This is a genomic window from Pantoea sp. 18059 (assembly GCF_902706165.1).
Taxonomy (GTDB): Bacteria; Pseudomonadota; Gammaproteobacteria; order Enterobacterales; family Enterobacteriaceae; genus Pantoea; species Pantoea agglomerans.
Genome location: NZ_CACSJS010000010.1, coordinates 1 through 56765 on the forward strand (window position 1 = coordinate 1; position 56765 = coordinate 56765).

Below are 56765 nucleotides of genomic sequence, written 5' to 3' on the forward strand. Positions count from 1 at the left end.
CTGTAAAACGTCATAATGAATTTCATTATGTGTTCACTCGTGAGGCTTGATATTTTTTACGTCCGGAGACGCTGATATCAATCCTGCGAGTGCCCACACAGATTGTCTGATAAATTGTTAAAGAGCATGCCGCGATTTACTGCGGCGCGGGCTGCGTATATTACGCTTTCCGCATTGTCAGTCAAGCATTTATTTTCGCTTAACTCACTGGTTCGTATGATTTCGAACCTACTCAACCCGGCGCTTCGTAAACCGTTGTGCCGTGTCAGTGGAGGCGCATTATAGGGAGTTCTCGGAGGGTGACAAGTGCTAATTTCAAATAAAATTCCGAGTGCTGATTTTTTCAGCTAAAAGCCGCTAAAGCGCCAGTTTTTCCAGCAACGGGAAGCCATAACGCCGTAAAACGGGTGATAATTGTACCGCTTCACCATCCAGCTCCGTACAAAATGCAACGTTCTGCTGCGATGAATGCACTTCAGGTGCTTCATGCTCCAGCAGCCAGGCTGTGCGTCGTGCAATTGCCGCACCGGAATCAATCAGACGCGTCCCTTCCGGTAACACCTGCTGCAACTCTTCGCGCAGTAAAGGAAAGTGCGTACAGCCTAAAACGACCGTGTCCGGTGGTTCCGCCATCCGCAGCCACGGCTGAACAATACGGCGCACCTCATTCAGAGCAACTTCCGCACCATGGAGCTTCGCTTCTGCCAGTTCAACCAGCTCCGCTGATCCCAGCATCTCTATCTTGCAGGAACCGGCAAACTGCGACACCAGCTCATGGGTATAAGGACGGCGCACCGTGGCACGCGTCGCCAGCAAGCCCACTACACCATTTCGCGTCAGGCGCGCGGCCGGTTTAATCGCCGGAACCACCCCCACGACAGGAAAGGCAAAACGTTCACGTAAAGCGGGCAATGAAACGGTGCTGGCCGTATTACAGGCGATGATCACTAACGAGAGAGGATAGCTGCGGGTAATGGCCTCAACGATAGCGACCACCCGATCCACAATGAAAGTCTCGCTTTTCTCACCGTAAGGGAAGCCAGCGTTATCGAAGGCATAGAGATAATGAAGATCCGGCAACAGCTGACGGACCTCATCATAGACAGAAAGCCCACCGACGCCGGAATCAAACACCAGCACGGTGGGACGCAAATCAGAAGTTGTAGCTGCCGCTGAGGTAATACTCTCGTCCTGGAGTCTGATAGCCATACGCTGTCTCGTAATCTTTATCGAACAGGTTGGCAATTCTACCACGAACCGTGAGTTGTGAAGTGACAGGATATGAGACGGCGAGATCCCACAGGCTGACGCCCCCTAACTTCACGCGACGGCTGGGAGAGCTGTTAAAGTCAGTATCATAACGGTCACCCAGATAATGGTAGGTAACTGACCAGTCAAACTCATACAGCGTCCAGTCGAGCTGATATTTCACCTGCTGCTTAGCCCGGCGTACGAGCGGCTGATCGGTGCTGCCATCCCGTGCGTCGACATAATCATAAGAGAGCTGATGCGCCAGCGGCCCGGTGTCGAATCCTGCAGTCGCTTCAACGCCTTTAATGCGGGCCTGCTTAATGTTGTAGTAACGGAAAGTCGCCGGATCAGCATCAATCAGATTATCGATGTCGTTGCGATAGCCCGACACACGCCAGTTCACCGGTCCGCTCAGCCCTTCAAAGCCGCCTTCCCACTGCTTACTTTTTTCAGGATCGAGGTCGCGATTGCCATAAACCGGGCTGTAAACCTGCGACAGATTAGGTGCTTTAAAAGCGGTGCCATAAGAGGCGAACGCGCGGTAGCCGGAGATAAACTCCCATGAGGCCGCCGTCTGCCAGGTGTTATGCCAGCCAAACTGATTGTTGTCGTCACCGCGTACCGCACCTTCGAGGGTGACGCTGCCAAACTGCTGCTGGCCGGTCAGGTAGAGACCGGTATTACGCTGCTCATAACTATCTGACAAATAGTTCGTGCCCGGCTCGGTCGTCTCTTTCTGCCAGTCGACACCCGCGCTGATCGCCCCCTGCCCCACCTGCACGGTGTTGCCCCACTGCAGATTGTACTGGGTGACATCATCAAAGGTGGACGCGGCACCGTAGCGACCATTGCGCGGATCGTAGTTGATGTCTTTGGTATGGCCATAACTGGCGATGAGCTGGGTAGAGTAGAAGTCACGATTGAAGCGTAACCCGGTGTCCCAGGTCTGGCTGTAGAGCTGGCGGGTATCCGCCAGCCCGATAATATTGAAATTATTATCGTAGGTGTATGAACCGTCGTAGGCGGTGCGGTTATCAAACCCGTAGCCGCGCACAAAACCACTGAGCTCATCGCTGAACTGATGCTCAAGGTTGCCATACAGGGTTTTGCTCATGAAGCCGTCGCGATCGTGCTGCGCCGGGCTAAAGTCATTGGGATAACCCGCCACCACGTCATACCCTTTGGTATAGGTGTAATTGCCTGCCAGGGTGAGCTTTGTCGCATCGCCCAGCATCTGCTGGGTTGAGCCGTCGTAGGATTGATAGCCGTTGGACCCGACGCCCGCCGTCAGCGTGGTGCCGGGTTGCGATCGGCCCGTAATGATATTCACCACGCCGCCAATCGCATCGGAACCGTAGACTGCAGAACGCGCACCGCGAATATATTCGATGCGCTGCACCAGTGACAGCGGGATCTGGCTGAGGTCAGACGAACCAGTGATGCCCGCCTGATTAAGCCGGATACCATCAATCAGGATCAGTACATGTCTCGATTCGGTGCCCCGAATAAACAGCGAACTCTGCTGCCCTAACCCGCCACTTTGCGCGACATCGACACCCGGCAGGCGGCGCATCACATCCGTCAGGCTTTTGGCCTGCCAGCGATCAATCTCATCACGTGTAACAACGGTGGTGGGTGCCAGCACACCTGAAACAGGTTCAGCAAAACGGTTGGCGGTGACTATTTGCGTATCATCATTCCCCTGAGCAAAACCGTATTGCGCCCAGAGAGAAATCGCCGTTGCGCTCAGAGCGAACAGCGAAGCAGTTTTTTTTGTCATTTTTATCGCATCCATAAGACGAAGCAGGATGCCGCAGGCCGACAATCAATAGCACGCGATGATTGTACGAGTAGCGACGTTACACCGGCAGGTCTTCGGGCTGGGAACCATAAGTGATGATGACTTCCCATCCCACAGGACAGTGTCTGCAATTGCACTCATCACGACATTCCTTACCGCTGCGCGTCAGCTCCAGATTCACACTGGATTCCCTATTAACTCGGGCTTGAGGCCGGCGTCTGCAGTCTACGGAGTGGAGATACGGAAGTCCAGACTGCCAAACATCTTCTCGCCGCAGGACTGGACATCAGCAAGTGAATGCCTACAATCGCCCGCTGGTAAGCTATTAATCAGGATTGCTCATGACACCCGAACATCTCCCCATTGAAGACTATGACGCACAGCTGGCGGAAAAAGTCAGTCGTTTAGAGACGATGATGACACCGTTTGCTGCGCCCGACGTGGAGGTGTTCCGTTCACCGGTCAGCCACTATCGGATGCGCGCCGAATTCCGCCTGTGGCACGACGGCGATGATATCTATCACATCATCTTTGATCAGCAGACACGCGAGCGGATCCGTGTTGATCAGTTCCCGGCGGCCAGCCAGCTGATCAATCAGCTGATGCCAAAGATGATCGCCGCGATCCGTGATAACCGTACCCTGCGTCATAAACTGTTCCAGATCGACTATCTGTCGACCCTGAGCAATCAGATTGTGATTTCGCTGCTCTATCACCGCAAACTGGATGATGAGTGGCAGCAGGCAGCCGTGGCGCTGCGTGACCAGCTTCGCGCGGAAGGGCTGGATGTGCAGTTGATTGGTCGCGCCACCAAAACCAAAATCTGTCTGGATCGCGACTACGTTGATGAGTGTCTGCCGGTAGCGGGTCGCGAGATTATCTATCGTCAGGTCGAAAACAGTTTTACCCAGCCTAATGCGGCGATGAATATTCAGATGCTGGAGTGGGCGCTGGATGTGACGCAGGATTCACAGGGCGACCTGCTGGAACTCTACTGCGGTAATGGCAACTTCTCGCTGGCGCTGGCACGCAATTTCCGCCGCGTTCTGGCGACTGAGATCGCCAAGCCCTCTGTTGCGTCAGCACAATACAATATTGCCGTGAACCAGATTGATAACGTGCAGATCATTCGTATGGCGGCGGAAGAGTTTACCCAGGCGATGAATGGCGTGCGCAGCTTTAATCGTCTGGAAGGAATTGACCTGACCAGCTACGAATGCGAGACGATTTTTGTCGATCCGCCGCGCAGCGGACTGGATGAAGAGACGGTGAAAATGGTGCAGGCGTATCCGCGCATCCTTTATATCTCCTGCAATCCGCAGACCCTCAGCGACAATCTGCAGACGCTGGCGGAAACGCACGATGTGACGCGGCTGGCGCTGTTTGATCAGTTCCCCTATACCCACCATATGGAATGCGGTGTCCTGCTGACACGTAAAGCGTAAACAAAAACGGGAACCCTGAGGTTCCCGTTTTTTTTATCACTACTGATTACGCTTGCGCTTAAAACGCGTCGCAATCCAGAACACCAGCGCTACCATCAGAACGGTGGGAACGAAGTTGGAGCCAATATCCGGGTATTCTGCCCGCACCAGCGCGCTATAAACCAGAATCCCCAGCAGGAAAAACGCCGCTGCCAGTCCTGGCATGCCGTCCGGCATATTGGTGTTGAGGTAACGCTGATGCAGACACCAGGCCGCCAGACCCAGCGCAATCAGCGGAAAAATCGAAAATGGAACAAAGGCGCTGAACAGCACAGAAAACGAGCCGTTAATTGCTAAGCCGGTAATAAAAGCCAGTACCAGTGTGCTTTTATCGCGAGTACCTGGGTGGGTCATGGACTGATCCTTACTCATTGCTCTTCGGGTTTTTCCAGGGTGGCCGCCAGTCGCTCTTGCTCCCGGCGGTACCAGTAATAAGCGCCTTTGGCGATCATACGCAGCTGTAACACCAGCCGATCCTCAAGCTTACGTCGCTGCTCAGCATCAACATCCAGTGCTTCTGCACCGGCGCTGAAAACAATTGTCACCATCGCTTCAGCCTGCGCTTCGGTAAAACTGCGCGGCATGCGATTTTCGACCTCAAGATAATCGGCCAGTTCAGCGATAAAGTGCTGAATTTCACGCGCCACGGCGGCACGAAAAGCGGCAGAGGTGCCGGAACGTTCACGCAGTAACAGGCGGAAAGCGTTGGGATTGTTGCCGATAAACTCCATAAAGGTCGACACCGACGTTTTAATGATGCTGCCGCCTTTGGCAATACGCTGGCGCGCCTGGCGCATCAGCTGTCGCAACATCAGCCCGCTTTCATCTACCATCGTCAGGCCAAGCTCATCAACATCCTTGAAATGACGATAAAAGGAGGTAGGTGCAATCCCTGCTTCACGGGCAACCTCCCGCAAACTCAGACTGGCAAAACTGCGCTCGGCGCTGAGCTGACTGAAGGCGGCTTCAATCAGTGTACGTCGTGTACGTTCTTTTTGTTGCGCTCTGACGCCCATTCTCTCTGCCTTTAGCGGTGTTAAGCAGGCACTATAACAAAATTTTCAGCGTACAGATTGGCAATCTTTGTCACCGCCTGTGAACCTCACTCTTTGTCAAAATGTGATGAAAATCGCTGATAGAATTCAGAAGTGCGCGACGAGATGTTAGAATCTCGTTGTAAAAATGTATAAATAATAGGACGTATCGGTATGCAAAAGTCTTACGATTACGATGCCATTGTGATTGGCTCAGGGCCCGGCGGTGAAGGGGCGGCGATGGGGCTGGTAAAACAGGGAGCGCGCATCGCCGTGATCGAACGCTACCACAACATCGGCGGCGGTTGTACGCACTGGGGCACCATCCCTTCTAAAGCCCTTCGCCACGCCGTCAGTCGCATTATTGAATTCAACCAAAATCCGCTCTACAGCGATCATACCCGACTGCTTCGCTCCTCTTTTGCCGACATTCTCAATCACACTGAAAACGTGATCAGCCAGCAGACAGCCATGCGTCAGGGCTTCTACGAGCGTAACCGTTGTGAACTTTATCAGGGCGATGCGCATTTTGTTGATGCCAACACCATTGAGATTGAGCAACCGGATGGCACGCGTGAGACGCTGACGGCAGAGAAGTTTGTTATCGCCTGTGGTTCACGACCTTACCATCCTGACAATGTCGACTTTACCCATCCACGCGTTTATGACTCCGACTCTATTCTCAATCTGCACCACGAACCAGGCCACGTCATTATTTATGGCGCGGGCGTGATTGGCTGTGAATATGCGTCGATTTTCCGTGGTCTGAACGTCAAAGTTGACCTGATTAACACCCGCGATCGCCTGCTGGCGTTTCTTGATCAGGAGATGTCTGACTCTCTCTCTTACCACTTCTGGAACAGCGGCGTGGTGATTCGTCACAACGAAGAGTTTGAGAAGATCGAAGGTGTGGAAGATGGCGTCATCATGCATCTGAAGTCGGGTAAGAAAGTGAAAGCCGACTGTCTGCTTTACGCCAACGGCCGTACCGGCAACACCGATTCGCTGTCGCTGGAAAATGTGGGCCTGGAAGCGGATGGTCGTGGCCTGCTGAAAGTGAACAGCATGTATCAGACGGCTCAGCCGCACATTTATGCCGTCGGAGACGTGATTGGCTATCCAAGCCTGGCCTCAGCCGCCTACGATCAGGGCCGTATTGCCGCTCAGGCGATTATCAAAGGGGAAGCGTCAGCGCACCTGATTGAAGATATCCCAACCGGGATTTACACCATTCCGGAAATCAGCTCCGTGGGTAAAACCGAGCAGCAGCTGACGGCAATGAAGGTGCCTTACGAAGTGGGCCGCGCGCAGTTCAAACATCTGGCGCGAGCGCAGATCGTTGGCATGAACGTTGGCAGCCTGAAGATTCTGTTCCATCGGGAAACCAAAGAGATTCTGGGAATTCACTGCTTTGGTGAACGTGCCGCCGAGATTATTCACATCGGTCAGGCGATCATGGAGCAGAAAAACGGTGGCAACACGATTGAGTACTTCGTGAATACCACCTTTAACTATCCGACCATGGCCGAAGCCTATCGCGTTGCAGCGTTAAACGGCTTAAACCGCCTGTTTTAACGCAGCGTCGAAATAGTGCTGCATGTGGGTTTTAATCGCCTCTGCCAGCTGTTCATAACGGCTGCGCAGAGGTGAACCCGGACGATAGACCAGCGCAATTGTACGCTGTGGCACCGGTTTGTAGCAGGTGAGATAGCAGACGCCATCGCGGATACGCTCCGGTGGGACTGCCAGCGCCGGTAACAGCGTAATCCCGCTGCCTGCCGCCACCATATTGCGCAGCGTCTCAAGACTGGTCGCACGGAAATGGGTATCTTCATCGGCGCCCGCCTCAAAGCAGAACCCCATCGCCTGGTCACGCAGACAGTGCCCATCTTCCAGCATAAGCAATTTCTCGCCTGCCAGATCGGACATAGGCACCCGGTCGCGATCGCACCAGGGATGATCGGCATAGACTGCCAGCTTCATCGGCTCATCAAACAACGGCACTTCGATAAAGGCCTGGCTCTCTTTGACCAGCGCGATAATCGCGCAGTCCAGCTTGCCGCTATCGAGCTGTGCCAGCAGTTGCTGCGTCTGCGCTTCGTGCAGATACATCTCCAGTTTCGGGAATGTCTGGTGCAGCGTCGGGATAATCTGTGGCAATAAGTAGGGCGCGGTAGTCGGGATGAGGCCGATATGCAGCGGACCTGACATCGCTTCCCCTTGCTGACTGGCCATCTCTTTCAGCACTTTCACTTCACGCAGCACCGTACGCGCCTGATCCACCAGCAGCAAACCTGCCTGGGTGAACAGCACTTTACGGCTGGTACGCTCCAGCAGCATCACACCCAGCTCATCTTCCAGCTTACGGATCTGCCCGCTTAACGTCGGCTGACTGACATGACACGCATCCGCGGCACGGCGGAAATGACGGTGTTCAGCAAGCGAAACCAGATATTCAAGATCACGAATATTCATTATTACCCTCCAAGCCACGATAGACCGTGGCGATAGATAGAATAGCAATGAACGATTGGCCCTATCAAGGGTGGTTGGGAATAATGCGCACATCAAATGGAACGCGGTATGTCAGGAGAAAAAAATGTTTGCAAGTCAGGAAGGTAAAGCTATTCCGTCAGTGACTTTTCACACACGTCAGGGCGATCGCTGGGTCGATGTCACCACTGAAGCGCTGTTTAAAGACAAAACGGTCATCGTTTTTTCACTGCCGGGCGCATTCACACCGACCTGCTCCTCCAGCCATCTGCCGCGTTACAACGAATTAGCGGGTCTGTTTGCCCAGCAGGGTGTGGACAGCATTCTGTGCGTCTCGGTGAATGACACGTTTGTGATGAACGCCTGGAAAGCAGAACAGCGCGCAGACAACATTACCTTTATCCCTGATGGCAACGGCGAGTTTACCCGCGGCATGGAGATGCTGGTTGAGAAAGCCGATCTCGGCTTTGGCCCACGTTCATGGCGCTACTCGATGCTGGTGCGTAACGGCGTGGTAGAGAAAATGTTTGTTGAGCCAAACAAGCCGGGCGACCCATTTGAGGTCTCTGATGCCGACACCATGCTGCGCTATCTGGCGCCCGAGTGTAAAGCTCAGGAGTCGGTCTCAATCTTCACTAAACCAGGCTGCACCTTCTGCACCCAGGCAAAACAGATGCTGATGGATCATGGTATTCAGTACGAAGAGATCGTGCTGGGACAGGATGCAACAACCGTGAGTCTGCGCGCCGTTTCAGGCCGGGCGACGGTACCGCAGATCTTCATGGGAGGTCGTCACATTGGCGGCAGTGAGGATCTGCAGCAATATCTGCTGTCAGCGTAAGAGAATCTGAGCGTCGGCCGGGAGAGCAGGCGCTTTGATGATGTGCCTATAAAAATGAGTAATTCTGAAGCTAGAGGTTGGCGGGCATTTAATGTGCCCGCTTTTTTTTACCTGTTAATTACGCCAGACGCTGCTTTGCGTCACCGATGGCACGCGCAACCTGCTGTGGCGAGACGCCGCCCTGCGCATTACGCTTATCCAGACAGGATTGCAGCGCCAGAATGGGATAGACATCCTCGCCAATCACCGCACTGAACTGCTGCAGCTGTGCCAGCGACAGCGCTTCCAGCGCCACACCCTGCCCGATGGCGGCAACCACTACTTCCCCGACGATATGGTGTGCTTCACGGAACGGCACGCCTTTGGCGACCAGATAGTCAGCCAGTTCAGTGGAGTTTGCGTAACCCTGTTCAGCCGCTTCCTGGCAGCGCGGGCGTTTAACCTGCAGGCCATCCAGCACCAGAACTGACATATGCAGACAGTCGAGCCAGGTGTCGAGCGCGTCAAACAGCCCCTCTTTGTCTTCCTGCATATCTTTGTTGTATGCCAGCGGCAGACCTTTCAGCGTCATCATCATGCCGGTCAGTGCGCCCTGCACCCGGCCACACTTGCCGCGAATCAGCTCCAGCGCATCCGGGTTTTTCTTCTGCGGCATCAGCGATGAGCCGGAGGTCACTTTATCTGACAGTTCGATAAAGCCCGCTTCACCGGTGTTGAAGAAGATCATATCTTCGGCGAAGCGCGACAGATGCACCATGCCGATGGCAGCGTCAGAAAGCAGCTCCAGCACGTGATCGCGGTCTGATACGGTATCCAGACTGTTGCGCGTGGCAGAAGCAAAGCCCAGCCAGCCAGCCAGCTGCTGACGATCGATCTCATACGCGGTACCGGCCAGTGCGCCACAGCCCAGCGGGCTAACATCGAGCCGCTTCAGCGTATCCTGCAGACGGCTCTCGTCACGCGCCAGCATTTCAACGTAGGCCAGGCACCAGTGCGCAAACGTCACCGGCTGCGCACGCTGCAGATGCGTGTAGCCCGGCATCACCGCATCCTGATTGGCTTCGGCGGTGACCACCAGCGCCTGCTGCAGATCACGGGTGGCACCCAGCAGCGCCTCAATCTGCACCTTGCACCACAGCTTAAGATCGGTCGCGACCTGATCGTTACGGCTACGTCCGGTGTGCAGTTTTTTGCCCAGCGCGCCCACCTTGTCGATCAGCTGGCCTTCAACCCAGCTGTGGATATCTTCGGCGTCGCTCTGCAGAATCTGCTCAGGATCCTCACGGACTTCATCCAGTAACGTATTCAGGGCCGCTTCCAGCTGCTGCTGCTCATCCTGAGTCAGGACATTTACCGTCACCAGCGCTTTGGACCAGGCAACAGAGCCAATAATGTCCTGCTCTGCCAGGCGGTAATCGAAGCGCAGCGAGTCATTGAACTGTTTAAAACGTTGATCCGCTGCCTGAGTAAACCGTCCACCCCAAAGTGCCATGTGAAAACTCCTCTGAATCGTTAAACAAGGGGCGGCATAAATGCCGCCCCTGAAATGAAACTGTGAGGCGAGGCGCACCTCGCCTGAAAATTACTTCTTCTGCTCGTTCAGGGCGCGGATACGCGAAGAGAGCGAGAACAGACGGATAAAGCCGCCCGCATGACGGTGATCGTACACTTCATCTTCACCGAAGGTGGCGAACTCTTCCGAGTAGAGGCTGTTCGCGGAACGCTTCTGGGTGGCTGTCGCCTGGCCTTTGTAGAGCTGCAGCACCACTTCACCGTTAACCTCTTCCGCCAGCGATTCGGCAGCGGCCTGAATCGACTTACGCAGCGGGGCGAACCAGCGACCGTCATAAACCACATAGGACATCTCGTGGCCGAGCTGCTCACGCCATTTGAAGCTATCGCGATCCAGCACCAGCTGCTCAACCGCACGCAGCGCATTGACCATGATGGTGCCGCCAGGGGTTTCGTAGCAGCCGCGCGATTTAATCCCTACCAGACGGTTTTCAACGATATCGATACGGCCGACGCCATGTTTTGCGCCCAGCACGTTAAGTTTTTCCAGGCACTGGAACGGACTCAGTTTTTCGCCGTTAACCGCCACAACCCGACCTTTTTCCACGGTTACGGTCACTTCTTCAGGCTGGTCAGGCGCTTCCAGCGGATCGACAGTCCAGACCCAGCAATCTTTATTCGGTGCATTGGCCGGGCTTTCCAGCACGCCACCTTCGGTAGAGATGTGCCAGGCGTTTTCGTCGCGGCTGTAGATTTTCTCCAGTGACGCGGTGGTCGGAATGTTGCGCTCTTTCAGGTAGTCCAGCAGCGCTTCACGTGAACGCAGGTTCCATTCACGCCACGGTGCCACCACTTTCAGCTGCGGTGCCAGCGCGGTGTAGGTGGTTTCGAAACGCACCTGGTCATTCCCTTTACCGGTAGCGCCGTGACACAGCGCATCCGCACCCACTTTCAGCGCCAGCTCAACCTGTGCTTTAGCGATGATAGGACGCGCCATTGAAGTGCCCAGCAGATAAGTGCCTTCATAGAGGGCGCCAGTCTGCAGCACCGGATAGACATAGTCGCTGATGAACTCTTCACGCAGGTCAACCACGTGGCATTCAGATGCGCCGGACTGCAGGGCTTTCTTCTCTACACCTTCCAGATCGCCGCGCTCCTGACCGATATCTGCGACAAAAGCGACGACTTCACAGCCGCCGTAGTTCTCTTTCAGCCATGGAATGATGGCCGAAGTATCAAGACCACCGGAGTAAGCCAGAACGATTTTTTTGATGTTTTGCGTTTGCATTTCGTAATCCTTGAATCAGAGTCGTTAAGCGAGAATCCGGGTGCCAATCGACACGCCGTTAAACAGGTCAGGCAGCCGCTCAGCGTGACGCCAGCTGGCAATATCCACCGGGCGGCCCAGGGTACGCGCTGCATCAAGCGCAGCGTGCACTTTCACAATCATGCCGTCGGTAATAATGCCCTGGGTAATCAGCTGCTCAGCTTTGTCGGCGGTCATCTCTTCGATGCGCTGACCTTTGCCGTCGAGAATACCACTGACGTCTGACAACAGGACCAGATCAGCGCCCAGCGTCGAGGCCAGTGCGGTCGCCGCCTGGTCAGCGTTGACGTTCATCAGGTCTCCGCTGTCAGTTATACCAATTGAGCTCACCACCGGCATATAGCCGGCCGCCAGCAGGGTGTTCAGCAATGCCGGATCGCCCGGCATTGCGTGGCCAACGTGGCCGAGTTCTTCATCAAACGGTGTGACATTCACGATGCCCGCATCGCCCAGGCAGAGGCCTACCGCGTTGATGCCCGATTTTTTTGCCCAAGCCAGCAGCGTTTTATTCGCGGTTCCCGCCAGCGCACCGGTAATAATGTCGATCTGATCGGCTGGCGTGACACGCAGGCCATTTTTCTTCTTCACCGGCAGCGCCAGCTTTTTCATCAGTTCATCCACCAGGCAACCGCCGCCGTGGACAATAATCAGCGGACGCTGATGGGCGCTGCGGTAGGTCAGCAGCGCTTCAAACAGGCGGGCCAGCGCTTCTTCGCTGTCTAACAACACACCGCCCAGCTTGATAATCAATGGATTGGTCATGGTATATTTGTCCGTTAAATCAGTGACTGCGTTTCAGGGAAGCCGAACCGGATGTTCAGGCACTGTACCGCCTGCGATGCCGCGCCTTTCAGCAGATTATCTTCGGCTGCCACGACAATCAGATGCTCGCCCTGCACTTCAAAACCGATATCGCAGTAAGGCAGACCCACAACGGCTTTCAGCGCCGGTACGCCCTGCTCGTAGAGCCGCACCAGTGGCTTGTTGTCATAGGCGCGATGGAAAACTGCGGCGATATCTTCACGGCTGACACCTGCTTTCAGACGGCAGGTAATCGTCGCCAGGATACCGCGCGGGAAGTTACCCAGATGCGGAGTGAAGATCACCGGCGTACCGAGGTGCGCGACGATTTCCGGGTGATGACGATGATTGAACAGGCCGTAAGGCTGCAGGCTCACTTCGCAGAAGCTGGTGCCGACATTGGCTTTACGTCCGGCACCGCTCACGCCGCTGGTGGCGTTGATTACCGGCCACTGCGCCTCGTTTAACAGTCCGGCATCCACCAGGGGCTTCAGCGCCAGCTGCGCAGCGGTCGGATAGCAACCTGGCACAGCCACCAGCTGCGCCTGCTGGATTTTCTCATGCTGATATTCGGCAAGGCCGTAAACGGCTTTGTCCAGCCAGTCGCCATGCTGATGGGTGAAGCCATAAAAGCGGGTATAAAAATCAGCGTCATTCACGCGGAACGCACCCGACAGGTCGAACACCACACAGCCAGCCTTGAGAAATTCCGGCGCCAGATCGTGGCTGACTTCGTGGGCCGTCGCCAGGAACACCACATCCACCTTGTCTGCCCACTCGGCCGCGCTGCTCAGCGGCTGCAGCGGCAAATCCACCACACCTTTCAGCTGCGGATGGAGATCGGAGAGGCGCTTGCCGGCATCAGGGCTTTGCGCCGAAACCGCCAAAGCGGTTATGTTGATATGTGGATGGCGATTCAGGAAGGTGGCAAGCTCTGTACCAGCATAACCACTGGCACCAACGATCAGCGTATTCAACATCAGGCTGTAACCCTTTTTACAGTCGCACGTTCCGGGTCGCGGCCTTGCCCCGTTACCCGCCCTGTCATCTGCAGTGATTTAAGGTTCCCTTGCAGAGGACGTTAATGTATTTTTATTCACTATTACTGCATGAATATGGATACATCCTAACCCAAGGACCGCCAACAGTGAAGACAAAATTACCGCCTTTTATTGAACTGTACCGCCAGTTAATCGCCACACCGTCGATCAGCGCAACCGATGCCGCACTGGATCAGAGTAATGAAACTTTAATCAATTTGCTGGCCGGCTGGTTCCGCGACCTCGGCTTCAGCGTTGAAGTGCAGCCGGTGCCCGGCACCCGCAATAAATTTAATATGCTGGCGCGTACCGGAAGCGGTGCGGGCGGCCTGCTGCTAGCAGGTCATACCGATACCGTTCCTTTTGACGATGGCCGCTGGACACGCGATCCCTTTACCCTGACCGAGCACGACAATAAGCTCTATGGCCTGGGCACGGCAGACATGAAAGGCTTCTTCGCCTTTATTCTCGATACACTGCGCGATGTGGATGTCAGCACGCTGAGCAAGCCGCTCTATATCCTCGCTACGGCCGATGAAGAGACCACCATGGCTGGCGCCAAATATTTTTCTGAGTCGACGCAGCTGCGTCCTGACTGCGCCATCATCGGTGAACCAACCTCGCTTAAACCGGTGCGTGCGCACAAAGGTCACCTGTCGAATGTGATCCGTATTGAGGGGAAATCGGGCCATTCCAGCGATCCCGCGCGAGGCGTTAACGCCATTGAACTGATGCATGAGTCGATCACCCATCTGATGCAACTGCGCAATACGCTGCAGGAGCGTTATCATCATGACGGCTTTGCCATCCCCTACCCCACCATGAATTTCGGCCATATTCATGGCGGTGACGCCGCTAACCGTATCTGCGCCTGCTGTGAACTGCATATGGATATCCGTCCGCTGCCGGGCCTGTCGCTGAACGACCTCGATGGGCTACTGAACGAGGCGCTGGCACCGGTCAGTGCGCGCTGGCCGGGCCGTGTCACGGTTGCCGAGTTGCATCCGCCGATTCCTGGCTACGAATGTCCGGCAGATCATGAACTGGTCAGTGTGGTCGAGAAATTGCTGGGTATACCCACTGAGGTGGTGAACTACTGCACCGAAGCGCCTTTTATTCAGCAGCTCTGCCCAACGCTGGTACTGGGCCCGGGGTCGATTGAGCAGGCACATCAGCCAGACGAATTTATTGATACTGCATTTATTAAGCCGACAAGGGCGCTTATCACTCAGGTTGTGCAGCATTTTTGCCACTGATTAACAGCAAATGGGGCATTTCACTGCATTAACAGTAAAATGCCCCTTCATTCTGCGGGATTTAGCAATAAGAATAACTTATCCCGCTTTGTTCCCGATAAATTCTACGAATTTCCGTTATTTAGCCACATCTTCAGCACACTTTAACGCATTTGACGAACGCAACATTACGTGGCTAGATAAAAGACGATGTTATGCCCACCGGGTGATTATCCAGAGCGTTTCAGAATGTGGACAGGCGGCAACGGAGCCGGTTCCCTGTAGATTAGGGGGAACATGGCGTTGCTGATTTTTCTGCTGCCTGAAAGGTCGGGTGTAGAAGTTTTTCAAGACGATAAGGGTGTCAGGGTCCAATGAACGAACAATATTCCGCAATGCGAAGTAATGTCAGTATGCTCGGCAAACTGCTCGGGGATACGATTAAGGATGCACTGGGAGAGAACATCCTCGACCAGGTGGAAACCATCCGTAAGCTCTCCAAGTCATCCCGTGCAGGAAATGACACTCATCGTAAAGAACTGCTCAATACGCTGCAGAACCTCTCCAACGAGGAGCTTCTGCCGGTTGCACGCGCTTTTAGCCAGTTTCTGAACCTCACCAACGTGGCTGAGCAGTATCAGACCATCTCGCAAAGTGGCGAGGGTGAGAACCATCCCGAACTGCTGAAAAAGACCTTTGATACCCTGAAGCAGCAGAAAGATATCAGCGAAAGCGACATCCTTGCGGCCATTGAGTCGCTGTCGCTGGAACTGGTGCTGACGGCTCACCCGACTGAAATCACCCGCCGTACGCTGATTCACAAGCTGGTCGAAGTTAACAGCTGCCTGAAACAGCTCGATCACAGCGACGTCTCCGACTACGAACGCAACCAGATTATGCGCCGTCTGCGTCAGCTGGTGGCACAGGCGTGGCACACCGATGAGATCCGCAAATATCGTCCGACCCCTATCGACGAAGCCAAATGGGGCTTTGCCGTGGTGGAAAACAGCCTGTGGGAAGGCGTACCCGCTTTCCTGCGTGAGCTGAACGAGCAGGTAGAAGAGGCGTTCGGCATTAAGCTGCCGGTCGATTTCGTGCCGGTTCAGTTCACCTCATGGATGGGTGGCGACCGCGACGGTAACCCTAACGTTACGGCGGCGATTACCCGCCACGTTATGCAGCTGAGTCGCTGGAAAGCCACTGACCTGTTCCTGCGCGATATCGGCGTACTGATCTCTGAGTTGTCGATGTCAGAGTGCACTGAAGAGATCCGGGAACTCAGCGGCGATCCGGAAGCACTTGAACCTTATCGTATGATCCTGAAACGCCTGCGCAGCCAGTTAATGACTACCCAGTCATTCCTGGAACGCCGCCTGAAAGGTGAACGTCTGCCGCGCCCGGCCGATCTGCTGGTCTCCAACGATCAGCTGTGGGATCCGCTGTTTACCATCTATCAGTCACTGCAAAAGTGCGGCATGGGCATTATCGCCAACGGTCAGTTGCTTGATACGCTGCGCCGCGTGAAATGCTTCGGCGTGCCGCTGGTGCGTATCGATCTGCGTCAGGAGAGTACCCGTCACACCGAAGCGATTGCTGAAGTGACCCGCTATCTGGGCCTCGGCGATTATGAAAGCTGGTCCGAAGCGGACAAGCAGGCCTTCCTGATCCGTGAACTGAACTCCAAGCGTCCGCTGCTGCCTCGCAGCTGGGAGCCCAGCGATGAAACACGTGAAGTGCTGGAGACCTGTCGCGTCGCGGCTGAAGCGCCACAGGGTTCTATCGCCGCCTATGTTATTTCCATGGCGAAAACCCCTTCTGACGTGCTGGCCGTGCATCTGCTGCTGAAAGAAGCAGGCATAGGCTATGCCATGCCGGTTGCACCGCTGTTTGAAACGCTTGATGACCTGAATAACGCCAATGACGTGATGAGCCAGCTGCTGAGCATCGACTGGTATCGCGGCTTAATTCAGGGCAAACAGATGGTGATGATTGGCTATTCTGACTCGGCGAAAGACGCCGGTGTGATGGCCGCCAGCTGGGCGCAATATCAGGCACAGGATGCCCTGATTAAAACCTGTGAGAAGGCCGGGATTTCACTGACGCTGTTCCACGGACGCGGCGGCAGCATTGGCCGTGGCGGCGCACCCGCCCATGCAGCGCTGCTGTCGCAACCACCAGGCAGCCTGCGCGGCGGTCTGCGCGTGACCGAACAGGGCGAGATGATCCGCTTTAAATATGGTTTACCCGCCGTCACCATCGCCAGCCTGTCGCTCTACACCGGCGCAATTCTGGAAGCGAACCTGATGCCGCCGCCGGAGCCAAAACGCGAATGGCGCGACATTATGGATCAGCTCTCCGCCGACTCCTGTGCGATGTATCGCGGTTATGTGCGTGAAAATGCTGACTTCGTGCCCTATTTCCGCTCAGCGACACCAGAGCAGGAGCTGGGTAAATTACCGCTGGGCTCACGTCCCGCCAAGCGCCGACCTACCGGCGGCGTAGAGTCGCTGCGTGCGATTCCATGGATTTTCGCCTGGACGCAGAACCGTCTGATGCTGCCTGCGTGGCTGGGTGCCGGTGCGGCCCTGCAACAGGCGATGGCCGCCGGTCATCAGGATCAGCTGGAAGCGATGTGCCGCGACTGGCCATTCTTCTCTACCCGTCTGGGTATGCTGGAGATGGTATTCTCAAAAGCGGACCTGTGGCTGGCGGAATATTACGATCAGCGTCTGGTCGAGAAATCACTCTGGCCGCTGGGCAAACAGCTGCGCGATCAGCTTGATGCGGATATCAAAGCGGTACTGACCATTGCCAATGACTCACACCTGATGGCCGATCAGCCGTGGATTGCCGAGTCAATTGCACTGCGTAACGTCTATACCGATCCGCTCAACGTACTCCAGGCCGAACTGCTGCATCGTTCGCGCGCGCGGGAAGCGAATGGCGATGAACCGGATGCCCGCGTTGAGCAGGCGCTGATGGTGACCATTGCCGGTGTCGCGGCAGGCATGCGCAATACCGGTTAACGGTGGTGCAGTAAAAACAAAAAAAGTCGGGACTCTCCCGACTTTTTTATTGGCTGAAGCAGAGCGGTTAAGCCGCAGCAGCAGCAGGACGCACGCCCAGGGTGTGACAAATGGCGTAACTCATTTCGGCACGGTTCAGCGTGTAGAAATGGAAATCCTTCACCCCTTCGCGTGACAGGATTTTCACCATATCCATCGCGATATTGGCTCCCACCATTTTCCGCGTTTCCGGATCATCATCCAGACCGGCAAACATCGCGCTCATCCAGCCCGGCACACGCACATTGGTCAGCGTGGCAAAGCGTTGCAACTGTTTAAAGTTAGAGACCGGCAGAATGCCCGGCACAATTTCCACGTCAATGCCGGTCGCGACACAGCGATCGCGGAAACGCAGATAACTTTCAACGTCGAAGAAAAACTGGGTAATAGCCCGGTTGGCACCTGCATCGATTTTTCGCTTCAGGTTAATCAGATCGGCCTGGGCGCTTTTCGCTTCGGGATGGACTTCCGGATAGGCCGCAACCGAAATATCAAAATCACCCACCTCTTTCAGCAGCGAAACCAGATCGCTGCCGTACATTTCTGGCTTACCGCTGCCTGGGGGCAGATCGCCGCGCAGCGCCACAATGTGACGGATGCCATTGTTCCAGTAATCCTGAGCAATGGTGCGCAGTTCATCGCGCGTGGCATCGACACAGGTCAGATGGGGAGCAGCTTCCAGACCGGTGCGATCTTTAATGCCTTTGATAATGCTATGGGTACGATCGCGTTCGCCTGAGTTCGCACCGTAGGTCACAGAAACGAATTTCGGTTTCAGACTGCTCAGGCGATCGATAGAGGTCCACAGGGTCTCTTCCATGTCGCTGGTACGAGGCGGGAAGAACTCAAATGAAACATTAATTTGCCCGTTCAGCTCAGCCAGGCTCTGGTTTAGCGCTTCGCGCTGATTGGCATGAAAGAAACTCATCCTGCACCCTCATCGATTAACAATCGGCCTGCAAACATCTACACGTTTAGACGTCCAGATGTTCAAAATGACGTAATCTGACTGTGCCGTCAACTTAAAAATGGTCAACAGTCGTGATCAATTTTCAATCAACATGAAGGCGATTCAACAGGGGAGCGATAACGCATTGAAAACAGGCGCCGAAGCGCCTGAGGAGGAGGAGTTACAGCAGTTGTGCGAGGCGATTAATATCTGACTGGATAGCGCCTGCGGTGACATCCCGGCCTGCGCCCGGTCCGCGGATCACCAGCGGATTATCGCGGTACCAGCGGCTCTCAATCGCAAAGACGTTGTCGCACGGCAGCAGTGAGGCCAACGGATGCTCCGGGCGCACCGCTTCAACACCCACGCGCGCCTTGCCATTGGCATCAAAACGGGCAACGTAACGCAGCACCAGGTCCATCTCCTGCGCGGCTTCGAGCCGCTGCAGCATCTGCTCATTCAGCTCTTCGCCATTTTCAAAGAAGTGGTCGACAGATCCCTGCTGACAGTTATTGGGCACCAGCGATTCAACCCGCACCTGATCCGGCTCGATGTTGTAGCCTGCCTCACGCGCCAGGATAACCAGCTTGCGCATCACATCCTGACCCGAGAGATCGGCGCGCGGGTCGGGCTCGGTTAAACCCTGCTGCCAGGCCTGATCCACCAGCTCGGTAAAGGGCACCGTGCCATCAAACTGCAGGAACAGCCACGACAGCGTGCCGGAGAAGATCCCGCTGATCGCCAGGATGGTATCGCCGCTGTCGCGCAGATCGCGCACCGTGTAGTTGATCGGCAGACCTGCGCCAACGGTGGCGTTATAGAGCCAGTGACGCCCGGTTTTGGTAAAGGCATCGCGGATCTGGCGCCAGGTCTGACTGTCAGACGCTCCCGCGACCTTATTGGCGCTGATAACGTGAAAACCGTGACTGGCGAAGTCGAGATACTGCTGCGCCAGCGGTGTGCTGGCAGTGACATCCAGCACCACCAGGTCATCAAACGGGTGAGCACGCATCCACAGGAACAGCGATTCTTCATCGCGCTCTACCGCTTCATCATCAAAGAAGGCGAGTGCCCGGCTGGCTTCCAGCCCTTCATAGCTCAGCAGGCTGCGACGGCTGTCCGCGACGCCCGCCAGCACAAATTCAAAGCCGGTACGCGCTGACAGCGTTTCCTGATCGCGGGCAAACAGCTCCAGCCAGCGTGAACCGATATTGCCTTTGCCAAACAGCATCAGACCGATGCGCTTTTCTGCCCGGAACAGCGACTGATGCAATCCCTGAATCAGATGCTGAGTCGGGCCGACGCGCAGCACTGCGACCACGCTGATGTGCTCTTCTGACTGCCAGATGAACTCAATTGGTTGATCCTTTAACTGCTGCCAGAAGCGATGGGTATGCAGCGGATTGCGGGTAACGCCTGCGCCAACCAGCGCCACCAGCGCCAGGCCGTCGCGCAGCTGCAGATGGCCCGGTAAACCGGCATCCTGTAGCAGCGTAAAGGCGCTGTTAACCACTTCAGCGGTGTAACAGAGCTGCAGCAGTTGACGATCGGGATGAACACCAAACGCCAGCGGACGCAGCTGCGCGCGCTTCAGCAACAGGTCTATCTCTTTGTGCAGGATGGCGAAGTCATGCTGCTCTGGCAGCTGAATCTCAATCAGGCAAACATCATCATGGCTGGTGACGATACGCGCGCCCGTCCCGGAGGCCAGCACGCGCTCAATGCGGGTTGAGCCCTGCTCCGGCTGATAACTGCAGCGCAGTTGCAGGTCGATATCGCTGCCTGAAACCGGCTGCAGAGTACGGGTGTGGAGAACCGGTGCAGCCAGGCGCGCCAGCTCGCTGGCTTCATCCAGCCTTAACAGCGGCAGCAGACAGGCATCAGAGACTTTGCGGGGATCGGCACTGTAGACACCCGCCACATCGCTCCAGATGGTCACCCGCCCGACACCCGCCAGTGCGCCAATCTGCGTGGCAGAATAGTCGGAGCCGTTGCGGCCAAGCAGGACGGTTTCACCGGCGTCGTTGCGGCTGATAAATCCGGTCACCACGATGCGCTTGTGCGGATGCTGCGCCAGTAGAGTCTGTAGCAGTGGCCAGGACTTCCCTTCATCTACCTGCGGTTGTGCCGCACGTTCAGCGCGCAGAAACTCACGCGCATCCAGCCAGCAGGCCTGAAGGTCACGCTGGCTCAGTACCGCTGACATCAGGCGTGCCGACCAGACTTCACCGTGACCGACCACTTCGGCATAGACCGCATCGGTGATCGGTGCATCCAGCAGTGCGGCCAGCTTTTCCAGATCACGGATAAACGCGGTGATTAAAGGTTCTGCGACCTCAGCAGGCAGCAGCGCACTGATCAGTTCGCTCTGGTAGCGCCGTAAAGCCTGTTGCACCTGATGCGCAGAAAGCCGATCGCTCTGGCTCAGCTTCAGCCAGCTAATCAGCTGGTTGGTGGTTGAGCCTGCCGCAGAGACTACCATCAGGTCGCCCGGCTGGCTGTAGTCCGCCATAATACCGGCAACGCGCTGATAGCAGCGCGCATCGGCCAGGCTGCTGCCGCCAAACTTATGCAACTGCCTGATGTTCGGCGTTCCCGCGCCTGCTGAAATCGTCATGCTTAACCCTCGGCTGCGACCCGGAATGCATTATCCAGATCGGCAATTAAATCTTCGTGATCTTCAATACCGACAGAAACCCGCAGCAGCGTATCGGAAATGCCCGCTGCCGCGCGTGCTTCTGCCGACATCCCCGCGTGCGTCATGGTGGCGGTATGGGAGATCAGACTCTCTACTCCGCCCAGCGATTCCGCCAGCGTAAATAGCTGCAGTGCTTTCAGGAAGCGACGCAGCAGCGCCTCATCACCGTCGACCTCGAAACTCAGCATCGCGCCAAAGCCGCGCTGCTGACGTACAGCATGTTCGTGTCCGGCGTTTTCCGGCAGCGAAGGATGATACAACTTTTTCACCAGTTTCTGCTGCTTCAGATACTCTACAATCGCGAGTGCGTTGCGTTGTGCGGCTGCAATCCGCGGTGAAAGCGTACGAATCCCGCGCAGCAGCAGATAACTGTCAAACGCTGCACCGGTCACACCAATGTTATTTGCCCACCAGGCCAGGTCGGTAGCGAGTTGCGGATCTTTGGCGATGACCGCGCCCGCCACGACATCGGAGTGGCCATTGAGGTATTTGGTACAGGAGTGGATCACCAGGTCCGCACCCAGCGCCAGAGGATTCTGCAGCGCCGGACTCATAAAGGTATTGTCCACCACGCTGATGGCACCCGCAGCACGCGCAGCGGCGCAAATTGCGCTGATATCTACCACGCGCAGCAGCGGATTGCTGGGGCTTTCAATCAGCACCAGTTTTGGGTTTTCATCCAGAGCGGCCTGCAGCGCTACCGGATCACCCTGATCGACAAATTTCACCCGATAGGCGCCGCGCTTGCTCAGGCTGTCAAACAGCCGATAGCTGCCGCCATAACAGTCATGTGGCGCGACCAGCAGATCGCCAGGCTTCAGAAACACCGTCGTGACCAGGTGAATCGCCGACATCCCGGTATTGGTTAATACCGCGCCTGCTCCCCCTTCCAGTTCTGCCAGCGTACGCTGTACGACATCACGAGTGGGGTTGCCACGACGGGAGTAGTCATGCGCACGAGGCTCATTGAAATCCAGGAAGTTATAGGTCGTAGAGAGGTGGATTGGCGGGACAACGCAGCCATATTGCTCGTCATCATTCAAACCGCTGCGCACTGCGATGGTTGCCGGTTTACGCGTCATGAGCGAATTGTTCCTGAAGAGTGAATAAAATGTAGGCCACAGGATATCACCCTCTAATTAGACGTCAATACATCTGGACATCTAAATGTCTTTGCGTATAGATTGAGCAAAACCGCAATAACCGCTAAAATTATGCGTCATCGCCTGGCGTTCCCCTCTGTCAGACAGAGGCAGTGAGCGAAGAAAACCCGCCATATCAGGGGTCAGGCAGGAAAAAATCAGGCATAATCCGCTGATTTCCTAACATTTAACGTTTATTAATTAAGGTAACCCATGGCTGAATGGAACGGCGAATATATCAGCCCGTACGCTGAGCACGGTAAGAAGAGCGAGCAGGTCAAGAAGATCACAGTATCAATCCCATTGAGCGTGCTGAAGATTTTAACGGATGAGCGTACCCGTCGTCAGGTGAACAACCTGCGTCACGCCACCAACAGCGAGCTGCTTTGCGAAGCCTTTTTACATGCCTTTACGGGCCAACCGCTGCCGGATGACGTCGACCTGCGCAAAGAGCGTAGTGATGAGATTCCGGAAGAAGCAAAAGCAATCATGCGCCAGATGGGTGTCGATCCGGATACCTGGGAGTATTGATCTTTCAGCCATAAAAAAACCCAGCCGAAGCTGGGTTTTTTCTTGCCGCCGAACCCGCAGGTTCAGGTGCCTTTTAATCTTATTTTTTAGCGCCTGGCACGCTGAAACGCTTGTTAAAGCGGTCAACACGGCCACCAGTTGCCACTTCACGCTGCTTACCGGTATAGAACGGGTGGCATTTGCCACAAACGTCCAGGTTCAGTTCGTGAGTCAGTGTTGAACGGGTGTGGATCTCGTTGCCGCAGGTACATTTGATAGTAACTGCTTCGTATTTCGGGTGAATACCTTGTTTCATGGGAAACCTCATTGAAGGCCGTGTCGCTCTCCGTGCCAGGCTTTAACCTGCACAGCACCACACGCGATTGAACATTATAGGGTGTACTCCGGCCAGATATTTCTCACCGAAGGCGGCATATTATACAGGTAAGTTTCGATTGCTGCAAATATCTGCTGAGATACCCGCCATCAGGGTCAGCGTGTACACTAGCTTCCCCGATCATTGAGCCGGAAAGAGAGAGTTATGCCCGTAGTCCAGGTCGCCCTGCCCGTCCCCTTGCCCCGCCTGTTTGATTATCTGCCGCCACAGGGCGCGCAGCCGGTCATTGGTGGTCGTGTGAGTGTGCCCTTTGGCAATCGCAGGATGATCGGGATTGTGGTCGCCTTTCGTGAGAGCAGCGATCTGCCGGAAGCCCAACTCAAACGCGTGATCGAGGTGCTGGATAGTGAGTCACTCTATCCGCCCTCGCTGTGGCGTATTCTTAACTGGGCCGCCAGCTATTATCACTCGCCGCAAGGCGAAGTGCTGAGCCACGCGATTCCAGTGCTGCTGCGCCAGGGCAAAGCGGCGCAGGACAATCCCTTATGGCGCTGGGAAATCACCGAGCAGGGTCGGGCGACTGCGCCGGAAAGTTTAAAGCGGGCACCGAAACAGCAGCAGGCGCTGGCTGCACTGCGGCAGCAACCGCTCTATCGTCATCAGGTCAGTGAACATGACCTCACGGATGCGACGCTGCAGGCGCTACGTGCCAAAGGGTTATGCGAACTGCATGAGCATCAGCCGCAGATGCACGACTGGCGTACCACTTATGCCGTAAAAGGCGAACGTCTGCGGCTGAATACCGATCAGGCGATGGCCGTGGGTGCGATTCGGGCAGATGATGAACATTATGCAGCCTGGCTGCTGGCGGGCATCACGGGTTCAGGCAAAACCGAGGTTTACCTCAGCGTGCTGGAAAATGTGCTGGCACGCGGTAAACAGGCGCTGGTGCTGGTACCGGAGATTGGCCTGACCCCGCAAACTATCGCCCGTTTTCGCGAACGTTTTGATGCGCCGATTGATGTGCTGCACTCCGCATTAAATGACAGTGAGCGGCTGGCGGTCTGGTTACGTGCGCGGCGCGGCGAAACGGCGATTGTGATTGGCACCCGATCGGCGCTGTTTACGCCACTGGCCCGTCCTGGCGTAATTATTATCGATGAAGAGCATGACAGCTCCTATAAACAGCAGGAGGGCTGGCGCTATCAGGCGCGCGATCTGGCCGTCTTCCGCGCACATGAAGAGGATATCCCGATTGTTATGGGATCGGCGACCCCTGCTCTGGAGACGCTGCACAATGTCCGCAGCGGCAAGTATCGCCAGCTCGACCTGACAAAACGCGCCGGCAATGCCAGACCGGCACTGCAACAGCTTATCGACTTAAAAGGCGTGCAGTTGATCGGCGGTCTGGCACCGGGCCTGATTGGTAAAATGCGCCAGCATCTGCAGGCCGACAATCAGGTGCTGTTGTTTCTTAACCGCCGCGGCTTTTCGCCCGCCCTGCTCTGTCATGATTGCGGCTGGATTGCTGAGTGTACCCGCTGTGACCGCTACTACACGCTGCATCAGCACCATCGCCAGCTACGCTGCCACCATTGCGACAGCCAGCGTCCGCTGCCTAATCAATGCCCGCAGTGTGGTTCAACCCATTTGCTGCCGGTAGGCGTCGGGACTGAGCAACTGGAGCAGCAGCTCGGCACACTTTTCCCTGGCGTGCCGGTGTCGCGAATCGATCGTGATACCACCAGCCGCAAAGGTGCGCTGGAGCAGCATCTGGCTGACGTTCATCGCGGCGGTGCAAGAATCCTTGTCGGCACCCAGATGCTGGCCAAAGGCCACCACTTCCCCGATGTTACGCTGGTGTCGCTGCTGGATGTCGATGGTGCGCTGTTCTCAGCCGATTTTCGTGCGGCGGAACGCTTTGCTCAGCTCTACACCCAGGTCGCCGGTCGTGCTGGCCGAGCCGGCAAACAGGGCGAGGTGTTGCTGCAGACTCACCATCCGGAACATCCGCTGCTGCAGACGCTGTTGCACCAGGGCTATTCGGCGTTCGCCCAGCAGGCCTTGCTGGAGCGACAGGCAGTCCATCTGCCGCCCTGGAGCCGCCATGCGCTGTTCCGCGCTGAAGATATGGATAACCAGCAGGCGGCGGAATTCCTGCAACAACTCCGTAATTTGCTGGAGGCAAGCCCGCTGAACGATAAGGCGATGTGGTTTATGGGTCCGTTGCCTGCACTGCAGCCAAAACGCAGTGGACGCTGGCGCTGGCAACTGCTGCTGCAGCATCCTTCCCGGCAGCGTCTGCAACAGTTGCTGAGCAGTTCGTTGCCGTTGGTTTCAACACTGCCCGCGGCGCGCAAAGTGAAATGGACGCTGGATATCGACCCTACCGAGAGCTGATTTAAGCTGACACTGCGAGCCAGATCGAAAAATGTCGCATAAGTCACAATTTTTATGCAAATTAAGTAACAACCAGCCGGGCAATCGTTAACAATGTTGCCCGGTTTGCCTTCAGGTCAGGCAGAAACAGAATTGAACGCGCCATAACGCGTCAGGAGCATGTGTTGGAGCAGAATCAACAACCGCCCGCCGCCACGATGAAAGATGTTGCGGAACATGCGGGCGTCTCAACCGCCACCGTATCGCGTGCGCTGATGAATCCGGAGAAGGTTTCTGCGGCCACCCGCCAGAAAGTCGAGCAGGCGGTTGCCGCCGTCGGCTACGCGGCACATGGCCCCACGCGCAACGCCCGTCGTAATGAGACGCGTACCATCCTGGTCATTGTCCCTGACATCTGCGATCCCTTCTTTAGTGAAATCATCCGAGGCGTTGAAGTTACGGCAGCCGAAGAGGGCTATCTGGTGCTGATTGGTGACTGCGCGCATCAGAATCAGCAGGAGAGAACTTTTCTCAACCTGATGGTGACGCGACAGATCGATGGCATGGTGCTGCTCGGCTCAAAGTTGCCTTTTGATGCCAGCATTGATGAGCAACGCAACTTGCCGCCTATGGTAATGGCGAATGAGTTTGCGCCGGAAATGTCACTGCCCACTGTCCACATCGATAACCTGACCGCCGCATTTGAAGCGGTAAATCATTTACTGCAGTTGGGTCACACACATATCGCCTGTATCGCCGGGCCGGAAGAGATGCCGCTCTGCCAGTATCGTTTGCAGGGGTATGTCCAGGCGATGCGTCGCAGCGGGCTGACGGTCGATCCCACCTATATTGTGCGCGGTGACTTCACATTTGAAGCGGGCGTTGCCGCCATGAATCAGCTGATGACCTTGCCGCAACCGCCGCGCGCGCTCTTCTGCCACAGCGATATTATGGCACTTGGGGCGATGAATCAGGCACGGCGCTGCGGACTGCGGATACCGGAGGACCTCTCTGTGGTCGGATTCGATGACATTGAGCTATCACGTTACTGCGAGCCGCCGTTGACCACGGTCACGCAGCCACGTTACCAGATAGGCCGGGAAGCGATGCTTCTGCTGCTGGATGAGTTAAATGGCAAACGGGTCATCAGCGGATCGCGGCTGCTGGATGCCGGTTTAACCATTCGTGGCAGCACGGCGCGAGCAAAAAAGCGTGAAAAATAAGCGTATTTGTCTGATTTTTTCAGTAGATTCTTAAGGCGAACACTGCTGGTCAAAGTTCCGACCCTTAAGTAACATGGCGGACTCCTTGCCGGGCGCGTAAAAATCATCATTTCGCCCATCTGGCACTATTTTTGAAGGGTATAAGAACGAGAGTGGCACAAAAAGATTACGTAGGCCGCGGGCGTTCAACAGGGACGCGTCGCAAAAAAAGCCCCAGCCGTGGCAAGAAGAGCAAAGGCGGTTCGGGAACATCTAAATTGATGATTGTACTGGCGGTCGCAGTGTTGGTGACCTTTGCCGGTGGTTTATGGTTCCTGGCGCATCACAAAAAAGAGGACGTGCCGGTCATTACGGATCATAAAGCCAACGGCAATGGCCTGCCGCCGAAGCCAGAAGAGCGCTGGAAATATATTAAAGAGCTGGAGAACCGTCAGGTCACTGTGCCGACACCTATCGAACCCTCTTCGGGTGGCGAAGTGAAGTCGCAGACACAGCTGACCGACGAGCAGCGCCAGTTGCTGGAGCAGATGCAGGCGGATATGCGTCAGCAGCCGACGCAGCTCAACGAAGTGCCGTGGAACGAACAGACGCCGGCGCAACGTCAGCAGACACTGCAGCATCAGCAGCAGTTGCAACAACTGCAGCGTCAGCAGCAGCAGGTTCAGCAACAACAGCAGCAGCAACAGGTTCAGCAGCAACGTCAGCAGTTGCAGGCTCAGCAGCAACAGCAACGCCAGCAGCAGTTGCAGCAACAACAACAGCGCCAGCAACAGCAGCAATTACAACAACAGCAACGTCAGCAGCAGCAGCAGCAGCAGCAAAACGTACAGCGCCAGACGCAGCCAGCACCTGTTACGCGTGAACCGGAAGTGCAGCCAAAACCGCAGGAGACCGCGAAAGCGAAACCGGCGGAGAAAGCCTCTTCGCAGCGCTGGATGGTGCAGTGTGGTTCGTTTAAGGGCACTGACCAGGCTGAATCGGTGCGCGCTGGCTTAGCCTTTGAAGGATTTGAAAGCCGTATTACCACCGGTGGCGGCTGGAATCGTGTGGTTATCGGTCCTTATAAAGACCGCGCCTCCGCTGACAGCACCCTGAAGCGCCTGCGCAGTTCCGGACACTCCAGCTGTATTCCGCTCTCCGTCGGGGGTTGAAACCCGTCAAACCCGCCCCATATCTGTTGCATGATACTCCGCGCCCGGTGCGCGGAGTCCTTTTCCGACTGCAACAAGGGGTCTGCCCGTGACAACAATAGTAAGTGTACGACGCAACGGCCAGGTAGTGATTGGCGGTGATGGCCAGGCTACGCTCGGCAATACCGTGATGAAAGGCAACGTTAAAAAAGTGCGTCGTTTATACAACGATAAAGTGATTGCCGGATTTGCTGGCGGCACCGCAGACGCCTTCACCCTGTTTGAACTTTTCGAACGTAAACTGGAAATGCATCAGGGCCATCTGGTGAAAGCTGCGGTGGAACTGGCTAAAGACTGGCGTACTGACCGTATGCTGCGTCGCCTTGAAGCCTTACTGGCCGTCGCAGATGAATCAGCTTCACTGATCATCAGCGGTAACGGTGACGTCATCCAGCCTGAAAACGATCTGATCGCCATCGGCTCCGGTGGGCCTTTCGCCCAGGCAGCGGCACGTGCGCTGCTGGAGAATACCGAGATGGGCGCACGCGACATCGTCGAAAAGTCGCTGAATATCGCGGGTGATATCTGCATCTACACTAACCACAACGTTAATTTCGAAGAATTAACGTCTAAGTCGTAAGGGTATAAATATGTCTGAGATGACTCCTCGCGAAATCGTCAGCGAACTGAACCGCTTTATCATCGGCCAGGAGAGCGCTAAGCGCGCCGTGGCTATTGCACTGCGTAACCGCTGGCGCCGCATGCAGCTCGACGAAGAGCTGCGCCATGAAGTGACCCCTAAAAATATCCTGATGATCGGTCCGACCGGTGTCGGTAAAACCGAGATCGCGCGTCGTCTGGCTAAGCTGGCCAATGCGCCGTTTATCAAAGTAGAGGCGACCAAATTTACCGAAGTCGGTTATGTCGGTAAGGAAGTGGACTCTATCATTCGTGACCTGACCGATTCGGCCATTAAGATGGTGCGCAGTCAGGCGATTGAAAAGAACAAATATCGTGCCGAAGAGATGGCGGAAGAGCGCATTCTTGATGTGCTGATTCCACCAGCAAAAAACAACTGGGGCCAGTCAGAGCAGAGCGCTGAACCCTCTGCAGCACGCCAGTCGTTCCGCAAGAAGCTGCGCGAAGGCCAGCTGGACGATAAAGAGATTGAGATCGACCTGGCCGCCAGCAGCCCTGGCGTCGAAATCATGGCCCCTCCGGGCATGGAAGAGATGACCAGCCAGCTGCAGTCAATGTTCCAGAACCTCGGCGGCCAGAAGCAGAAAGCCCGCAAGCTGAAGATCAAAGAAGCGATGAAGCTGCTGATCGAAGAAGAAGCGGCCAAACTGGTTAACCCGGAAGAGCTTAAGCAGGACGCGATTGATGCCGTTGAGCAGCACGGTATCGTGTTTATCGATGAGATCGACAAAATCTGTAAGCGCGGCGGCCAGAATGCCGGCGGCCCGGATGTCTCACGCGAAGGCGTTCAGCGCGACCTGCTGCCGCTGGTGGAAGGCTGCACCGTCTCCACCAAGCATGGTATGGTGAAAACGGACCACATTCTGTTTATCGCCTCAGGCGCGTTCCAGGTTGCCAGCCCTTCCGATCTGATCCCGGAACTGCAGGGTCGTCTGCCCATCCGTGTTGAGCTGCAGGCGCTGACCGTGAACGATTTCCAGCGCATCCTGACCGAGCCGAATGCCTCGATTACCGTGCAGTACAAAGCCCTGATGAATACCGAGGGCGTGAACATTGAGTTCACCGAAGAGGGTATTCGCCGGATCGCTGAAGCCGCATGGCAGGTCAATGAAACCACCGAAAACATCGGTGCGCGCCGTCTGCATACTGTGCTGGAGCGTCTGATGGAAGATATTTCGTATGACGCCAGCGATCGTCATGGTGAATCCGTTACCATCGATGCTGACTATGTCGGTAAACATCTGGATGAACTGGTGGCTGACGAAGACCTTAGCCGCTTCATTCTCTGATCCACTGATTCAGCGCTTTTCAGAAGCCCAGCCCACCCGGCTGGGCTTTTTTATGCATGTTCTTGATCGAACGATGCTTTTTTCCTACTGATGATTTTGCCAACAATCTGCATATAGCGATATACTTACCCTTCCTGTGGCAAACAGACGAAACCCTTATGAAATACGATACATCTGAACTCTGCGATATCTACCATGAAGAAGTGAATGTTGTTGAACCGCTTTTTTCAAATTTTGGTGGGCGCACTTCATTCGGTGGTCAGATTACCACAGTGAAATGCTTTGAAGACAACGGCTTACTCTACGATCTGCTGGAAGAGAATGGCCGGGGTCGGGTACTGGTGATTGATGGCGGCGGCTCAGTGCGCCGTGCACTGGTGGATGCGCAGCTGGCACGTCTGGCGGCAACCAACGAGTGGGAAGGTCTGGTGATTTACGGTTCGGTACGCCAGGTTGATGAGCTGGAAGAGCTGGAGATTGGCATTCAGGCAATTGCCGCGATTCCGGCAGGCGCTGCGGGTGAAGGAATTGGCGAAAGCGATGTGCGCGTCAATTTCGGCGGCGTCACCTTCTTCTCCGGCGACCATCTCTATGCCGACAACACCGGTATCATTCTGTCAGAGGATGCACTGGACCTCGAATAGGCCAGATATGAAAACGGGTGCCTGAGCACCCGTTTTTCACATCAGCTGAGGCTTCAAACCTCTTCCATTTTTCCCAGCAATGCACGCAGACGTTCCTGCCACACGTGTTGCTCTTCTTTCAGGTGCTGATTTTCACGCATCAGCGCATCGTGGTTGCCCGCGACTTGTTGCGCATCGTTACGCAGTGAGTTGTTCTGCTCTTTCAGCTCTTCGATTTCCATCTGCAACAGGGTGATGGTATCAATCGCCTGCTGTACTTTCGCTTCCAGTTTCTCAAACACTTCAAATGACATCTTTCTGACCTCTCCTAAATTCCTGCAAGGCGTTGATGATGCCAGCTTAAGCCAGCAACGTTGTCCCGATTGTATGTAGCCTCACCCCGCAAGTCCAGCAACGCGGCCGCTGCGGGCGTAGTCTGTAACACTTTTCAGCCAATCCCTGAATTTACGCTGTGCTGACTGCGACGGCTTTCTGGTACGGGTGCGTTATCCCCGTCCTCAGGCGCGAATATTGGCTAAGGAAAGCCAGAATACGCGAAAACGCGCATTTTTATGACGCAGTACACAAAAAACGATTTCGCTATTTCTCGTTTATGTTCGTTAACGATAAATTCACACCAGCCCTACATTAAAGCTGGGTGCCTCATGGAATGAGAACAAAAACTGATAAAATTTAACCTCGCTTCAGGAACCACTATTATGAGTCAGACAACTAACACGCTCAAAGGTCAGTGTATTGCCGAATTTCTGGGGACAGGCTTGATTATTTTCTTTGGCGCAGGCTGTGTGGCTGCACTGAAACTCGCCGGTGCCGCCTTCGGTCAGTGGGAAATCTGCATCATCTGGGGTCTTGGCGTTTCCATGGCCGCCTACCTTACCGCAGGCATTTCGGGCGCGCACCTGAACCCGGCAATCACCGTTGCACTCTGCCTGTTTGCTAATTTTGAAGGACGTAAAGTTCTGCCTTATATCGTATCGCAGATTGCCGGTGCCTTTTGTGCCGCGGCGCTGGTATACGGTCTCTACTACAGCCTGTTTTTTGATTATGAGCAGAGCCACCAGATGGTGCGCGGCACGGTTGAAAGTCTCGACCTGGCAGGCATCTTCTCAACCTACCCTAATCCACATATCGGTGTCGGCCAGGCCTTCCTGGTTGAGATGGTCATCACTGCAGTATTAATGGCGGTCATTATGGGTCTGACGGATGACGGCAACGGCATTCCACGTGGCCCACTGGCTCCACTGCTGATTGGCCTGCTGGTTGCGGTTATCGGTGGCTCCATGGGTCCTCTGACCGGCTTCGCCCTTAACCCGGCTCGTGATTTCGGACCGAAGATCTTCGCATGGCTGGCAGGCTGGGGTAACGTTGCCTTTACCGGTGGTCGTGACATCCCTTACTTCCTCGTGCCGATTTTTGGCCCGCTGGTCGGTGCCTGCCTGGGTGCAGTAGGTTATCGCACACTGATTGGTCGCTACCTGCCAGGTACCGCCCAGGAACCTGCAAGCGTTCCAGCAGACAAACCGGTTGCACGCGCTCAGCAGCGTAAAGCGTAAGTTTCACCTTTTATCATCAGGACAGAATTTATGACTACCACAGATAAAAAATATATTGTCGCGCTCGATCAGGGCACAACCAGCTCCCGCGCCGTCGTTCTCGACCACGACTCTAATATCGTCGCGGTATCGCAGCGCGAATTCACCCAGATCTACCCGAAAGCGGGCTGGGTTGAACATGATCCAATGGATATCTGGGCTTCACAAAGCTCAACGCTGGTTGAAGTGCTGGCCCATGCCGACATCCGCTCTGATGAGATTGCGGCAATCGGTATCACCAACCAGCGCGAAACCGCTATCGTCTGGGAAAAAGAGACCGGTAAGCCGATCTACAACGCCATCGTCTGGCAGGATCCCCGCACCGCCGACTACTGTCACAAACTGAAGAAAGAGGGTCTGGAAGAGTATATCCAGCACACCACCGGTCTGGTGATTAACCCTTACTTCTCCGGAACCAAAGTGAAGTGGATCCTGGATCACGTTGAAGGCTCTCGTGAGCGAGCAAAACGTGGCGAGCTGCTGTTTGGTACCGTCGATACCTGGCTGGTCTGGAAAATGACCCAGGGCCGCGTGCATATCACCGACTATACCAACGCCTCCCGTACCATGATGTTTAACATCCATAAGCTGGAGTGGGATCAGCGTATGCTGGATATCCTGGATATCCCGCGTGAAATGCTGCCAGAAGTGAAGTCCTCTTCTGAAGTCTATGGTCAGACCAACATCGGTGGTAAAGGCGGTACACGTATTCCAATCGCCGGTATTGCCGGTGACCAGCAGGCTGCGCTGTATGGCCAGCTCTGTGTTCAGCCTGGCATGGCGAAAAACACCTACGGCACCGGCTGCTTTATGCTGATGAACACCGGTACTGAAGCGGTAACTTCAACGCACGGCCTGCTGACCACTATCGCCTGTGGCCCGCGCGGTGAAGTGAACTATGCACTGGAAGGGGCTGTGTTTATCGGTGGCGCCTCTATTCAGTGGCTGCGCGATGAGATGAAGCTGATCAGTGAAGCTGCTGACTCTGAATATTTTGCGATGAAAGTGAAAGACACCAACGGCGTTTACATGGTGCCTGCTTTCACCGGCCTGGGCGCCCCTTACTGGGACCCGTATGCCCGTGGTGCTATCTTCGGCCTGACCCGTGGTGCTAATGCTAACCACATCATCCGTGCGACGCTGGAGTCTATCGCTTATCAGACGCGCGACGTGCTGGAAGCGATGCAGAACGATGCCAACACCCGCCTGCAGGCGCTGCGTGTCGATGGTGGCGCGGTTTCCAACAACTTCCTGATGCAGTTCCAGTCAGACATCCTCGGCACCCGTGTTGAGCGTCCGGAAGTGCGTGAAGTCACCGCGCTGGGTTCTGCTTATCTGGCAGGTCTGGCCGTCGGCTTCTGGCAGGATCTGGATGAAGTCCGCTCTAAAGCAGTTATTGAGCGTGAATTCCGTCCAAGCCTGGAAACCACCGAGCGTAACTTCCGTTATGCTGGCTGGAAAAAAGCCGTAGCCCGCGCCCAGGCGTGGGAAGAACAAGAGTAATATCAATGCCCGCGACCGTTGCTGTCGCGGGCATTTTCCCCGCCCCAATGCCCCGCTGTGTTACACTGCCTGCCTGTTTTTTGTCAGGTAGATGCCATGAAACGAGAACTTGCCATTGAATTTTCCCGCGTAACCGAAGCTGCCGCCCTGGCAGGCTATCACTGGTTAGGACGCGGCGACAAAAATGCGGCTGACGGCGCGGCTGTCCATGCCATGCGTCATGTCCTCAACTCCATTGAAATCGACGGTCAGATTGTGATCGGTGAAGGCGAAATCGACGAAGCTCCGATGCTCTATATCGGTGAAAAAGTCGGTACCGGCCGCGGCGATGCGGTCGACATTGCGGTCGATCCGATTGAAGGCACCCGCATGACGGCGCTTGGCCAGGCTAACGCGCTGGCGGTGATGGCCGTAGGCGATAAGGGCAGCTTTCTGCACGCACCCGACATGTACATGGAAAAACTGATTGTTGGCCCCGCAGCGCGTGGAGAGATCGATCTTGACCTGCCGCTGGAAACCAACCTGCGTAACATCGCCATCGCGATGAATAAGCCGCTATCACAGCTAACCGTATCGATTCTGGCAAAGCCGCGTCATGACGCAGTGATCAGTCAGTTGCAGCAACTGGGCGTGCGGGTGTTTACCTTCCCGGATGGCGATGTCGCCGCCTCCATTCTGACCTGCATGCCGGACAGCGAAGTGGATGTGATGTATGGCATCGGCGGCGCACCGGAAGGCGTGGTCTCTGCGGCGGTGATCCGCGCGCTGGATGGGGATATGCAGGGCCGGTTACTGGCGCGTCACCACGTGAAAGGCGACAGCGCTGAAAACCGTCTGCTGGGTGAGCAGGAGCTGCAGCGCTGCGCAGAGATGGGGATTGAAGCGGGCAAAAAGCTGATGCTGAATGAGATGGCACGCAATGACAACGTGGTGTTTGCCGCCACCGGCATTACCAGTGGCGAACTACTGAAAGGCATTACGCGTCAGGGCAATATCGCCACCAGCGAGACCCTGCTGATTCGCGGTAAATCACGCACCATCCGCCGTATTCAGTCGATTCACTATCTCGACCGTAAAGATCCGGCGCTCCATCCCTTTATCCTGTAACCGGCTGGTTGCCGCGCTCCGGCTGACGTGAGAGCGGCAACCAGCAGAGCAGCATCACCAGCGCCGTGAAGAACATCAGCATGCCAAGGCTGAACTGATCGCGCTGCGGCATCATGGCTGACAGCCACGCCACCAGGCCCGATCCCAGATTCTGCATCCCGCCAATCAGCGCGCCCGCGCTACCCGCCAGCCAGGCATAAGGCTCCATCGCGCCTGAAGTCGCCAGCGGGAACAGCATGCCAGCCCCAAAGAAGAACAGCGCAGCCGGGACCAGCAGCGTCCAGATATTCATCACGCCGAACCATGCCGGGATCCACATCAGGATGCCCGCCAGCAGGCAGCTATTTACGCCCCACCACATCAGACTGTGCCATGAACCCTGCTCGCGACCGGCAAACCAGGCACCAAAAAACGCTGCCGGAATCGGCAGGATGAACAGGATGCTGACGGTCAGGCTGTGCAGGCCGAGCACGCCGCCCAGCAGAACGCCACAGCTCGACTCAAATACCGCAATCCCGGCCAGCGCGCCAATCAGCAGCACAATGTAGCGAACGAAATTCGCGTCGCTGAGCAGGCGGGCGTAGCGTTTAAAGAAAGGTGTCATTTCCGCACTCTGCGGTCGGGTCTCCGGCAGCCAGCGTGCCATTGAAACGGTTACCGCCAGACAAAGCAGCAGCAGAAAGGCAAAGCAGGCGTGCCAGCCAAAGAGCTGCGTCAGCAGTGCACCAATCACCGGCGCCAGCAGCGGGCTGACCAGAATGCCCATATTAAGCAGGCTGTTAGCGCGGCGCAGTGCGTGCCCCTCGTAGAGATCGCGCGGCATGGTGCGGGCCATCACGCCAGCTACGCCGGTGCCCAGTCCCTGAACAGCGCTGCCGAACACCAGCATATCGAGCGACGTCGCCATCAGTGCTGTGATTGCGCCGATCATAAAGATCATCATGCCCGCCAGAATCACCGGACGACGACCGATGCTGTCTGACAGCGGGCCATAGATCAGCTGGGATCCGCCATAGGTCATCAGATAGGCCGCCATCACACGCTGCAGCGCGCCATCCCGCACATTCAGAGCATCCGCCATCACCGACATCGCCGGGACGTAGATAGTCTGTGCCATCTGCCCTACTGCCACCAGCACAATGAGCATCACCAGCAGCGGGCGATTTTCGAGTTTAGTCATCATGATTATGCAAAATTTCTTTCTGTGAAAGGAGGTTAAAACAGCGGTTCACCCGCCAGTCATCTTGTTATGGCGGGCAAAATATCAGGATTAGATGACAAAGCGAGAGGTAAGCGAAAAGGTCCCGGCTTGCGCCTGTCAAGTTTATGGGCCAGCCTGTAAAGACAAAGTAACAGTTTGTCGATTAGAGCCTTTGCCCCGGCGCAGGCTGGCAATCTCACCGGGCAGCCGCGAAAATAGTGACCTGCCTGAATAATCAACAACCAGGGAGTGATTATGGCTGAGTGGGTCAATGCTGAAGTAAAGGAAGTGAAAAACTGGACGGATGCGCTGTTCAGTCTCCGGGTAAAAGCGCCCATCGATCCCTTTATCGCCGGGCAATTTGCCAAGCTGGCACTGGAAATCGACGGTGAGCGGGTACAGCGCGCTTACTCTTACGTCAATGCGCCGAAAGATGATCTGCTGGAGTTCTACCTGGTCACCGTGCCAGAGGGCAAACTGAGTCCACATCTGCAGACACTTCGGCCTGGCGATCAGGTGATGGTCACCAAAGAAGCGGCAGGATTCTTTGTGCTGGATGAAGTCCCTGAATGCAAAACCTTATGGATGCTGGCAACCGGCACCGCTATTGGCCCCTACCTGTCGATGCTACAGCAGGGCGAAGGGCTGGATCGCTTTGAAAACATCGTGCTGGTCCATGCTGCCCGCTATGCGGCCGACCTGAGCTTTTTGCCGCTGATGCAGCAGCTGCAACAACATTATCAAGGCAAGCTGCACATCCAGACGGTGGTGAGTCGCGAAGAGATCGCCGGTTCGCTGACTGGCCGGGTCCCGGCGTTGATCGAAAACGGTGAGCTGGAGCGCGCCACCGGGTTAAGCCTGGATGCCGACAGCAGCCATGTGATGCTGTGCGGCAACCCGCAGATGGTGCGTGATACCCAGCAATTACTGAAAGAGACGCGCGAGATGCGCAAGCACCTGAAGCGTAAGCCGGGCCATATCACCAGCGAACATTACTGGTGAGCCGTTTGCCGGTATCTCACCGGCTGAGTCGCGGTACCAAACCGGTTAGCGCCGGGGGTACCGCGAAAGAGACCGAGATCGAGCAGCAGGCCAGCCAGTAACACAAACGGAATGGCGCGACCCAACAGCCAGGGCAGTATGCCGTCCAGCATGCTCCAGTTCCCTGCCACCAGCAGCCAGGCAACAATCACCAGAAATCCCCAGTAGCCACGGCGATTACGATCGTGCAACCGTTTAACGATAACCGCGCTGGCGGGCCACAGCAGGCAGACCACGCCAAAGGCCGCCATCTGAGTATCAAGCCAGTCGTTAGCCGCTAACGCGAATAACAGGGTTGTTGTCAGCAACCAGACCGCCTGCCAGATCCAGAAATCACGTCGTCCCAGCCGGCCGCGCCAGGAAAAACACCATTGTTGTAACGTCATGCATTATCATCCAGAGAGAAGAGAACCGCTGCGGTTTTGACCTCGCGGATAAAAACCGTTTTAATTTGCGCCTGAGTTTACGGGTTAGGATCGACAAAATGAAGAATTTGCCTGGCGCACTGCTGTTATCGTTTGCGCTGACGGTTCCGGTCTTTGCCGCCGATCCGCCACCGCAGGATCGGGCCGATGCGTTGCCCACCGCCCCCTATCTGCTGGCGGGCGCTCCCACCTTTGATATGACTATCGGCCAGTTCCGCGAAAAGTATAATCAGGCCAACGGGGCGCTGATGCTGCCGGAATATCGCGCCATTGATAATCGGGGTGACAAAAGCACCCTGACGCGCGCCGCCAGCAAAATCAATGAAACTCTCTATGCGTCTACCGCGCTGGAGCCCGGTACCGGCAAAATTAAGACGCTGCAGATTACCTGGCTACCGTTGCCAGGTCCGGATCAGAACGCCTCACAGCAAAAAGCGCTGGCCTACATGACCGCCATGTTGCGCTTCTTTGTACCGGGACTGAGCGCCGATGAGGGACGTAAAAAGCTGGAGGGTTTGCTGAAGCAAGGTAAGGATTTACCCTATTTTGCGCAGGTCGAGGGCGCGTTGCGTTTTGTGGTGGCTGACAACGGCGACAAGGGGCTGACCTTCGCCATTGAGCCGGTCAAACTGGCGCTCGCCAGCCCCTGATGATGAGGCCGAAAATGACGAAAAGCAAAGCCATCGCTACATTTGATCTCTATACTGTCTGGCAGACAACGCTGCCAGCTGGCAGCGATTTTTCATGTATCGCTTTATGCGGAGGATAGAATGCGACATCCACTGGTTATGGGTAACTGGAAGTTGAATGGCAGCAAGCAGATCACAGCTGAACTGATCGCTGGTCTGCGCAAGGAACTGTCTGGCGTTGAGGGTTGTGGCGTCGCCATTGCACCGCCAGCTCTCTATCTCGAGCAGGCAAAACACGCCATCTCCGGTAGCCACATCGCACTGGGTGCGCAGAACGTAGACGTTAACCTGTCTGGTGCGTTTACCGGTGAAGTTTCCGCAGAGATGCTGAAAGATATCGGCGCGAAATATATCATTATCGGTCACTCAGAGCGCCGCACTTACCACAAAGAGAGCGACGAATTCATCGCGAAGAAATACGCAGTGCTGAAGTCAGTGGGCCTGGTACCGGTGCTGTGCATTGGTGAAACCGAAGCGGAAAACGAAGCGGGTAAAACCGAAGAAGTCTGCGCTCGTCAGCTGGATGCCGTTCTGGAAAGTCAGGGCGCAGAAGCGTTTAAAGATGCGGTCATCGCTTATGAGCCAGTCTGGGCCATCGGTACCGGCAAATCTGCCACCCCTGCTCAGGCTCAGGCCGTTCACAAATTCATTCGTGACCATATCGCGAAGAAAGATGCGGCTATCGCAGAACAGGTCATCATCCAGTACGGCGGCTCAGTTAACGATAAAAATGCGGCTGAGCTCTTCACCCAGCCTGACATCGATGGCGCGCTGGTTGGCGGTGCTTCACTGAAAGCGGACGCTTTCGCTGTGATCGTTAAAGCTGCTGCGGCTGCAAAAAGCGCCTAAGCAGTAAACGTACCGATTAAAGGCGGCTTAAGCCGCCTTTTTTATGGGCGCTATCAGCTGACAGGCGTGATCCTGTACCTCCTCCGCCGAACCGCTGTTCAGCAGCAGCCAGTTTCGCTCTATCGCCATCAGCACCAGTCGTCCATCACTTAATTCAGCCAGTGCCAGCCCATATTTCCCCATCTCGCTGCGCGCCTCTGGCCGCTCATTGGCCAGTCGGATAAACGCACTCTGCCGGGTCAGCTCGTCCGGGGTCAATGCACGCAGCCAGTAGCGGTGCTTACGCAGCGTGATGCTCTGCCACCGCCCGCTAAGCTGCGGCGTCAGCTGATCAAGCTGCTGACGCACATCGGGTCGCAGGCAGGAGATATGAATATGGAGCTGATTCTGCGTGCGGCCATACTGTGAATTGATAGCCAGTGACAGAACCCGATCATCAATAGGTGAGCCGCGTCGCTGCGCAAGCAGAGTCCGCTCATCCCAGGCAAGGGCAAAGTAGTTGGGCGTAGCGGATTGCAGTAACCGCGGGCTTTCGATGCCGGTGATCCTGTCGAGCGGGATCAGCAGATACTGCAACGGCCCGTGCATATCTTTCAGCATGGCATAGCGATGCCGCTGATCGACGCGCTGACAGGGCGCAGGTTCTCCACCACTCTGCTGGTGAGGCAGACATTTCTCGCTGACGATCTGCCACAACGCATCACTGTTCTTTTTGAAATGCAGTGCGGCAGCCAGCATCCCCGCAATGACCAGTACCAGCAGAACCGCAACCAGGCGGGTTGCACGACGATGTGTCGGCATAACAACGCTTCCTGAATGGCTTAGCAGCCTGCATCCTCGCCTGGCGAGAAAAAAATGTCACGGGGAATTCTGGCAGATAACCCAGCGGCTGGGCGGAGAAGGAGAAAAGGCGTGGTTGTGGGGGATAAGCGGTCAGCGCAGGAATGCGCTGACCGCAACACATTACGGTTTCATGACCTGGTCATAGCTGCCGCCATCGGCGAAGTGGGCTTTCTGAGCCTGTGTCCAGCCACCAAACTTGTCCTGAATGGTAAACAGCTTCACTGGCGCAAAGGTGCTGGCGAATTTCTTCGCGACTTCAGCATCACGCGGACGGTAGTAGTTCTGTGCAGCGATAGTCTGGCCTTCTGGCGAGTAGAGGTATTTCAGATAAGCGTCGGCGACTTTACGCGTCCCCTTTTCATCTACCACTTTATCGACCACCGACACGGTCGGTTCCGCCAGAATCGATTCGCTCGGAGTGACAATCTCGAACTTGTCTTTGCCCAGCTTGTTAACCGCCAGATAGGCTTCGTTTTCCCAGGCGATCAGCACATCACCAATCCCGCGTTCAACGAAGGTGTTGGTTGCGCCGCGTGCGCCGGAATCCTGCACTTCAACGTTTTTAAACAGCGCTCTGACGTAAGCCAGCGCTTTAGCCTGATCGCCGTTGTTATGATCCAGCGCCCAGCCCCAGGCCGCCAGATAGTTCCAGCGTGCGCCGCCGGACGTTTTCGGGTTAGGGGTAATAACAGATACGCCTGGCTTCGTCAGGTCGCTCCAGTCATGGATGCCTTTAGGGTTATCTTTACGAACCAGGAAGACAATGGTCGAGGTGTAGGGCGCAGAGTTGTCCGGCAGACGCTGAATCCAGTTTTTATCAATACGACCGCGTTCTGCAATGGCATCAACATCCGATTGCAACGCCAGTGTGACTACATCCGCCCGAATGCCGTTAATCACGGAGGTTGCCTGCTTACCGGAACCGCCATGCGACTGACGGACCACGACATTATCGCCGGTTTCCTGTTTGTAGTGCGCACTGAACGCTTTGTTGTACTGTTCGTACAGCTCACGCGTTGGATCGTAGGAAACGTTTAACAGCTGAATGTCTTTCGCCAGAACGCTGGTTGAGGCCAGCAACAGGGTAACGCCGATACTCCACTTGTTCATTACGCACTCTCCCAATGTCGTTATGGGCTAAGCGTGACATAAACCAATACAGAGCTAAAAGAATTAAAAATAAGCTGTTATAACCATGGGGAATATAGAGGCGGGGTGCCGGGGCGCGCCAGGTCGCACACCCCGAAGAGGAATTAATAGAGTTTTTTCGCGGTGTCGAGCCAGTCGCGTTTGAACGGACGCTTCATATTTTCAATGGCGTCGACGATGTCGTGATGCACCATCTTCTCGTTCTGAATACCCACGCAACGGCCGCCGTAACCCTGCATCAGCAGTTCAATGGAGTAGGCCCCCATGCGTGAGGCCAGAATACGGTCATACGCACAAGGTGCACCGCCACGCTGAATGTGGCCCAGAACGGTAGAACGGGTTTCACGCTTGGTTTCTGTTTCGATGAAACGCGCCAGATCGTCGATATCGCAGATGTGCTCGGTAATCGCCACGATAGCGTGCTTTTTACCTTTGGCGATGCCCGCTTTGATTTCCGCTACCAGCTCTTCACGAGTATACGGGAACTCAGGCAGTACGATGAACTCACAGCCACCCGCAATGGCGGCCGCCAGTGTCAGATCGCCACAGTAGCGACCCATCACTTCCACAATCGAAATACGCTGATGCGATGAAGAGGTATCACGCAGGCGGTCAATCGCTTCAACCACAGTTTCCAGCGCAGTGAAATAACCGATAGTGTAATCCGTTCCGGCAACGTCGTTATCGATGGTGCCTGGCAGACCAATGCACGGGAAGCCCATTTCAGTCAGGCGCTTAGCCCCCATGTAGGAACCGTCACCACCAATAACAACCAGCGCATCAATGCCGCGCTTTTTCATGTTCTCAATGGCAACCTGACGCACATCTTCATTACGGAATTCAGGGAAGCGTGCTGAGCCCAGGAAAGTGCCGCCGCGGTTAATCATGTCGGAAACGCTGTAGCGATCAAGATTGATCATGCGATCTTCGTACAATCCCAGGTAACCGTCATAGATCCCAAAAACTTCCAGTCCTTCACTCAGCGCGGAACGCACCACGCCACGAATAGCTGCGTTCATGCCTGGGGCGTCACCGCCGCTGGTTAATACACCAATTTTTTTGATCATGACAACCTCTGGATTGTTCAAAACTAAGGGTTAATCCTGCCTGTCGATCGCTGCTGAAGCTCATTTTACGACTCGCGCGACACGTGATGGCAGATAGTATATCAAAGGCTTGCTGCTGAATTGATTCAGGTCAGACAACTTTTCACTATTTTTTGCAGCAATGTTAGCGTTACGTCATCCCTGCCGTATCGATTTGATTCATTTAAGTTAAAAACCTAAAGAATCCTCTCTCTCGAACGGTACCACAGAACAGGGATCCTGATGGATAATTACGTCTGACCCGGGAAATTCTTTGCGTAACGCCTTCTCAACCTGATCGGCTACCCGATGCGCCTGCACCAGTGGCAGCTGATCTTCCAGTTCCAGATGCAGCTGAATAAATTTGGTCGGCCCGGACTGACGGGTTCGCAGATCATGAACGCCCTGCACCTGCGGCCAGTTTGTCGCAAGCGTCAGGATTTGCTGCCGTTCCTCTTCCGGTAACGCGCGATCCAGCAATGACTGAACCGCCTCGTAGCCCATACGCAGTGCGCTGTAGAGAATAAAAATACCAATGCCTAGCGCAAACAGGGCATCCGCCCGGGTAAAGCCATAGCTGCTCAGCACCAGCGCAACCAAAATAGCGCCATTCATGATGACGTCGGACTGATAGTGCAGCATGTCAGCCCGGATCGCCTGGCTGCGGGTTTTACGAACCACCCAGCGCTGAAAGGCCACCAGCACCAGCGTTGAGCTCAGCGCCACCACGGTCACTACAATACCGACGCCGGGCGCCCGCAACTCATTGGGCGTCGCCAGATGCTGCAGGCCGGTCAGAAACAGAAACAGCGCCGACCCGGAAATAAACATACTTTGCGCCAGCGCTGCCAGCGACTCCGCTTTGCCGTGCCCGAAAGTATGATCTTCGTCAGCAGGCTGCAGTGCATAACGCACCACCAGCAGATTGGTCAGCGAGGCGGCGATATCCACCAGTGAATCCACCAGAGAAGCCAGTAAACTCACCGAACCGGTGTACCACCAGGCAAAAATTTTCACGAGCAACAGCACAGACGCAAGAATGGTCGCGCCGAGCGCAGCACGCTTTACCAGTCGGCCATAAGAGGGTTGCATGCCAGGTTCCCTGTGCGGCATCAGTGATGATGCGCACCAAAATGAATGAATGGCTCAAGTTTAACATCGTGAGACGGGCACTGCTTAGCGGGTCGATCAACGGATCAGGCTTTTTTGGGAAGGCGCGACAGGTACAAAAAAACAAGCCCCGGCCTCTGTAGGAGGACGGGGCAAAGTGTCATACACATCAGTACCAGGCCACATTCAGGCCCAGGTCTGGGCTGAGAAAGAGGCGGCGACTACTTTTTGCCGCCTTTTTTCCCGGCTTCTGATGCTTTTTCACGATCGTTTTTGAAATTTCCGCCGCCGCTACTCTGGCCGCCTTTCTTACCGGCTTCAGACGCTTTTTGCGGGTTATCTGCGAAATTACCTGAACCACCACGATGCTCTGCCATAACTTACTCCGTTAATAGATTCATTCAGGACTACATAATGTGGTTGCTGCTCCCTGAGACTTCGCAAAGACACTTAACTTCCCTGCAGTGACAGGATTAAGTGTAGAGGGTGCGCCTGAACCGGCAAGCGTAACGCGGGGGATTTATCTCATTGAAAAATATAATTAAAGTTTTCTATGCCTGCCTGTAATTCATTCACTTTCAGTGAGTTATAATATTTAACAGGCGGTAAAACCCTTACCGGTACGCTTAAATTTAAGTCATGACCTGAATAGTAAGAAATCGATGAGACTTACCCATAAAAGCTCAACAAGCGCTAATCAAACAGGGGTTTTATTGCGGGGTGATGATTCCAGTCAAAATAAAAAAAGTGAAAAAAAGATAAAAAAAACCCCCACCATCATGGCGGGGGAAGACAGGGATGTGTCTATGGCAAGGAAAACAGGGATACTATGTTACTGGTTACTGCTGGTACTACTCACTGCCTGCAGCGATGACGCTGACTGCAAATTCGAAAACTGTCGCAGCTCATTAAGTCGCCGCTGGTAATTCTGCTGTAACGCCGACTGCTGGGCTGGCGTTAGCAGCTGGAACATTTGATTCTGTACGCGCGCCATCTCGACCTGCTGTTCAACCTGAACTCTGGCGATCACTTCCGCCTTCTCGCGGATGGCCGCTTCGTTAAACTGGTCTGCAGTCACTAACTCATGTAGTGCTGCGATATCGTCAATATGGACGACCGGACGCTCATGTCGGGCCTGTTGCATCAGGTCTCGCATCTGCTGACGTTGCTCTTCAGTCAGCTCGATGCCATCGAACATGTGGCTTTGCGGATTTTGCGTCATACTGCCTGTCGGCAATCCGCCATGATGCATCTCGTCAATCGTCGTCGCATCTTTAGCACCTGCGCTGGCGACACTCAGAGCCATCGCTGAGGCAAGGACGACGGCGGTTAATTTGCGCATCGTGTACTCCAGTTCGTTCCGTTTTGCGATTCAACGAGAGCCAGTGTACGGCGACAGCTGCAAACATCCGTCAGGGGGTGTAAAACTACGTAAAGCGATGGATAGGTGCGCCAGGAACACGGTATTTTGCCTGCGGAGGGCTACAAAAATGAATAAAATCCTGTTGGTAGATGACGATCGCGAATTAACTTCGCTTTTAAAAGAACTGTTAGAAATGGAAGGGTTTGAAGTGGTGGTAGCCAGCGATGGTGAACAAGCGCTGAACCTGCTCGATAACTCAATTGATCTGCTTTTACTGGATGTCATGATGCCGAAGAAAAACGGTATCGACACCCTGAAAGAACTGCGTCAGCAACATCAAACCCCCGTCATCATGCTAACGGCGCGCGGCAGCGAGCTGGATCGCGTACTGGGCCTCGAACTGGGCGCAGATGACTATCTGCCTAAGCCGTTTAACGATCGTGAACTGGTGGCGCGTATCCGCGCTATTCTGCGGCGCTCAAACTGGAGTGAACAGCAGCAGCAACACGACAATAGCTCGCCCACGCTGGAAGTGGACTGCCTGCGTCTCAATCCCGGCCGTCAGGAGGCCAGTTTTGATGATGTCACGCTGGATTTGACCGGCACGGAGTTCACCCTGCTCTATCTGCTGGCGCAGCATCTGGGCCAGGTGGTGTCGCGTGAGCACCTGAGTCAGGAAGTGCTGGGCAAACGCCTGACGCCTTTTGACCGCGCTATTGATATGCATATCTCCAATCTGCGTCGCAAGCTGCCTGAACGCCGTGACGGCCATCCCTGGTTCAAAACCTTACGTGGCCGCGGCTATCTGATGGTTTCGGCATCATGATTGGAAGTCTGACCACCCGTATCTTCGCCATCTTCTGGTTGACGCTGGCGCTGGTGTTGATGCTGGTGCTAATGGTGCCCAAGCTCGATTCACGACAGATGACCTCGCTGCTGGAGAGTGAACAGCGGCAGGGCATCATGATTGAGCAACACGTCGAAGCAGAGCTATCACAGGATCCCCCTAACGATCTGATGTGGTGGCGTCGTCTGTTTCGGGCAGTGGAAAAGTGGGCACCGCCGGGTCAGCGGCTGCTGTTAGTGACGAGTGAAGGTCGGGTGATCGGCGCGCAACATAACGAAATGCAGGTTATCCGCAATTTTATCGGCCAGTCTGACAATGCCGATCATCCGCAGAAGAAGAAATATGGTCGTGTTGAGCTGGTAGGGCCTTTCGCCGTTCGGGATGGCGAAGATAACTACCAGCTTTACATGATTCGTCCCGCCAACAGTTCCCAGCTCGATTTCGTGAATCTGCTGTTTGACCGTCCCCTGTTACTGCTTATCGTCACCATGCTCATCAGCTCACCGCTGCTGCTCTGGCTCGCCTGGAGCCTGGCACGTCCGGCACGTAAGCTGAAATATGCTGCCGACGAAGTCGCAAGCGGAAACCTGCGTCAGCATCCGGAACTGGAATCGGGCCCACAGGAGTTTCTGGCGGCGGGTTCCAGCTTTAACCAGATGGTCAGTGCGCTGGAGCGGATGATGACCGGTCAGCAACGTCTGTTATCAGATATCAGCCATGAACTTCGTACCCCGCTCACCCGTCTGCAACTGGCTACCGCGCTGCTGCGTCGGCGTCAGGGTGAAGGCAAAGAACTGGGCCGCATTGAGATGGAAGCACAGCGTCTTGATGGCATGATTAACGATCTGCTGGTGCTGTCCCGCACCCAGCATAAAAATGCGCTGGTCAGCGAAGCGATGAAGGCGAATCAGTTGTGGAATGGGGTGCTGGAAGATGCCCGCTTCGAAGCGGAGCAGATGGGCAAGAAGATGGATATTCCCTATCCGCCTGGCCCGTGGCCGCTTTATGGTAATCCCCATGCGCTGGAGAGTGCGCTGGAAAATATCGTACGCAATGCGCTGCGCTATTCCCACACCCATATCAGCGTCAGCTTCTCCGTCGATATTTCCGGCATCACGGTACACGTTGATGACGATGGTCCTGGCGTGAGTCCGGAAGATCGTGAACAGATTTTCCGGCCGTTCTACCGTACCGATGAAGCACGCGATCGCGAATCAGGCGGCACCGGTCTTGGCCTGGCGATTGTTGAAACGGCAGTGCAGCAACACCGCGGCTGGGTTAAAGCGGATGACAGCCCATTGGGCGGCCTGCGTCTGACCCTCTGGTTGCCGCTCTACTCCTCCGCTCGTCAATAATTTGTTATGCTTCGGCCCCTGTCATCGGGGGCCTTATGCTTAACATTGTCTTGTTTGAACCAGAAATTCCGCCGAATACCGGCAATATCATCCGCCTGTGTGCCAATACTGGCTTTCAGCTTCATCTGATTCAGCCGCTTGGTTTTGCCTGGGATGACAAGCGTTTACGCCGCGCCGGGCTGGATTACCACGAATTCACTGCCATTAAATTCCATGCCGACTATCAGGCGTTTATCGCCTCAGAGTCGCCTGAGCGTCTGTTTGCGCTGACGACCAAAGGTACGCCCGCACACAGTGCCGTAGCGTATCAGGCTGGCGATTATCTGCTGTTTGGCCCGGAGAGCCGTGGACTTCCGGCTGAGATCTTAGCGGCGTTACCGGCTCAGCAGAAAATCCGTATCCCGATGAAAGCGGAAAGCCGCAGTATGAATTTGTCGAACGCCGTATCGGTGGTGGTCTATGAAGCGTGGCGCCAGCTTGATTATGCGGGCGCGCTGATTAAAGACTAGATGCCGTCGCCAAACTGAAAACCCGCCAGGCTGCCATTAAAGTGCTGATCCATATCCATCGACGGCTTTTCACTGCCTGGCTTACCAACGATTCGCGCGGGTACGCCTGCTGCAGTGGTGTGCGGCGGCACGGGCTGTAACACCACGGAACCGGCACCGATTTTGGCTCCCTTGCCAACTTCAATATTGCCCAGGACTTTCGCACCGGCACCAATCATCACCCCTTCACGGATTTTCGGGTGACGATCGCCGCTGGTTTTGCCGGTTCCGCCCAGCGTAACCGATTGCAGGATCGAGACATCATTCTCAACCACGGCGGTTTCACCAATCACAATGCCTGTGGCATGGTCGAGCATGATGCCGTGGCCGATGTTGGCGGCGGGATGAATATCGACGGCAAAGGAGACGGAAATTTCATTCTGCAGATAAACCGCCAGCGCGCGCCGGCCTTCATTCCACAGCCAGTGACCAATGCGGTAGGCCTGTAAGGCGTGAAAACCTTTGAGGTAGAGCAGCGGCGTGGAGTATTTATCGACTGCCGGGTCACGCTGGCGCACCGCCTGAATATCGTACGCCGCTGACATAATCATCGACGGATCTTCACGGTAGGCTTCTTCAACGATTTCACGAATGGCGATGGCGGGCATAATCGGGTTAGCCAGCTTGTTGGCCAGCATATAACTCAGTGCACTACCGAGATTTTCATGCTTGAGCAATGTCGCGTGGAAGAAGCTGGCCAGCATCGGCTCACAATCAGCCAGGGCGCGCGCTTCTGCTTTGATATTATTCCAGACCAGTTCTAACTCATCAGACGACATTGCTGTTTTCTCCCGATAAAAAAAGCGCCTGAATGGGCGCTGCAGGTGATGATGCTACGCGTCCTGCGTTAGCCAGTGCTGTTTTCGTCCTTCCTTGTTCGTCCCAGCAGACTCAATGCTGCATCTCTCGCCGGTTTTTCGCAATACAGCACCTGATAAATCTGCTCGGTGATCGGCATTTCCACACCAAAACGGGCAGCCAATGCTTTGACTTCTTTGGTGTTTCTGTAGCCTTCTACAACTTGTCCGATAATGCGTTGCGCGCTATCTACATCCTGGCCCTGGCCCAGCATCATGCCAAAACGACGGTTACGCGACTGATTATCGGTACAGGTCAGCACCAGATCGCCCAGACCCGCCATCCCCATAAAGGTGGTGGGATCGGCACCCAGCGCGGCGCCCAGCCGGCTCATTTCAGCCAGACCACGGGTGATCAGTGCGGTACGTGCATTCGCGCCAAAACCAATCCCGTCAGAGATCCCGGCCCCGATAGCAATCACGTTTTTTACCGCGCCGCCCAGCTGTACGCCGATGAAGTCAGGGTTGTTATAAACGCGGAAGCTCTTACCGCAGTGCAGCTTCTGCTGCAGATCCTCAGCAAACTGCGCATCCGTTGCGGCCAGCGCGATAGCCGTCGGTAATCCGGCTGCCAGCTCTTTCGCAAAGGTCGGTCCGGAGATTACTGCCAGCGGAATGTCATCGCCGACAATTTCCCGCGCCACATCCTGCAGCAGACGTCCGGTCTCTTTTTCCAGCCCTTTGGTCGCCCAGACAATACGCGAGTCTGACCGCAGATGAGGCTTGATCTGCTGCAGCACCTCGCCAAACACATGACTCGGCACCACGATCAATAAATCGCGGCTGGCAGCAATAGCTTTGGTCAGATCAGGTTCAAGAGAAAGATGGTCGGGGAACGGGACATCAGGCAGGAAAGCGGTGTTGCAACGGTCAGTCTGAAGCTGCGCCAGATGCGCCGGGTTATGTCCCCACAACAGCACCGGATGGCCGTTGCGGGCCAGCGTAATCGCCAAAGCGGTGCCGTATGAACCGGCACCGATGACGCTAATCGAAGCGTGAGTTGTCATCAGGCATCCTGATGTGGTTCAGCACCTTCTTCACCTTGCTGCTGCTGCAGGTAGTTCATGAACAGCGCATCAAAGTTAACCGGTGCCAGGTTCAGCTGCGGGAAGGTACCACGTGATACCAGGCTGGTAATGCATTCGCGTGCGTACGGGAACAGGATGTTCGGGCAGTATGCGCCCAGGCAGTGTGCCATCTGCGTTCCTTCAATACCGCTGATGGTGAAAATACCGGCCTGCTGAACTTCACACAGGAAAGCGGTCTCTTCGCCCACGGTGGCGGTTACAGTCACACGAAGTACCACTTCGTAAACTTCGTCAGCCAGCTGAGAAGATGCAGTGTCCAGATCCAGTTTAACGTCCGGTTCCCACTCTTTCTGGAAAACCTGCGGTGCATTTGGCGCTTCAAAAGAGATGTCTTTGGTGAATACGCGCTGAATCTGGAATTGCATTTCGTTGGTGTTATGTTCTGACATGTGACCAAATCCTATGTATGAGATTGTCCGGCGTAAAATTACGCCTGCAGTAAGGGATCTAAACCTTCGCGATTATCGAGTGCGAATAAGTCGTCGCAGCCACCAATGTGCTGCGCATCAATAAAAATCTGAGGCACGGTGGTGCGGCCGCTACGCTTGATCATCTCTTCGCGTTTCGCCATGTCTCCATCAATGGGGATCTCCTGAAACGATACGCCTTTTTGCGTTAACAGCGCCTTCGCCCGATGGCAGTAAGGACAGGTCGCCTTGGTATACACTTCAACATTTGCCATGATCAGCACCTCTGTAAGATTATTTGCCGCGAACTAACGGCAGATTTTCGCCGCTCCAGCCACTGATACCATCTTTCAGCACTGAAACCCGCTCAAAGCCGGCCGCGCTGAGATGCGCAGCAGAATCACCCGCGCTTTGTCCGGTTGCACACACCACAATTATGGGCTGCGCTTTATGCTTTGCCAGTTCGTCGATGTTGCCTTTTTTAATCTCAGCGGCTGCGACATTCAGCGCACCTGAAATATGGCCTCTGCGGAAATCGTCGCGCGAACGCACGTCTACAACTACCGCGTCCTCTTTGTTAATCAGGCGGGTTGCTTCACCGCGGCTGATCGTTTTTACCTTAGAGAACATTCCTTTAACGGTAGTCACAATCACCAGAACGAGTAAAACGACCCATGCCAGACTCAGGATGGGGTGATTGCTTGCAAACTGCATAATTTCTTGCATGAGGGGTAACGACTCCAGACCGGGCTAATAAGCTAAAACAAGGGTTCTGAGTATACCTGCGCCACTTCGCATGTACAGATGCTATGCGGCCAGAGTATCGATTTGTGCTTCATTTTCCAAAAAAAGTGGCTGAATAGCAAAAATGGCGTAAGGCTTAATCCATGTCATTGTGAAAGTGGACATAACTGGAAAAGCAAATGCCAGTGGGGAGCACTGGTAAGCGGCGGTTCATCGTGGAATAATCATTGGCCTATGAAGGGAAAAACAACCGTTTCGCACACAAGGACCCGTTCCAACGGCGATAACCTGCCGTTGTTCACACACTTGTCCAGCCTCTCCCTTAGCCTGCTTTGTGCGGGGGCACTGTTATTGCCTGCCGCCGCCGTTAGTGCAGAAGACAGCAAATCTCAGCTGCAATCTATTCAGCAAAACATCGCTGAAAAAGAGAAAAGCGTTAAAGCGCAAAAGTTGCAGCGCAGCAAATTACTGGATCAGTTGCAGAGCCAGGAAAAAATCATCGCTCAGGCGAGCCGTCAGTTGCGTGACACCCGCAATAGCCTCAACGCCCTGAATGATGAAATCAAACAGCTTGCCACCTCCATCGCCCGCCTTGAAAAACAGCAAACCCAACAGGAAAACCTGCTTTCAGAGCAGCTTGATGCGGCGTTTCGTCAGGGTAAGCACAACGGTGTACAGCTGTTGATGGGCGGTGAAGAGAGTCAGCGCAGCGAGCGTATTCTGGCCTATTTCGGCTATCTGAATGCGGCGCGCCAGAAAAGTATCGAATCGCTGCAACAGACGCGTCAGGATTTGGCTCAGCAACGCGCCACGCTGGAGCAGAAGCAACAGCAGCAGAAAGGCTTATTAGCGCAGCAGCAGGGCCAGCAGCAGAAGCTGCAACAGGCGAGCGAAGCGCGGAAAAAAACCCTGACGACACTGGAAAGCGCGCTGGAAAAAGATCAGGCCGATCTGGTCGAGATGCGTCAGAACGAAAGCCGTCTGCAGGATAAGATCGCCCGTGCGGAACGCGAGGCGCGCGAGCGCGCCGCCCGTGAAGCGCGTGAGGCGGAAAAAGTGCGTCAGCGTCAGGCGCAGGCGAAAGCCAAAGGCTCCAGCTATCAGCCGACCCAGAGCGAACGCGAACTGGTGGCGCGCACCGGTGGACTTGGTCGCGCGGGCGGGCAGGCCTTGTGGCCGGTACGCGGACGCATTGAACATCGTTTTGGTGAACAGCTGCAGGGTGAACTGCGCTGGAAAGGACTGGTGATTGATGCGCGCGAAGGTACCGAGGTGAAAGCTATCGCCGATGGCCGCGTGCTGATGGCCGACTGGTTACAGGGCTACGGCCTGGTGGTCGTGCTGGAACATGGTAAAGGCGATATGAGCTTGTATGGCTATAACCAAAGTGCGCTGGTGAGCGTGGGTACGCAGGTGAAGGCAGGACAGCCTATCGCACTGGTGGGCACCAGTGGTGGCCGCGGTACTCCGTCGCTCTATTTTGAAATCCGACGTCAGGGACAGGCCGTCAATCCACTCCCGTGGTTAGGAAAATAGGTTTTGCTGCAACTTCGAAAAATCCCCGTTCTGTTGAGCGCCCTGCTGTTCAGCTACGCTGCGCAGGCGGGCAAACTGGCCATTGTCATCGATGACGTAGGCTATCGCCCTGCCGAAGAGAACAAGGTCCTGCAGATGCCGCAGGCCATTTCAGTGGCGGTTTTGCCCAACGCGCCACATGCCCGTGAAATGGCCACCAAAGCGCACCAGAGTGGTCACGAAGTGTTGATCCATCTGCCCATGGCGCCGCTGAGCAAGCAGCCGCTGGAAAAAGATACCTTAACGCCGGAGATGAGCAGCGAAGAAGTTACCCGCATCATGCGCAATGCGGTTAACAACGTGCCTTATGCCGTAGGTCTGAACAACCATATGGGCAGCAGGATGACCTCCAGCCTGCCTGGCATGCAGAAAGTGATGCAGGCGCTGAACCACTACAATCTCTACTTTCTGGATAGCATGACCATCGCTAACAGTCAGGCTGTTCCTGCCGCACAGGGCACCCAGGTCAGGGTATTAAAACGCCGGGTATTTCTGGATGACAGCCAGGATATTAATGCCATCCGCCAGCAGTTCAGTCGGGCGGTGAAACTGGCGCAGCGCGACGGTTACGCCATTGCCATTGGTCATCCCCACCCTAACACCGTGCGGGTGCTGCAGCAGATGTTACCTACATTGCCAGCCGACGTTACGCTGGTTCGCCCCAGTCAGCTGCTGAACGAATCACTCCGCAGCAACTCACGGCCGCCTGTGGCGCCGACAAAACCGGTGACACCGCGCTTCCAGCCTGCAGACCTGTGTAAACCGAAACAGCCTCTGGCGTCGGTTCCTGCCACCCGAGCCTTAACGGTAATAGCTGAAAGTGTGAATAACAGCCCGCTGTTTAACACGCTAAAAAATCTGTTCTGAATTTGCTATGAATGCTAAGTGTTCAGCTTAGCGTTCATTTATACGCAGAAATTACTATAATCCTGGGTCGGGCGATAACGTGCTGTGCGGGAACAGTGATAGGGATGACGATTATTAAACAAAAAATCCTGCTGCTGGATAACGGCAGAGAGTGGGGCGGCGGCACCAACAGTATGCTGGAGCTGTTGAAGCGTATCGATCGTCAAAAGTTTGATATCACCTGCTGCTTCTATCACAACTACAGCCGTGGCAACGACGAAACCATTGAGGCCACGCTGAATGCGCTGGCTATCCCGGTCTTTTTTATTCCGCAAATCAGGCAGCCACGCTGGGCAAAGTTTGTTAAAGAAGTCGCGCGGGCACTGCTGTTTTTTAATAAAAAGCTCAAGAAGCGCGCCATCGATCAGATTGATACTCACTGGCGCATTATGCCCAATGCCAGCAAAATCAATTCACTGCTGCAGCTGGGAAAGTTTGACACGCTCTATATGAATAACCAGCCCAGCACCAATGTGGAAGGTTATCTGGCGGCGCGCAGCCTGGATGTTGCGGTAGTGCAACACTGCCGTATCGATCCGGTACTGGAACCGCGGCTGGTCAGCATGGTCAATCAGGATTGCCAGGCGATCATTGCCGTGTCACAGGGCGTGAATAACACCCTGCGCAGCCACGGTGTTGATGCGGAACGCTGTTTTACCGTCAATAATGCTATCGACATCCACCAGCCTCTGCCCGACCGCCTTGAAGTACGCCAGCGCTTTAAACTCTCCCCTTCGACCTTTGTGTTCGGCACGATTGGCTCGCTGATATTGCGTAAATCTAATCACCATATTCTGCAGGCACTGGGCCGTTTTAAACGTGCTAATCCCGATGCCGACTGGAAGATGGTGGTGGTCGGAGCAGGTCCGGAACTTCAGCATCTGCTGCAACTCGCTACCGCAGAGAACATCCAGCAGCATGTGGTCTTTACGGGCTTTCAGAACAACGCGCTGGATTACCTCACCGCCTTTGATGCGTTTATTCTTGCCTCACGCAGTGAGGGCTTACCAAGGGTTGTGCTGGAGGCGATGCTGGTGAATACCGCCGTAGTGGGATCCCGCGTGGTCGGCACTGCCGAATTGATCAGTCATGACGAAACCGGGCTGCTGTTTGACTATGGCAACGTGGTGCAACTGACCCAGCATCTGACCGCGCTGTGGCAGGATGCGGATTTACGTCAACGCCTGATCAATGCGGCAGCGAAACGCGTACGTGAACAGTACGCTATTGAAACTTATATCAGCGGCGTCGAGAATATTTTGCAAAGCGTCGTGAAAAAGAAACCTCATGCTTAATTTTTTAAATCCCCGTTATCGCCATATCAGGGCGAGTCATAACCTGCCTTATTCGCATAAAGAGGTTCAGGGCACTGTACCGGTCACTTCTGTCGTGATCCCCTGCACCGGCGCGGACTATATCGAAGAAGCCCTGCTCAGTGCCGATTTTGCGGCGCGCTTTGCGACAGAGGCTGAAGAGATCGTAATTGTCAGCGATCAGCCGGCTCACGCCTTTGGCAGCCTGCCAGTAAAAACCCGCGTGGCAACGCTGGATGTCCCGCATCGGGAAGAGAGCTATCGCTACAAGCAGATCTATCGCAGTCGTTTGATTAAATTGCAGGCGCCCTTACAGGCTAAAGGCGACGGCATTCTGATGATCGATTCCGACCTCAATCTGCTTAAGATGCCCGAGATTATGATGAAGCCCGGCCATCTCTATTCCAGTTTTCGTCAGGGGAAAATGATTGCCAAGCTGGCTGATGCGCCGGAAGAGGCGATCCCCGCCTACTACCCGCACAGTATCCGGCCCTGGCTGGTGGATCACGTGAATGGGGCTTACCTGGCTGCCACCCGTGAAGTCTGGCAGCGCATTTCGCCGCTGTGGCTGACGCTGTTTAATGATACCTGGAATTTAATGAACGACAGCCAGCCGCCTACTGACCAGCTGCCGCTCGCGGTGTTGCTGGACATGCTGGATATTAAAACCGTCAATCTGGGCGAATGGGCTAACTGGCCGGTCTCAAAGAAAATTGGCGGTCAGTCGGCGGTGATCCCGCCTGAAGTGGTAGGCGCACATGGCGGCTTTCCGCTGTCGGAATGGCAAAAATACCTCGCCGATCCGCAACAGCCGCTGAACTTTAAAGGTCAGGACTACACGCGCAAAGTGCGCTACCTGACCGATGAAGAGAAAAAACAAAGCTAATCATGCGGCCGCCCTGGCGGCCGTTGTTTTAATCCCAGCTCAGTATCACTTTTCCCGAGCGTCCTGAACGCATCTCATCAAAGCCCTGCTGGAAATCGTCGATTCCATAGCGATGGGTAATAACCGGCGTTAAATCAAGCCCGGACTGGATCAGCGCCGCCATTTTATACCAGGTTTCAAACATCTCCCGGCCATAAATGCCCTTGATAAAAAGCCCTTTGAAGATCACCTGATTCCAGTCGATCGCCATTTCACCCGGCGGGATGCCCAGCAGTGCAATCCGCCCTCCGTGATTCATTACCTCCAGCAATGAACGGAAGGCAGGCGGTGCACCAGACATCTCCAGTCCGACATCGAATCCCTCCGTCATGCCCAGCGAGTGCATCACGTCTCGCAGATCCTCATTCGCCACATTGACCGCGCGCGTGACGCCCATTTTGCGCGCCAGTGACAGACGATACTCATTGATGTCTGTGATCACCACGTTACGTGCGCCGACATGGCGACAGACCGCGGCGGCCATGATGCCGATAGGACCCGCGCCGGAGATCAGCACATCCTCACCCACCAGATCGAACGATAGCGCGGTATGCACGGCGTTGCCGAACGGATCAAAGATTGCCGCCAGCTCATCGGAAATGTTGTCGGGAATTTTGAACGCATTGAAGGCCGGGATAACCAGATACTCCGCAAAGCAGCCCTGGCGGTTAACGCCTACACCCATTGTGTTACGGCATAAATGCGTTCGCCCGGCACGGCAATTACGGCAATGTCCGCAGGTGATGTGCCCTTCGCCCGAGACCCGATCGCCAATCGTAAAGCCTTTCACTTCCTGTCCTATCGCAACCACTTCCCCCACATATTCATGACCGACAATCATCGGTACCGGAATGGTTTTGCGCGACCAGTCATCCCAGTTGTAGATATGGACATCGGTACCGCAGATAGCGGTTTTGCGAATCTTAATCAGCAAATCGTTGTGACCCGGTTCCGGAACCGGCGCATCGGTCACCATCCAGATGCCCGTTTCCTTCTTCAGTTTGGCGAGTGCTTTCATGACGGACTCCTCAGGCGATAACGCCCAGTTGTTTGCCGATCCGGGTAAAGGCCGCCACCGCACGTTCCAGCTGTTGCTGGGTATGCGCCGCAGAGATTTGGGTGCGAATGCGTGCCTGACCTTTTGGCACCACCGGATAGAAGAAGCCGGTCACGTAGATGCCTTCCTGTTGCAGCAGGCGGGCGAACTCCTGGGCGACGCTGGCTTCACCCAGCATCACCGGGATAATGGCGTGATCGGCTCCCGCCAGCGTAAAGCCCGCCGCCGTCATCTGCTCCCGGAAGTAACGGGCGTTGTCCCACAGACGCTGACGCAGCCCGTCGCCTTCACTGAGCAGATCC

Annotated in this window: 54 protein-coding genes and 1 riboswitch (1 of these 55 running past the window's edge); of the genes, 25 read left to right on the forward strand and 29 right to left on the reverse strand. The window is 55.3% G+C overall.

Going from position 1 to position 56765, the window contains the following annotated elements; all coding sequences use genetic code 11:
• Nucleotides 1-357: 357 nt before the first annotated feature.
• A complete protein-coding gene (gene murI / locus GVJ63_RS20105) occupies nt 358-1209 on the reverse strand; it encodes a glutamate racemase (protein ID WP_159227297.1) in 852 nt (283 codons plus the stop codon).
• Nucleotides 1154-3031: a TonB-dependent vitamin B12 receptor BtuB gene (gene btuB, locus GVJ63_RS20110; protein ID WP_159227298.1), complete on the reverse strand. Its 1878-nt coding sequence runs from the start codon at nt 3029-3031 to the stop codon at nt 1154-1156. The genes murI and btuB overlap by 56 nt, the downstream gene beginning before the upstream one ends.
• Before the next feature lie 68 nt (nt 3032-3099).
• Nucleotides 3100-3283: riboswitch (cobalamin riboswitch) on the reverse strand.
• Between the two features lie 110 nt (nt 3284-3393).
• Here btuB and trmA point away from each other — a divergent pair.
• Nucleotides 3394-4497: a tRNA (uridine(54)-C5)-methyltransferase TrmA gene (trmA, locus tag GVJ63_RS20115; protein WP_010672059.1), complete on the forward strand. Its 1104-nt coding sequence runs from the start codon at nt 3394-3396 to the stop codon at nt 4495-4497.
• A 39-nt stretch (nt 4498-4536) separates the two neighbouring features.
• Here the strand turns inward: trmA and GVJ63_RS20120 are convergent, their stop codons facing one another.
• Nucleotides 4537-4890, reverse strand: a complete 354-nt coding sequence (locus tag GVJ63_RS20120; RefSeq protein WP_010258126.1) for a YijD family membrane protein — start codon at nt 4888-4890, stop codon at nt 4537-4539.
• Between the two features lie 14 nt (nt 4891-4904).
• Nucleotides 4905-5552, reverse strand: a complete 648-nt coding sequence (gene fabR, locus GVJ63_RS20125) for an HTH-type transcriptional repressor FabR (RefSeq protein WP_010258128.1) — start codon at nt 5550-5552, stop codon at nt 4905-4907.
• A gap of 192 nt (nt 5553-5744) precedes the next feature.
• Here fabR and sthA point away from each other — a divergent pair, with 192 nt between their 5' ends.
• The gene (gene sthA / locus GVJ63_RS20130; RefSeq protein WP_010258130.1) at nt 5745-7145 is read left to right on the forward strand and encodes a Si-specific NAD(P)(+) transhydrogenase; all 1401 of its coding nucleotides are present in this window, start codon (nt 5745-5747) and stop codon (nt 7143-7145) included.
• On the opposite strand, the gene oxyR is transcribed toward sthA, so the two are convergent.
• Nucleotides 7128-8045: a DNA-binding transcriptional regulator OxyR gene (gene oxyR / locus GVJ63_RS20135; protein WP_010258132.1), complete on the reverse strand. Its 918-nt coding sequence runs from the start codon at nt 8043-8045 to the stop codon at nt 7128-7130. The two genes, sthA and oxyR, sit on opposite strands and share 18 nt — an antisense overlap.
• 124 nt (nt 8046-8169) lie before the next feature.
• Between oxyR and GVJ63_RS20140 the strand changes: the two genes are divergently transcribed.
• Nucleotides 8170-8904 (forward strand): glutathione peroxidase, encoded by a 735-nt coding sequence (locus GVJ63_RS20140; RefSeq protein ID WP_010672060.1) that lies wholly within the window; start codon nt 8170-8172, stop codon nt 8902-8904.
• A gap of 118 nt (nt 8905-9022) precedes the next feature.
• On the opposite strand, the gene argH is transcribed toward GVJ63_RS20140, so the two are convergent.
• From argH to argC, 4 genes are all read right to left on the reverse strand, one after another.
• Entirely contained in the window at nt 9023-10396 is a 1374-nt protein-coding gene (gene argH, locus GVJ63_RS20145; protein ID WP_010672061.1) for an argininosuccinate lyase, read from the reverse strand.
• A gap of 90 nt (nt 10397-10486) precedes the next feature.
• Nucleotides 10487-11704, reverse strand: a complete 1218-nt coding sequence (locus GVJ63_RS20150; RefSeq protein WP_022624925.1) for an argininosuccinate synthase — start codon at nt 11702-11704, stop codon at nt 10487-10489.
• 24 nt (nt 11705-11728) lie between these two features.
• Nucleotides 11729-12505: an acetylglutamate kinase gene (gene argB / locus GVJ63_RS20155; RefSeq protein ID WP_010258140.1), complete on the reverse strand. Its 777-nt coding sequence runs from the start codon at nt 12503-12505 to the stop codon at nt 11729-11731.
• A 14-nt stretch (nt 12506-12519) separates the two neighbouring features.
• The gene (argC, locus tag GVJ63_RS20160; RefSeq protein WP_010672063.1) at nt 12520-13524 is read right to left on the reverse strand and encodes an N-acetyl-gamma-glutamyl-phosphate reductase; all 1005 of its coding nucleotides are present in this window, start codon (nt 13522-13524) and stop codon (nt 12520-12522) included.
• A 167-nt stretch (nt 13525-13691) separates the two neighbouring features.
• Between argC and argE the strand changes: the two genes are divergently transcribed.
• Nucleotides 13692-14840 (forward strand): acetylornithine deacetylase, encoded by a 1149-nt coding sequence (argE, locus tag GVJ63_RS20165; RefSeq protein ID WP_010258144.1) that lies wholly within the window; start codon nt 13692-13694, stop codon nt 14838-14840.
• 353 nt (nt 14841-15193) lie between these two features.
• Entirely contained in the window at nt 15194-17845 is a 2652-nt protein-coding gene (gene ppc / locus GVJ63_RS20170; RefSeq protein WP_022624923.1) for a phosphoenolpyruvate carboxylase, read from the forward strand.
• Between the two features lie 67 nt (nt 17846-17912).
• Here ppc and metF read toward each other — a convergent pair whose 3' ends face one another.
• From metF to metB, 3 genes are all read right to left on the reverse strand, one after another.
• A complete protein-coding gene (gene metF / locus GVJ63_RS20175) occupies nt 17913-18812 on the reverse strand; it encodes a methylenetetrahydrofolate reductase (protein WP_010258148.1) in 900 nt (299 codons plus the stop codon).
• A gap of 202 nt (nt 18813-19014) precedes the next feature.
• Complete coding sequence (locus tag GVJ63_RS20180; RefSeq protein ID WP_031591841.1) at nt 19015-21450, reverse strand: bifunctional aspartate kinase/homoserine dehydrogenase II; 2436 nt, start codon at nt 21448-21450, stop codon at nt 19015-19017.
• Between the two features lie 2 nt (nt 21451-21452).
• Nucleotides 21453-22613: a cystathionine gamma-synthase gene (metB, locus tag GVJ63_RS20185; protein WP_022624922.1), complete on the reverse strand. Its 1161-nt coding sequence runs from the start codon at nt 22611-22613 to the stop codon at nt 21453-21455.
• A 273-nt stretch (nt 22614-22886) separates the two neighbouring features.
• On the opposite strand from metB, the gene metJ reads away from it, so the two are divergent.
• Nucleotides 22887-23204 carry a met regulon transcriptional regulator MetJ gene (gene metJ, locus GVJ63_RS20190; protein ID WP_009088019.1) on the forward strand — a complete coding sequence of 106 codons (318 nt, stop codon included), beginning with the start codon at nt 22887-22889 and terminating at the stop codon, nt 23202-23204.
• Nucleotides 23205-23283: 79 nt separating this feature from the next.
• Here metJ and rpmE read toward each other — a convergent pair whose 3' ends face one another.
• On the reverse strand, nt 23284-23499 hold the full coding sequence (gene rpmE / locus GVJ63_RS20195; protein WP_003851227.1) for a 50S ribosomal protein L31: 216 nt from the start codon (nt 23497-23499) through the stop codon (nt 23284-23286).
• Between the two features lie 225 nt (nt 23500-23724).
• Here rpmE and priA point away from each other — a divergent pair, with 225 nt between their 5' ends.
• The 6 genes from priA to rraA all read left to right on the forward strand — a co-directional run bounded on the left by priA (nt 23725) and on the right by rraA (nt 30884).
• Nucleotides 23725-25920, forward strand: a complete 2196-nt coding sequence (gene priA / locus GVJ63_RS20200) for a primosomal protein N' (protein WP_159227299.1) — start codon at nt 23725-23727, stop codon at nt 25918-25920.
• A gap of 164 nt (nt 25921-26084) precedes the next feature.
• Nucleotides 26085-27122: a DNA-binding transcriptional regulator CytR gene (gene cytR / locus GVJ63_RS20205; RefSeq protein ID WP_010672069.1), complete on the forward strand. Its 1038-nt coding sequence runs from the start codon at nt 26085-26087 to the stop codon at nt 27120-27122.
• Between the two features lie 152 nt (nt 27123-27274).
• Entirely contained in the window at nt 27275-28273 is a 999-nt protein-coding gene (gene ftsN / locus GVJ63_RS20210; protein ID WP_033759196.1) for a cell division protein FtsN, read from the forward strand.
• 88 nt (nt 28274-28361) lie between these two features.
• A complete protein-coding gene (hslV, locus tag GVJ63_RS20215; protein WP_010258174.1) occupies nt 28362-28892 on the forward strand; it encodes an ATP-dependent protease subunit HslV in 531 nt (176 codons plus the stop codon).
• A gap of 10 nt (nt 28893-28902) precedes the next feature.
• Nucleotides 28903-30240: an HslU--HslV peptidase ATPase subunit gene (hslU, locus tag GVJ63_RS20220; RefSeq protein WP_010258177.1), complete on the forward strand. Its 1338-nt coding sequence runs from the start codon at nt 28903-28905 to the stop codon at nt 30238-30240.
• A gap of 158 nt (nt 30241-30398) precedes the next feature.
• On the forward strand, nt 30399-30884 hold the full coding sequence (rraA, locus tag GVJ63_RS20225) for a ribonuclease E activity regulator RraA (RefSeq protein ID WP_009088032.1): 486 nt from the start codon (nt 30399-30401) through the stop codon (nt 30882-30884).
• A 53-nt stretch (nt 30885-30937) separates the two neighbouring features.
• Here the strand turns inward: rraA and zapB are convergent, their stop codons facing one another.
• Nucleotides 30938-31177, reverse strand: a complete 240-nt coding sequence (zapB, locus tag GVJ63_RS20230; RefSeq protein ID WP_003851242.1) for a cell division protein ZapB — start codon at nt 31175-31177, stop codon at nt 30938-30940.
• A gap of 405 nt (nt 31178-31582) precedes the next feature.
• On the opposite strand from zapB, the gene GVJ63_RS20235 reads away from it, so the two are divergent.
• The 3 genes from GVJ63_RS20235 to glpX all read left to right on the forward strand — a co-directional run bounded on the left by GVJ63_RS20235 (nt 31583) and on the right by glpX (nt 35086).
• The gene (locus GVJ63_RS20235) at nt 31583-32437 is read left to right on the forward strand and encodes an MIP/aquaporin family protein (protein ID WP_010258182.1); all 855 of its coding nucleotides are present in this window, start codon (nt 31583-31585) and stop codon (nt 32435-32437) included.
• A 30-nt stretch (nt 32438-32467) separates the two neighbouring features.
• On the forward strand, nt 32468-33979 hold the full coding sequence (gene glpK / locus GVJ63_RS20240; RefSeq protein ID WP_010672072.1) for a glycerol kinase GlpK: 1512 nt from the start codon (nt 32468-32470) through the stop codon (nt 33977-33979).
• 96 nt (nt 33980-34075) lie between these two features.
• Nucleotides 34076-35086: a class II fructose-bisphosphatase gene (gene glpX, locus GVJ63_RS20245; protein ID WP_010258186.1), complete on the forward strand. Its 1011-nt coding sequence runs from the start codon at nt 34076-34078 to the stop codon at nt 35084-35086.
• Here the strand turns inward: glpX and emrD are convergent.
• Entirely contained in the window at nt 35076-36269 is a 1194-nt protein-coding gene (gene emrD / locus GVJ63_RS20250) for a multidrug efflux MFS transporter EmrD (protein ID WP_159227300.1), read from the reverse strand. The two genes, glpX and emrD, sit on opposite strands and share 11 nt — an antisense overlap.
• A gap of 273 nt (nt 36270-36542) precedes the next feature.
• Here emrD and fpr point away from each other — a divergent pair, with 273 nt between their 5' ends.
• Nucleotides 36543-37289, forward strand: coding sequence for a ferredoxin--NADP(+) reductase (gene fpr, locus GVJ63_RS20255; protein WP_033786469.1), 747 nt, complete (start codon nt 36543-36545; stop codon nt 37287-37289).
• Here fpr and GVJ63_RS20260 read toward each other — a convergent pair.
• The gene (locus tag GVJ63_RS20260; RefSeq protein ID WP_010258192.1) at nt 37280-37714 is read right to left on the reverse strand and encodes a DUF805 domain-containing protein; all 435 of its coding nucleotides are present in this window, start codon (nt 37712-37714) and stop codon (nt 37280-37282) included. The genes fpr and GVJ63_RS20260 overlap by 10 nt on opposite strands.
• 98 nt (nt 37715-37812) lie before the next feature.
• Between GVJ63_RS20260 and GVJ63_RS20265 the strand changes: the two genes are divergently transcribed.
• Complete coding sequence (locus tag GVJ63_RS20265) at nt 37813-38403, forward strand: DUF1454 family protein (RefSeq protein ID WP_033773144.1); 591 nt, start codon at nt 37813-37815, stop codon at nt 38401-38403.
• A gap of 120 nt (nt 38404-38523) precedes the next feature.
• The gene (tpiA, locus tag GVJ63_RS20270) at nt 38524-39291 is read left to right on the forward strand and encodes a triose-phosphate isomerase (protein WP_033759211.1); all 768 of its coding nucleotides are present in this window, start codon (nt 38524-38526) and stop codon (nt 39289-39291) included.
• Nucleotides 39292-39318: 27 nt separating this feature from the next.
• On the opposite strand, the gene GVJ63_RS20275 is transcribed toward tpiA, so the two are convergent.
• From GVJ63_RS20275 to cpxP, 6 genes are all read right to left on the reverse strand, one after another.
• Complete coding sequence (locus GVJ63_RS20275; protein WP_061704410.1) at nt 39319-40092, reverse strand: CDP-diacylglycerol diphosphatase; 774 nt, start codon at nt 40090-40092, stop codon at nt 39319-39321.
• Nucleotides 40093-40254: 162 nt separating this feature from the next.
• On the reverse strand, nt 40255-41244 hold the full coding sequence (locus GVJ63_RS20280) for a sulfate ABC transporter substrate-binding protein (RefSeq protein ID WP_010258203.1): 990 nt from the start codon (nt 41242-41244) through the stop codon (nt 40255-40257).
• A 143-nt stretch (nt 41245-41387) separates the two neighbouring features.
• Nucleotides 41388-42350, reverse strand: a complete 963-nt coding sequence (gene pfkA / locus GVJ63_RS20285) for a 6-phosphofructokinase (RefSeq protein WP_003851263.1) — start codon at nt 42348-42350, stop codon at nt 41388-41390.
• A gap of 207 nt (nt 42351-42557) precedes the next feature.
• Entirely contained in the window at nt 42558-43460 is a 903-nt protein-coding gene (gene fieF, locus GVJ63_RS20290) for a CDF family cation-efflux transporter FieF (RefSeq protein WP_033786471.1), read from the reverse strand.
• Nucleotides 43461-43699: 239 nt separating this feature from the next.
• A complete protein-coding gene (locus GVJ63_RS20295; RefSeq protein ID WP_010258211.1) occupies nt 43700-43855 on the reverse strand; it encodes a general stress protein in 156 nt (51 codons plus the stop codon).
• A 455-nt stretch (nt 43856-44310) separates the two neighbouring features.
• The gene (cpxP, locus tag GVJ63_RS20300) at nt 44311-44820 is read right to left on the reverse strand and encodes a cell-envelope stress modulator CpxP (RefSeq protein ID WP_010258214.1); all 510 of its coding nucleotides are present in this window, start codon (nt 44818-44820) and stop codon (nt 44311-44313) included.
• 148 nt (nt 44821-44968) lie between these two features.
• Between cpxP and cpxR the strand changes: the two genes are divergently transcribed.
• From cpxR to trmL, 3 genes are read left to right on the forward strand one after another with little or no spacing between them, the layout of a single operon-like run.
• Nucleotides 44969-45667, forward strand: coding sequence for an envelope stress response regulator transcription factor CpxR (gene cpxR / locus GVJ63_RS20305; protein ID WP_009088062.1), 699 nt, complete (start codon nt 44969-44971; stop codon nt 45665-45667).
• Entirely contained in the window at nt 45664-47043 is a 1380-nt protein-coding gene (gene cpxA / locus GVJ63_RS20310; protein ID WP_010258221.1) for an envelope stress sensor histidine kinase CpxA, read from the forward strand. The genes cpxR and cpxA overlap by 4 nt, the downstream gene beginning before the upstream one ends.
• 35 nt (nt 47044-47078) lie before the next feature.
• Nucleotides 47079-47552, forward strand: a complete 474-nt coding sequence (gene trmL, locus GVJ63_RS20315) for a tRNA (uridine(34)/cytosine(34)/5-carboxymethylaminomethyluridine(34)-2'-O)-methyltransferase TrmL (RefSeq protein ID WP_010258223.1) — start codon at nt 47079-47081, stop codon at nt 47550-47552.
• Here trmL and cysE read toward each other — a convergent pair.
• From cysE to GVJ63_RS20340, 5 genes are all read right to left on the reverse strand, one after another.
• Complete coding sequence (gene cysE / locus GVJ63_RS20320) at nt 47549-48370, reverse strand: serine O-acetyltransferase (protein WP_010258225.1); 822 nt, start codon at nt 48368-48370, stop codon at nt 47549-47551. The genes trmL and cysE overlap by 4 nt on opposite strands.
• A 68-nt stretch (nt 48371-48438) precedes the next feature.
• Nucleotides 48439-49455: an NAD(P)H-dependent glycerol-3-phosphate dehydrogenase gene (gene gpsA, locus GVJ63_RS20325; protein WP_200843130.1), complete on the reverse strand. Its 1017-nt coding sequence runs from the start codon at nt 49453-49455 to the stop codon at nt 48439-48441.
• The gene (secB, locus tag GVJ63_RS20330) at nt 49455-49925 is read right to left on the reverse strand and encodes a protein-export chaperone SecB (RefSeq protein WP_010258229.1); all 471 of its coding nucleotides are present in this window, start codon (nt 49923-49925) and stop codon (nt 49455-49457) included. The genes gpsA and secB overlap by 1 nt, the downstream gene beginning before the upstream one ends.
• A gap of 38 nt (nt 49926-49963) precedes the next feature.
• Nucleotides 49964-50218 (reverse strand): glutaredoxin 3, encoded by a 255-nt coding sequence (gene grxC / locus GVJ63_RS20335; RefSeq protein ID WP_010258231.1) that lies wholly within the window; start codon nt 50216-50218, stop codon nt 49964-49966.
• Between the two features lie 19 nt (nt 50219-50237).
• Nucleotides 50238-50669, reverse strand: coding sequence for a rhodanese-like domain-containing protein (locus tag GVJ63_RS20340; protein WP_010258234.1), 432 nt, complete (start codon nt 50667-50669; stop codon nt 50238-50240).
• A gap of 252 nt (nt 50670-50921) precedes the next feature.
• Between GVJ63_RS20340 and envC the strand changes: the two genes are divergently transcribed.
• The 4 genes from envC to GVJ63_RS20360 all read left to right on the forward strand — a co-directional run bounded on the left by envC (nt 50922) and on the right by GVJ63_RS20360 (nt 55367).
• On the forward strand, nt 50922-52223 hold the full coding sequence (gene envC / locus GVJ63_RS20345) for a murein hydrolase activator EnvC (RefSeq protein ID WP_159227301.1): 1302 nt from the start codon (nt 50922-50924) through the stop codon (nt 52221-52223).
• Between the two features lie 3 nt (nt 52224-52226).
• Nucleotides 52227-53129 carry a divergent polysaccharide deacetylase family protein gene (locus tag GVJ63_RS20350; protein WP_159227302.1) on the forward strand — a complete coding sequence of 301 codons (903 nt, stop codon included), beginning with the start codon at nt 52227-52229 and terminating at the stop codon, nt 53127-53129.
• Nucleotides 53130-53233: 104 nt separating this feature from the next.
• On the forward strand, nt 53234-54463 hold the full coding sequence (locus tag GVJ63_RS20355) for a glycosyltransferase (protein ID WP_010258244.1): 1230 nt from the start codon (nt 53234-53236) through the stop codon (nt 54461-54463).
• Nucleotides 54456-55367: a hypothetical protein gene (locus GVJ63_RS20360; RefSeq protein WP_039387216.1), complete on the forward strand. Its 912-nt coding sequence runs from the start codon at nt 54456-54458 to the stop codon at nt 55365-55367. The genes GVJ63_RS20355 and GVJ63_RS20360 overlap by 8 nt, the downstream gene beginning before the upstream one ends.
• 28 nt (nt 55368-55395) lie before the next feature.
• Here the strand turns inward: GVJ63_RS20360 and tdh are convergent, their stop codons facing one another.
• Together tdh and GVJ63_RS20370 are read right to left on the reverse strand one after the other, a co-directional pair.
• On the reverse strand, nt 55396-56424 hold the full coding sequence (gene tdh, locus GVJ63_RS20365; protein ID WP_010258251.1) for an L-threonine 3-dehydrogenase: 1029 nt from the start codon (nt 56422-56424) through the stop codon (nt 55396-55398).
• Between the two features lie 10 nt (nt 56425-56434).
• On the reverse strand, nt 56435-56765 hold the 3' portion of the coding sequence (locus GVJ63_RS20370; protein WP_010672085.1) for a glycine C-acetyltransferase. It continues 866 nt past the right edge of the window; 331 of the gene's 1197 nt are visible here — the last part of the coding sequence; its start codon lies beyond the right edge, outside the window — the gene reads right to left on this strand; it ends in the stop codon at nt 56435-56437.

What these genes read in the sequence shown, in the direction of transcription:
- GVJ63_RS20265 (WP_033773144.1), top strand. Translation starts at nt 37,813, where the DNA reads ATGAAGAATTTGCCTGGCGCACTGCTGTTATCGTTTGCGCTGACGGTT.
- GVJ63_RS20140 (WP_010672060.1), top strand. Translation starts at nt 8,170, where the DNA reads ATGTTTGCAAGTCAGGAAGGTAAAGCTATTCCGTCAGTGACTTTTCAC.
- cpxA (WP_010258221.1), top strand. Translation starts at nt 45,664, where the DNA reads ATGATTGGAAGTCTGACCACCCGTATCTTCGCCATCTTCTGGTTGACG.
- ppc (WP_022624923.1), top strand. Translation starts at nt 15,194, where the DNA reads ATGAACGAACAATATTCCGCAATGCGAAGTAATGTCAGTATGCTCGGC.
- GVJ63_RS20340 (WP_010258234.1), bottom strand. Translation starts at nt 50,669, where the DNA reads ATGCAAGAAATTATGCAGTTTGCAAGCAATCACCCCATCCTGAGTCTG.
- fpr (WP_033786469.1), top strand. Translation starts at nt 36,543, where the DNA reads ATGGCTGAGTGGGTCAATGCTGAAGTAAAGGAAGTGAAAAACTGGACG.
- argB (WP_010258140.1), bottom strand. Translation starts at nt 12,505, where the DNA reads ATGACCAATCCATTGATTATCAAGCTGGGCGGTGTGTTGTTAGACAGC.
- metJ (WP_009088019.1), top strand. Translation starts at nt 22,887, where the DNA reads ATGGCTGAATGGAACGGCGAATATATCAGCCCGTACGCTGAGCACGGT.
- fieF (WP_033786471.1), bottom strand. Translation starts at nt 43,460, where the DNA reads ATGCAACCCTCTTATGGCCGACTGGTAAAGCGTGCTGCGCTCGGCGCG.
- rraA (WP_009088032.1), top strand. Translation starts at nt 30,399, where the DNA reads ATGAAATACGATACATCTGAACTCTGCGATATCTACCATGAAGAAGTG.
- tpiA (WP_033759211.1), top strand. Translation starts at nt 38,524, where the DNA reads ATGCGACATCCACTGGTTATGGGTAACTGGAAGTTGAATGGCAGCAAG.
- emrD (WP_159227300.1), bottom strand. Translation starts at nt 36,269, where the DNA reads ATGATGACTAAACTCGAAAATCGCCCGCTGCTGGTGATGCTCATTGTG.
- GVJ63_RS20235 (WP_010258182.1), top strand. Translation starts at nt 31,583, where the DNA reads ATGAGTCAGACAACTAACACGCTCAAAGGTCAGTGTATTGCCGAATTT.
- argH (WP_010672061.1), bottom strand. Translation starts at nt 10,396, where the DNA reads ATGGCACTTTGGGGTGGACGGTTTACTCAGGCAGCGGATCAACGTTTT.
- GVJ63_RS20120 (WP_010258126.1), bottom strand. Translation starts at nt 4,890, where the DNA reads ATGACCCACCCAGGTACTCGCGATAAAAGCACACTGGTACTGGCTTTT.
- envC (WP_159227301.1), top strand. Translation starts at nt 50,922, where the DNA reads ATGAAGGGAAAAACAACCGTTTCGCACACAAGGACCCGTTCCAACGGC.
- tdh (WP_010258251.1), bottom strand. Translation starts at nt 56,424, where the DNA reads ATGAAAGCACTCGCCAAACTGAAGAAGGAAACGGGCATCTGGATGGTG.
- pfkA (WP_003851263.1), bottom strand. Translation starts at nt 42,350, where the DNA reads ATGATCAAAAAAATTGGTGTATTAACCAGCGGCGGTGACGCCCCAGGC.
- oxyR (WP_010258132.1), bottom strand. Translation starts at nt 8,045, where the DNA reads ATGAATATTCGTGATCTTGAATATCTGGTTTCGCTTGCTGAACACCGT.
- zapB (WP_003851242.1), bottom strand. Translation starts at nt 31,177, where the DNA reads ATGTCATTTGAAGTGTTTGAGAAACTGGAAGCGAAAGTACAGCAGGCG.
- GVJ63_RS20355 (WP_010258244.1), top strand. Translation starts at nt 53,234, where the DNA reads ATGACGATTATTAAACAAAAAATCCTGCTGCTGGATAACGGCAGAGAG.
- GVJ63_RS20295 (WP_010258211.1), bottom strand. Translation starts at nt 43,855, where the DNA reads ATGGCAGAGCATCGTGGTGGTTCAGGTAATTTCGCAGATAACCCGCAA.
- fabR (WP_010258128.1), bottom strand. Translation starts at nt 5,552, where the DNA reads ATGGGCGTCAGAGCGCAACAAAAAGAACGTACACGACGTACACTGATT.
- sthA (WP_010258130.1), top strand. Translation starts at nt 5,745, where the DNA reads ATGCAAAAGTCTTACGATTACGATGCCATTGTGATTGGCTCAGGGCCC.
- trmA (WP_010672059.1), top strand. Translation starts at nt 3,394, where the DNA reads ATGACACCCGAACATCTCCCCATTGAAGACTATGACGCACAGCTGGCG.
- GVJ63_RS20150 (WP_022624925.1), bottom strand. Translation starts at nt 11,704, where the DNA reads ATGCAAACGCAAAACATCAAAAAAATCGTTCTGGCTTACTCCGGTGGT.
- cpxR (WP_009088062.1), top strand. Translation starts at nt 44,969, where the DNA reads ATGAATAAAATCCTGTTGGTAGATGACGATCGCGAATTAACTTCGCTT.
- gpsA (WP_200843130.1), bottom strand. Translation starts at nt 49,455, where the DNA reads ATGACAACTCACGCTTCGATTAGCGTCATCGGTGCCGGTTCATACGGC.
- metF (WP_010258148.1), bottom strand. Translation starts at nt 18,812, where the DNA reads ATGAGTTTCTTTCATGCCAATCAGCGCGAAGCGCTAAACCAGAGCCTG.
- rpmE (WP_003851227.1), bottom strand. Translation starts at nt 23,499, where the DNA reads ATGAAACAAGGTATTCACCCGAAATACGAAGCAGTTACTATCAAATGT.
- cysE (WP_010258225.1), bottom strand. Translation starts at nt 48,370, where the DNA reads ATGTCGTCTGATGAGTTAGAACTGGTCTGGAATAATATCAAAGCAGAA.
- metB (WP_022624922.1), bottom strand. Translation starts at nt 22,613, where the DNA reads ATGACGCGTAAACCGGCAACCATCGCAGTGCGCAGCGGTTTGAATGAT.
- GVJ63_RS20180 (WP_031591841.1), bottom strand. Translation starts at nt 21,450, where the DNA reads ATGACGATTTCAGCAGGCGCGGGAACGCCGAACATCAGGCAGTTGCAT.
- secB (WP_010258229.1), bottom strand. Translation starts at nt 49,925, where the DNA reads ATGTCAGAACATAACACCAACGAAATGCAATTCCAGATTCAGCGCGTA.
- trmL (WP_010258223.1), top strand. Translation starts at nt 47,079, where the DNA reads ATGCTTAACATTGTCTTGTTTGAACCAGAAATTCCGCCGAATACCGGC.
- btuB (WP_159227298.1), bottom strand. Translation starts at nt 3,031, where the DNA reads ATGACAAAAAAAACTGCTTCGCTGTTCGCTCTGAGCGCAACGGCGATT.
- GVJ63_RS20260 (WP_010258192.1), bottom strand. Translation starts at nt 37,714, where the DNA reads ATGACGTTACAACAATGGTGTTTTTCCTGGCGCGGCCGGCTGGGACGA.
- GVJ63_RS20280 (WP_010258203.1), bottom strand. Translation starts at nt 41,244, where the DNA reads ATGAACAAGTGGAGTATCGGCGTTACCCTGTTGCTGGCCTCAACCAGC.
- murI (WP_159227297.1), bottom strand. Translation starts at nt 1,209, where the DNA reads ATGGCTATCAGACTCCAGGACGAGAGTATTACCTCAGCGGCAGCTACA.
- grxC (WP_010258231.1), bottom strand. Translation starts at nt 50,218, where the DNA reads ATGGCAAATGTTGAAGTGTATACCAAGGCGACCTGTCCTTACTGCCAT.
- glpX (WP_010258186.1), top strand. Translation starts at nt 34,076, where the DNA reads ATGAAACGAGAACTTGCCATTGAATTTTCCCGCGTAACCGAAGCTGCC.
- cpxP (WP_010258214.1), bottom strand. Translation starts at nt 44,820, where the DNA reads ATGCGCAAATTAACCGCCGTCGTCCTTGCCTCAGCGATGGCTCTGAGT.
- GVJ63_RS20360 (WP_039387216.1), top strand. Translation starts at nt 54,456, where the DNA reads ATGCTTAATTTTTTAAATCCCCGTTATCGCCATATCAGGGCGAGTCAT.
- hslU (WP_010258177.1), top strand. Translation starts at nt 28,903, where the DNA reads ATGTCTGAGATGACTCCTCGCGAAATCGTCAGCGAACTGAACCGCTTT.
- glpK (WP_010672072.1), top strand. Translation starts at nt 32,468, where the DNA reads ATGACTACCACAGATAAAAAATATATTGTCGCGCTCGATCAGGGCACA.
- priA (WP_159227299.1), top strand. Translation starts at nt 23,725, where the DNA reads ATGCCCGTAGTCCAGGTCGCCCTGCCCGTCCCCTTGCCCCGCCTGTTT.
- GVJ63_RS20275 (WP_061704410.1), bottom strand. Translation starts at nt 40,092, where the DNA reads ATGCCGACACATCGTCGTGCAACCCGCCTGGTTGCGGTTCTGCTGGTA.
- argC (WP_010672063.1), bottom strand. Translation starts at nt 13,524, where the DNA reads ATGTTGAATACGCTGATCGTTGGTGCCAGTGGTTATGCTGGTACAGAG.